The organism is Aerococcus viridans, from assembly GCF_002083135.2.
GTDB lineage: Bacteria > Bacillota > Bacilli > Lactobacillales > Aerococcaceae > Aerococcus > Aerococcus viridans_C.
The window spans coordinates 403,699-461,369 of the sequence record NZ_NBTM02000001.1 but is presented as its reverse complement, the minus strand read 5'-3'; the positions used below and the strand labels follow the sequence as shown (position 1 = coordinate 461,369).

At 41.7% G+C, this 57,671-nt stretch carries 46 protein-coding genes, 14 tRNA genes, 3 rRNA genes, 4 pseudogenes and 4 other annotated features (2 of these 71 only partly in view); of the genes and pseudogenes, 56 read left to right on the top strand and 11 right to left on the bottom strand.

The features are described 5' to 3' along the window. On the top strand, nt 1–400 hold the final stretch of the coding sequence (locus A6J77_RS02335) for an FAD-dependent oxidoreductase (protein ID WP_083067926.1). 983 nt of this gene lie to the left of the window's left edge; the window shows 400 of its 1,383 coding nt (coding positions 984–1,383); the start codon falls outside the window, past its left edge; the stop codon is at nt 398–400. A 115-nt stretch (nt 401–515) separates the two neighbouring features. Here A6J77_RS02335 and A6J77_RS02330 read toward each other — a convergent pair whose 3' ends face one another. Then, nucleotides 516–2,027, bottom strand: coding sequence for an FAD/NAD(P)-binding protein (locus A6J77_RS02330; protein ID WP_083067924.1), 1,512 nt, complete (start codon nt 2,025–2,027; stop codon nt 516–518). A 605-nt stretch (nt 2,028–2,632) separates the two neighbouring features. After that, nucleotides 2,633–2,865 (top strand) — a binding site (T-box leader). A gap of 89 nt (nt 2,866–2,954) precedes the next feature. On the opposite strand from A6J77_RS02330, the gene A6J77_RS02320 reads away from it, so the two are divergent. From A6J77_RS02320 to A6J77_RS02285, 8 genes and pseudogenes are all read left to right on the top strand, one after another. Beyond that, nucleotides 2,955–3,947 carry an MsnO8 family LLM class oxidoreductase gene (locus tag A6J77_RS02320; protein ID WP_083067920.1) on the top strand — a complete coding sequence of 331 codons (993 nt, stop codon included), beginning with the start codon at nt 2,955–2,957 and terminating at the stop codon, nt 3,945–3,947. Between the two features lie 2 nt (nt 3,948–3,949). Continuing rightward, complete coding sequence (locus A6J77_RS02315; RefSeq protein WP_083067919.1) at nt 3,950–4,237, top strand: glutaredoxin family protein; 288 nt, start codon at nt 3,950–3,952, stop codon at nt 4,235–4,237. Between the two features lies 1 nt (nt 4,238). Next, nucleotides 4,239–5,531, top strand: a pseudogene (locus tag A6J77_RS02310) (LLM class flavin-dependent oxidoreductase). A 419-nt stretch (nt 5,532–5,950) separates the two neighbouring features. Continuing rightward, nucleotides 5,951–6,178 (top strand) — a binding site (T-box leader). Nucleotides 6,179–6,312: 134 nt separating this feature from the next. Further along, a complete protein-coding gene (locus A6J77_RS02305) occupies nt 6,313–7,062 on the top strand; it encodes an amino acid ABC transporter ATP-binding protein (protein WP_083070230.1) in 750 nt (249 codons plus the stop codon). Between the two features lies 1 nt (nt 7,063). Further along, complete coding sequence (locus A6J77_RS02300) at nt 7,064–7,735, top strand: amino acid ABC transporter permease (RefSeq protein ID WP_083067918.1); 672 nt, start codon at nt 7,064–7,066, stop codon at nt 7,733–7,735. A 14-nt stretch (nt 7,736–7,749) separates the two neighbouring features. Continuing rightward, nucleotides 7,750–8,559: a transporter substrate-binding domain-containing protein gene (locus A6J77_RS02295; protein WP_083067917.1), complete on the top strand. Its 810-nt coding sequence runs from the start codon at nt 7,750–7,752 to the stop codon at nt 8,557–8,559. 60 nt (nt 8,560–8,619) lie between these two features. After that, nucleotides 8,620–9,933 (top strand): LLM class flavin-dependent oxidoreductase, encoded by a 1,314-nt coding sequence (locus A6J77_RS02290; RefSeq protein ID WP_083067916.1) that lies wholly within the window; start codon nt 8,620–8,622, stop codon nt 9,931–9,933. A 490-nt stretch (nt 9,934–10,423) separates the two neighbouring features. Beyond that, a pseudogene (locus A6J77_RS02285) lies at nt 10,424–10,818 on the top strand (malic enzyme-like NAD(P)-binding protein); the annotation flags it as partial. 303 nt (nt 10,819–11,121) lie between these two features. On the opposite strand, the gene A6J77_RS02280 reads toward A6J77_RS02285, so the two are convergent. Both A6J77_RS02280 and A6J77_RS02275 read right to left on the bottom strand, forming a co-directional pair. After that, a complete protein-coding gene (locus A6J77_RS02280) occupies nt 11,122–12,759 on the bottom strand; it encodes a peptide ABC transporter substrate-binding protein (RefSeq protein ID WP_083067910.1) in 1,638 nt (545 codons plus the stop codon). 355 nt (nt 12,760–13,114) lie between these two features. Further along, entirely contained in the window at nt 13,115–13,981 is an 867-nt protein-coding gene (locus tag A6J77_RS02275; protein ID WP_083067908.1) for a prephenate dehydrogenase, read from the bottom strand. A gap of 489 nt (nt 13,982–14,470) precedes the next feature. Between A6J77_RS02275 and galE the strand changes: the two genes are divergently transcribed. From galE to A6J77_RS02260, 3 genes are all read left to right on the top strand, one after another. Further along, nucleotides 14,471–15,487, top strand: a complete 1,017-nt coding sequence (gene galE / locus A6J77_RS02270; protein ID WP_083067906.1) for a UDP-glucose 4-epimerase GalE — start codon at nt 14,471–14,473, stop codon at nt 15,485–15,487. A gap of 530 nt (nt 15,488–16,017) precedes the next feature. Next, nucleotides 16,018–16,662 (top strand): LysM peptidoglycan-binding domain-containing protein, encoded by a 645-nt coding sequence (locus A6J77_RS02265; protein WP_083067904.1) that lies wholly within the window; start codon nt 16,018–16,020, stop codon nt 16,660–16,662. Between the two features lie 179 nt (nt 16,663–16,841). Continuing rightward, the gene (locus A6J77_RS02260; RefSeq protein WP_003141237.1) at nt 16,842–17,096 is read left to right on the top strand and encodes a helix-turn-helix domain-containing protein; all 255 of its coding nucleotides are present in this window, start codon (nt 16,842–16,844) and stop codon (nt 17,094–17,096) included. Nucleotides 17,097–17,459: 363 nt separating this feature from the next. Here the strand turns inward: A6J77_RS02260 and A6J77_RS02255 are convergent, their stop codons facing one another. After that, nucleotides 17,460–17,708, bottom strand: coding sequence for a DUF2922 domain-containing protein (locus tag A6J77_RS02255; RefSeq protein ID WP_083067903.1), 249 nt, complete (start codon nt 17,706–17,708; stop codon nt 17,460–17,462). A gap of 49 nt (nt 17,709–17,757) precedes the next feature. Continuing rightward, the gene (locus A6J77_RS02250) at nt 17,758–17,955 is read right to left on the bottom strand and encodes a hypothetical protein (RefSeq protein WP_083067901.1); all 198 of its coding nucleotides are present in this window, start codon (nt 17,953–17,955) and stop codon (nt 17,758–17,760) included. Nucleotides 17,956–18,120: 165 nt separating this feature from the next. Here A6J77_RS02250 and recX point away from each other — a divergent pair, with 165 nt between their 5' ends. Both recX and mutY read left to right on the top strand, forming a co-directional pair. After that, nucleotides 18,121–19,278 carry a recombination regulator RecX gene (gene recX / locus A6J77_RS02245; RefSeq protein ID WP_083067899.1) on the top strand — a complete coding sequence of 386 codons (1,158 nt, stop codon included), beginning with the start codon at nt 18,121–18,123 and terminating at the stop codon, nt 19,276–19,278. Nucleotides 19,279–19,337: 59 nt separating this feature from the next. Continuing rightward, entirely contained in the window at nt 19,338–20,576 is a 1,239-nt protein-coding gene (gene mutY, locus A6J77_RS02240) for an A/G-specific adenine glycosylase (protein WP_083067894.1), read from the top strand. Between the two features lie 176 nt (nt 20,577–20,752). On the opposite strand, the gene A6J77_RS02235 is transcribed toward mutY, so the two are convergent. Next, nucleotides 20,753–21,295: a DUF402 domain-containing protein gene (locus A6J77_RS02235; protein WP_070466855.1), complete on the bottom strand. Its 543-nt coding sequence runs from the start codon at nt 21,293–21,295 to the stop codon at nt 20,753–20,755. 190 nt (nt 21,296–21,485) lie between these two features. On the opposite strand from A6J77_RS02235, the gene A6J77_RS02230 reads away from it, so the two are divergent. Together A6J77_RS02230 and pulA are read left to right on the top strand one after the other, a co-directional pair. After that, a complete protein-coding gene (locus tag A6J77_RS02230; RefSeq protein WP_083067893.1) occupies nt 21,486–22,766 on the top strand; it encodes an adhesin in 1,281 nt (426 codons plus the stop codon). 218 nt (nt 22,767–22,984) lie between these two features. Beyond that, the gene (pulA, locus tag A6J77_RS02225; RefSeq protein WP_083067891.1) at nt 22,985–24,973 is read left to right on the top strand and encodes a type I pullulanase; all 1,989 of its coding nucleotides are present in this window, start codon (nt 22,985–22,987) and stop codon (nt 24,971–24,973) included. A 546-nt stretch (nt 24,974–25,519) separates the two neighbouring features. On the opposite strand, the gene A6J77_RS02220 is transcribed toward pulA, so the two are convergent. Continuing rightward, on the bottom strand, nt 25,520–26,617 hold the full coding sequence (locus A6J77_RS02220; RefSeq protein ID WP_083067889.1) for an FUSC family protein: 1,098 nt from the start codon (nt 26,615–26,617) through the stop codon (nt 25,520–25,522). Between the two features lie 114 nt (nt 26,618–26,731). Continuing rightward, the gene (proC, locus tag A6J77_RS02215; RefSeq protein ID WP_083067887.1) at nt 26,732–27,541 is read right to left on the bottom strand and encodes a pyrroline-5-carboxylate reductase; all 810 of its coding nucleotides are present in this window, start codon (nt 27,539–27,541) and stop codon (nt 26,732–26,734) included. 169 nt (nt 27,542–27,710) lie between these two features. Between proC and A6J77_RS02210 the strand changes: the two genes are divergently transcribed. From A6J77_RS02210 to A6J77_RS02090, 25 genes are all read left to right on the top strand, one after another. After that, entirely contained in the window at nt 27,711–28,523 is an 813-nt protein-coding gene (locus A6J77_RS02210) for a DUF1189 family protein (protein WP_227645102.1), read from the top strand. A gap of 117 nt (nt 28,524–28,640) precedes the next feature. Continuing rightward, nucleotides 28,641–29,585, top strand: coding sequence for an aldo/keto reductase (locus A6J77_RS02205; RefSeq protein WP_083067886.1), 945 nt, complete (start codon nt 28,641–28,643; stop codon nt 29,583–29,585). Between the two features lie 570 nt (nt 29,586–30,155). After that, nucleotides 30,156–31,705 (top strand): 16S ribosomal RNA (locus A6J77_RS02200). 94 nt (nt 31,706–31,799) lie between these two features. Further along, nucleotides 31,800–31,873, top strand: a tRNA-Ile gene (locus A6J77_RS02195). A gap of 46 nt (nt 31,874–31,919) precedes the next feature. Then, nucleotides 31,920–31,992 (top strand) — tRNA-Ala (locus A6J77_RS02190). Nucleotides 31,993–32,176: 184 nt separating this feature from the next. After that, nucleotides 32,177–35,080: ribosomal RNA gene (locus A6J77_RS02185) — 23S ribosomal RNA — on the top strand. 80 nt (nt 35,081–35,160) lie between these two features. Next, nucleotides 35,161–35,276: ribosomal RNA gene (rrf, locus tag A6J77_RS02180) — 5S ribosomal RNA — on the top strand. Together the 16S, 23S and 5S rRNA genes with 14 tRNA genes alongside form the textbook arrangement of a ribosomal RNA operon. 11 nt (nt 35,277–35,287) lie before the next feature. Next, nucleotides 35,288–35,361, top strand: a tRNA-Asn gene (locus A6J77_RS02175). A gap of 20 nt (nt 35,362–35,381) precedes the next feature. After that, nucleotides 35,382–35,468, top strand: a tRNA-Ser gene (locus tag A6J77_RS02170). 16 nt (nt 35,469–35,484) lie between these two features. Next, nucleotides 35,485–35,556 (top strand) — tRNA-Glu (locus tag A6J77_RS02165). Nucleotides 35,557–35,564: 8 nt separating this feature from the next. Beyond that, a tRNA-Val gene (locus tag A6J77_RS02160) sits at nt 35,565–35,637 on the top strand. A 25-nt stretch (nt 35,638–35,662) separates the two neighbouring features. Continuing rightward, nucleotides 35,663–35,735 (top strand) — tRNA-Asp (locus A6J77_RS02155). A gap of 23 nt (nt 35,736–35,758) precedes the next feature. Then, nucleotides 35,759–35,831: transfer RNA gene (locus A6J77_RS02150), tRNA-Phe, on the top strand. Between the two features lie 3 nt (nt 35,832–35,834). After that, a tRNA-Tyr gene (locus A6J77_RS02145) sits at nt 35,835–35,915 on the top strand. Between the two features lie 34 nt (nt 35,916–35,949). Then, nucleotides 35,950–36,020 (top strand) — tRNA-Trp (locus tag A6J77_RS02140). Between the two features lie 23 nt (nt 36,021–36,043). Then, nucleotides 36,044–36,116, top strand: a tRNA-His gene (locus A6J77_RS02135). Between the two features lie 9 nt (nt 36,117–36,125). Further along, a tRNA-Gln gene (locus A6J77_RS02130) sits at nt 36,126–36,197 on the top strand. Between the two features lie 12 nt (nt 36,198–36,209). Continuing rightward, a tRNA-Cys gene (locus A6J77_RS02125) sits at nt 36,210–36,280 on the top strand. Between the two features lie 40 nt (nt 36,281–36,320). After that, nucleotides 36,321–36,404, top strand: a tRNA-Leu gene (locus tag A6J77_RS02120). Between the two features lie 151 nt (nt 36,405–36,555). After that, complete coding sequence (locus A6J77_RS02115; protein WP_083067879.1) at nt 36,556–36,993, top strand: LytTR family DNA-binding domain-containing protein; 438 nt, start codon at nt 36,556–36,558, stop codon at nt 36,991–36,993. Between the two features lie 13 nt (nt 36,994–37,006). After that, nucleotides 37,007–37,414, top strand: a complete 408-nt coding sequence (locus tag A6J77_RS02110) for a hypothetical protein (protein WP_083067878.1) — start codon at nt 37,007–37,009, stop codon at nt 37,412–37,414. A gap of 215 nt (nt 37,415–37,629) precedes the next feature. Beyond that, the gene (locus tag A6J77_RS02105; RefSeq protein ID WP_083067876.1) at nt 37,630–38,217 is read left to right on the top strand and encodes a chromate transporter; all 588 of its coding nucleotides are present in this window, start codon (nt 37,630–37,632) and stop codon (nt 38,215–38,217) included. Next, complete coding sequence (locus A6J77_RS02100) at nt 38,214–38,783, top strand: chromate transporter (RefSeq protein ID WP_083067875.1); 570 nt, start codon at nt 38,214–38,216, stop codon at nt 38,781–38,783. Before A6J77_RS02105 ends, A6J77_RS02100 begins: the two co-directional genes overlap by 4 nt. A gap of 84 nt (nt 38,784–38,867) precedes the next feature. Next, on the top strand, nt 38,868–39,881 hold the full coding sequence (locus A6J77_RS02095) for an LLM class flavin-dependent oxidoreductase (protein ID WP_193756628.1): 1,014 nt from the start codon (nt 38,868–38,870) through the stop codon (nt 39,879–39,881). 240 nt (nt 39,882–40,121) lie between these two features. After that, nucleotides 40,122–40,372: a binding site (T-box leader), on the top strand. A gap of 77 nt (nt 40,373–40,449) precedes the next feature. Beyond that, the gene (locus A6J77_RS02090) at nt 40,450–41,286 is read left to right on the top strand and encodes a MetQ/NlpA family ABC transporter substrate-binding protein (protein WP_083067872.1); all 837 of its coding nucleotides are present in this window, start codon (nt 40,450–40,452) and stop codon (nt 41,284–41,286) included. Between the two features lie 114 nt (nt 41,287–41,400). Here A6J77_RS02090 and A6J77_RS02085 read toward each other — a convergent pair whose 3' ends face one another. Continuing rightward, nucleotides 41,401–42,429 (bottom strand): 3-deoxy-7-phosphoheptulonate synthase, encoded by a 1,029-nt coding sequence (locus A6J77_RS02085; RefSeq protein WP_083067870.1) that lies wholly within the window; start codon nt 42,427–42,429, stop codon nt 41,401–41,403. 179 nt (nt 42,430–42,608) lie between these two features. On the opposite strand from A6J77_RS02085, the gene A6J77_RS02080 reads away from it, so the two are divergent. The 13 genes and pseudogenes from A6J77_RS02080 to A6J77_RS02015 all read left to right on the top strand — a co-directional run bounded on the left by A6J77_RS02080 (nt 42,609) and on the right by A6J77_RS02015 (nt 53,089). Further along, on the top strand, nt 42,609–43,202 hold the full coding sequence (locus A6J77_RS02080) for a histidine phosphatase family protein (RefSeq protein WP_083067869.1): 594 nt from the start codon (nt 42,609–42,611) through the stop codon (nt 43,200–43,202). A gap of 4 nt (nt 43,203–43,206) precedes the next feature. Continuing rightward, nucleotides 43,207–43,697 (top strand): annotated as a pseudogene (locus A6J77_RS02075) (family 1 glycosylhydrolase); the annotation flags it as partial. A gap of 247 nt (nt 43,698–43,944) precedes the next feature. Then, a complete protein-coding gene (locus A6J77_RS02070) occupies nt 43,945–44,283 on the top strand; it encodes a hypothetical protein (RefSeq protein WP_048728999.1) in 339 nt (112 codons plus the stop codon). Nucleotides 44,284–44,470: 187 nt separating this feature from the next. Further along, nucleotides 44,471–45,856, top strand: a complete 1,386-nt coding sequence (locus A6J77_RS02065; protein ID WP_083067867.1) for a L,D-transpeptidase family protein — start codon at nt 44,471–44,473, stop codon at nt 45,854–45,856. Nucleotides 45,857–46,086: 230 nt separating this feature from the next. After that, nucleotides 46,087–46,814: pseudogene (locus tag A6J77_RS02060) on the top strand (methionine ABC transporter ATP-binding protein). Further along, nucleotides 46,807–47,094, top strand: a complete 288-nt coding sequence (locus A6J77_RS02055; protein WP_227645101.1) for a hypothetical protein — start codon at nt 46,807–46,809, stop codon at nt 47,092–47,094. Before A6J77_RS02060 ends, A6J77_RS02055 begins: the two are co-directional and overlap by 8 nt. Nucleotides 47,095–47,623: 529 nt before the next feature. Beyond that, nucleotides 47,624–47,861, top strand: a binding site (T-box leader). A gap of 101 nt (nt 47,862–47,962) precedes the next feature. After that, a complete protein-coding gene (locus A6J77_RS02045; RefSeq protein WP_083070226.1) occupies nt 47,963–48,529 on the top strand; it encodes an NAD(P)H-dependent oxidoreductase in 567 nt (188 codons plus the stop codon). Then, nucleotides 48,511–49,062 (top strand): GNAT family N-acetyltransferase, encoded by a 552-nt coding sequence (locus tag A6J77_RS02040; RefSeq protein WP_083067863.1) that lies wholly within the window; start codon nt 48,511–48,513, stop codon nt 49,060–49,062. Before A6J77_RS02045 ends, A6J77_RS02040 begins: the two co-directional genes overlap by 19 nt. Before the next feature lie 90 nt (nt 49,063–49,152). Then, complete coding sequence (locus A6J77_RS02035; protein WP_083067862.1) at nt 49,153–49,932, top strand: amino acid ABC transporter permease; 780 nt, start codon at nt 49,153–49,155, stop codon at nt 49,930–49,932. Continuing rightward, nucleotides 49,932–50,762 carry a transporter substrate-binding domain-containing protein gene (locus tag A6J77_RS02030; protein WP_083067860.1) on the top strand — a complete coding sequence of 277 codons (831 nt, stop codon included), beginning with the start codon at nt 49,932–49,934 and terminating at the stop codon, nt 50,760–50,762. The genes A6J77_RS02035 and A6J77_RS02030 overlap by 1 nt, the downstream gene beginning before the upstream one ends. Before the next feature lie 24 nt (nt 50,763–50,786). After that, a complete protein-coding gene (locus A6J77_RS02025) occupies nt 50,787–51,617 on the top strand; it encodes a transporter substrate-binding domain-containing protein (protein ID WP_083067859.1) in 831 nt (276 codons plus the stop codon). A gap of 18 nt (nt 51,618–51,635) precedes the next feature. After that, nucleotides 51,636–52,349: an ABC transporter permease subunit gene (locus tag A6J77_RS02020; protein ID WP_083067858.1), complete on the top strand. Its 714-nt coding sequence runs from the start codon at nt 51,636–51,638 to the stop codon at nt 52,347–52,349. Then, entirely contained in the window at nt 52,346–53,089 is a 744-nt protein-coding gene (locus tag A6J77_RS02015; protein ID WP_048728981.1) for an amino acid ABC transporter ATP-binding protein, read from the top strand. The genes A6J77_RS02020 and A6J77_RS02015 overlap by 4 nt, the downstream gene beginning before the upstream one ends. Nucleotides 53,090–53,452: 363 nt before the next feature. On the opposite strand, the gene ald is transcribed toward A6J77_RS02015, so the two are convergent. Next, complete coding sequence (gene ald, locus A6J77_RS02010; RefSeq protein WP_048728980.1) at nt 53,453–54,565, bottom strand: alanine dehydrogenase; 1,113 nt, start codon at nt 54,563–54,565, stop codon at nt 53,453–53,455. 77 nt (nt 54,566–54,642) lie between these two features. After that, complete coding sequence (locus tag A6J77_RS02005) at nt 54,643–55,755, bottom strand: hypothetical protein (protein ID WP_083067857.1); 1,113 nt, start codon at nt 55,753–55,755, stop codon at nt 54,643–54,645. A 233-nt stretch (nt 55,756–55,988) separates the two neighbouring features. Between A6J77_RS02005 and trmL the strand changes: the two genes are divergently transcribed. Both trmL and A6J77_RS01990 read left to right on the top strand, forming a co-directional pair. Then, nucleotides 55,989–56,504, top strand: a complete 516-nt coding sequence (gene trmL / locus A6J77_RS01995) for a tRNA (uridine(34)/cytosine(34)/5-carboxymethylaminomethyluridine(34)-2'-O)-methyltransferase TrmL (RefSeq protein ID WP_069286503.1) — start codon at nt 55,989–55,991, stop codon at nt 56,502–56,504. A gap of 624 nt (nt 56,505–57,128) precedes the next feature. Continuing rightward, nucleotides 57,129–57,671: the 5' end (the start) of a DUF4153 domain-containing protein gene (locus tag A6J77_RS01990; protein ID WP_149315328.1), read on the top strand. It continues 1,215 nt past the right edge of the window; 543 of the gene's 1,758 nt are visible here — the first part of the coding sequence; the start codon lies at nt 57,129–57,131; the stop codon falls past the right edge of the window.

Below are 57,671 nucleotides of genomic sequence, written 5' to 3'. Positions count from 1 at the left end.
TTTGAAAGACTTCATCTTTGGGAACGGTAGCTACAACCTTGAAAGTCGTTCAGTGATTCCAACAGCAACCTTTATTGAACCATCATTTGCAACAGCTGGTATAACTGAAACGGCGGCTAAGGAAGCTGGTTATGAGGTGAAAGTGGCCTCGTTACCAGTGGTGAATATTCCAAAAGCGAAAGTAATCAGCCGAACTACTGGCGTATTTAAAGCGGTCATCGATGCGAAAACCAATGAAATTCTAGGGGTTCGTTTATTTGGTGAAGGTACCCATGAAATCATCAATATCATTACCGTTGCCATGAATGCCCGCTTACCATACACAACTTTACGTGACCAAATCTATACCCATCCTACTTTAGCTGAAGGATTGAATGACTTGTTCGCAATGGTTGACTAATAAGCTAGGTTAGGAAAACCGACTAATCTGAATAAAATATGAAACACAATAAAGGGACTTGCGCCGCTCACTTAGCTTGAGGGTGCAAGTCCTTTTTGCATGGAAAAATAGTAAATTACTTGTGCTTGCTGACTTGTTGATGAAAGTCGGTAACGGCGATTTGGGTTTGTTTCTTGGCCAAGGCAACGGACGTATTAGGTCCCTGGGTTGAAGCAATCCAGCTGCCTAGGAAGTAGACCTTGTCTAGGATTTGGTAGTTAGGGTTTAATGGCTTCGCGCTTGGGTAAGCCGCTAAAATATTGTCCCGGTTGTCAGGCAGGATTAAATTACGGCGGATCAAATTACCCAGTAACGAGTCTGTGTCTTTTGCCTGGCTTAAACGACTATTGAAGCCAGTGGCATTGATTAAGACATCTGCCTTGTGGCGGATCCCGTTAGCGTAAAGGTGGAACTGGCCATTTTCCAAGGGTTTGATATCAGACAAGCCAGAAACTAATTTTAATTTGCCTTGGGCTACTAAGTCTAAAATCATGCTGATGGAAGCGGCTGGGGCTTGTGAATACAGCATACGGAAGAAGGGGCCTAGTTCCTTGTAGAAATAGTCTTTACCGGCAGCATCCAGGGCGCCCATCATCTGGTGTAGGTCTGGGTAGAAGGCTCGGAAAAAGCCTTGGAAACGGCGGTAGTCAGGGTCATCTTGGCGGATGGCCTTTGTGACAGTAGCGACTGAACCTGTATTGAAGTTGGCCCAAACCCGACTGTAGTCAATATCGTTGGCCTTTAGGTCGGCCTTGACTTGGTTGATGACGACTTGAATCGGGATAGCACCCTTGTTGGCTGCTCTTTGTGTCCCAATCCATTCACCATTGATGGACTGGATATAGTCTTCGTTAGCGTCAGGTTGGATTACTGACCGGAAAGGTTCGTGGCGAAAGTAGACCGTCACTTCTTGGTCGGCAAATAAATCGTACTTGTTGCAGTAATTGATCAAGTCGATAGTCGTTAAACCGGAGCCCACAATCCCAATTCGACGCTTGCCTTTAGCCGCCGGCAATTTTTCCCGCAATGGGTAAGGGTCTTGAATATAGTTGGCTTGGCCATCTAATTGGTATGGGTCTTGATAGGGCGGGTGGCCAATGGCAAAAAAGACCGCATCGTAAATCTGGGACCAGCCATTTTCCGAGCTAAAGACTTGATAAGCTAAGCCGTCTTCAAGCGGTCGCTGGTAAAGGGGTGTCCCGTCTGCGTCTACGACTTGAAAATCGGTGACTTTGGCTTGGATATGACGAACATAATCTTTGGCTAAATAGGGTTTGAGATATGCTTCCACATATTCACCGTAAATGGTGCGCGGGGCAAAGACATTATCGATATCGATTGCCGGATAATTGGCCTTGGTCCAGTTGATAAAGTCCTCGTTGTTGTCGTCATCAAGGGACAATGACCGCGGGAAAGAGTTGATGACTGTGGCGTCGTCGTCCTCTGCATACGGGGCACCTGCACCTAAGCGTGGGCGTGTTTCATAGACATCTACTTGGTCGGTCGCGGCATTTAAATCAAACTGTTTACTTAATTGGATTAGGGTGCTGGCACCCGCAATCCCAAAACCTACTATGGCAATTCGCATCTGACATCCTCATTTCTAGAAATTGGTTGATTTGTTTATGTATCTATTTAAATAATTGCATAATCATTAAAGAGAATTGTAACTGAGTAGGTGGTTCTAGTGGGGGGAATTTGCTCAAGCATTTATCAATCAATGGATATCGATAAAAGTGATAACAGCAGAAGGCAATTTTTATATGCAGAAAATCAAAATCGGCCAAACGATATCTGTAGGGTTAGGACCCGGTTTCAATTGATTTGATTAGAAAGACTGATTTAATCACATTGTTAGAATTTTCGATTTGATGAGAAATGGCGTTTTGTACAATGATTGTATTTATATTTTATATTTTTTGTCAGTGCCTGTCCCACTTCCATATCAATGATGATAGTGGTTAGCGATTATGGAAAAATTACATTGATGTGAAAAGCTTGATGTTCAAAGGCTTTTCCTAGATTTTTTGATTTGTCACCATTTTGCCCAAAAAGAGATCTGGAAATTTTAGGGCTAGGCGGTAAGGTTGATGCTAGTGAGTGGAATTTGTTAGATTGAGTGCAAGCAAATTTATTGCAAGTCCAGATAGCAATAAAAGCAAATATAAGTAAATATAAGCAATATTCAAATAAACTAGTGCGTGGATGAGTAGAGTAATTATGGGGGTAAGGCACAGAAAGTCTGTAGTTGATGAGAGCAGATGATTACCAGTAATGAAAATGACCTTTGAGCATCTAGCCAGTGAAAGCTGGTTAGACGGGTGGAACCGTTAAATTTTCTAGTATAGATTTACTGGATGAGAAATTGCTCGCGAGGGCAGTTTGAACAAGGGTGGCACCGTGAACGTTGACTCTTCGCCCCTACTTAATAGACAAGACTGTTTATTAGGGAGGGGCTTTTATTTTTCAAAAAAAGGACACACGGTGGTAGTTGGAAAGAATTGGGGGTAAGTGAATGGCTTTAAGTTTAAGTTTATTAGATCAAAACATTATTTATGAAGGTGAAACCGCTCAGTCGACGCTGAAGCAGACGGTTGCGTTTGCTCAGAAGGCAGAAGCGTTGGGCTACGACAGCTTTGTGGTGGCGGAACACCATTTTGCAAAAGAGATTGCTAGTGTGGCACCAGAAATTTTGGTGGGTTACATCTTAGCCAAGACGGACAAGATTCGCGTAGGATCTGGTGGGGTCATGTTGCAACATTATGTCCCTTATAAAGTGGCGGAGTCATTCAGTGTACTCCACCAACTAGCGCCAGGTCGGGTGATTTTAGGGTTGGGTAAGGCTCAAGGTGGTAAGGATGAGGCGATTGAGGTTTTGCAACGAGACTTTATCAAACCAGTCCAATCTTTCGATGACAAATTTATCGAGGTCATCCGTTTCATCCGCAATAATTTCCCGAGTGACCATCCTTATGCAGCTGAAAACTATGACTTACAACCGGCGATTGATTCGGATTTTACCATCGAATTGCTTGGGGGTAGTCAAGAAAGTGCCAACTTAGCGACCACTCAGGATACCGGCCTAGTCTATCCCTACTTTGCCAATGCAGATCTTGAAGCGCTTGGCAAAACAAGAGCCGCTTATCAAGGATCAGGGGACTTTAAAATTGCCGTCATTGTTTATATCACGGACGACCCGGAGGAAGGTAAAGCCTACCTTGCTGAACAAGCTGCCTATACGGTGGTCCTGAATTCTGGCAAAAGGGTCAACTTCAACAAACAAGCGGCCGCTGAAGAATATGCTGACCTGCACCAAGCTGAAGACGCCAAAATCGTTGAAAAACAAGTCGGCGCCTTTGTTGGTACAGCTAGTCAGGTAAAAGCGCAACTAGACGATTTTTCAAAGAGATTTAATACCGACCATTTTGTGATTCACACAATTGGCATCCCTTACGCTAAGAAATTCGAGATTATTGAAGCCTTAGCAGGGGAAATTAAAGGAGGGTAAGAATGTCAGACAAACAACAAGCAGCAAATATCATTTTATGGGCTAAACAAGGCTGTCATTATTGCCAGGAAATCAAAAATTACTTACAAGAGGAAAACCTTTCATATGAATTGATTGACGTGATAGAAAACGACCAATTTAGAGACATTTTGAATGCCAAATACGGGGTCTCTTATGTGCCGGTAGTTGAAATTGGTCAAAAAGATAGCAAGCAATACCAAGGGATTATTGATTTAGGGTTGGAACATGTGGTGAATGGGCTAAAAGCAGCCGGAATAGGAGTGAAGTAATATGACTAAACAAGTACATTTTGGGGCCATTTTACATGGTATCGGTGGCACAACAGATGGTTGGCGTCATCCGCAAGTAGACGAAACAGCCAGCACCAACTTAAACTTTTATAAGACGCGGGCGCAATTAGCAGAGAAAGGACTATTTGATTTCGTCTTTATCGCAGATGGTTTATATATTTCTGAGAAGTCAATTCCTCATTTTTTAAACCGTTTTGAACCGATTACCTTATTGTCTAGTTTAGCGGCTGTGACTGAAAATATTGGTTTAGTGGGGACTTTCTCAACAACCTATACAGATCCTTTCACTATTTCACGTCAATTGCTATCGCTAGACCACTTGTCTAACGGCCGTGCTGGGTGGAACTTGGTGACGACACCACAAGCAGGGGTGGCTGAGAACTTCAACAACCGGACGCTACCGCCTCACGGTGAACGCTATAAAATCGCACAAGAACATTTAGATGTTGTGCGTGGTTTATGGCGGTCTTGGGAACCGGATGCCTTCCCTAGAAACAAGGAAACAGGCCAATACTTTGATCCGTAAAAACTGCACCGTTTAAACTATGAAGGAGAGTATTTCCAAGTAGCTGGTCCCCTAAACATTGGCCGTTCACCTCAAGGGGAACCACTCGTTTTCCAAGCGGGATCATCAGATTCTGGACAGGCCTTTGCGGCAGGGAATGCGGAAGCTATTTTCACCCATGCCAATTCTTTAGAAGAAGTGAAGGCCTTCTATGATGACATTAAAGCGCGGGCTAAAGCAGCTGGCCGTAACCCTGAAGAGGTCAAGGTTTACCCTGGCATCAACCCACTTGTTGGGGATACTTTGGAAGATGCTGAAGCAGCTTACACTGAATTTGCCAGCTTAATTCCAATTGAAAATGCAGTCAAATACCTAGCTCGCTACTTCGATGACTACGACTTCTCAGGTTATGACCTAGATGCGCCGTTCCCAGATTTAGGTGATATTGGGAAAGATGCCTTCCGTTCGACAACAGACTACATCAAGAAACGGGCTAAGGAAGAAAATCAGACCTTACGTCAAGTAGCCTTGGAACAAGCGGTGACTCGTCCAAACTTTATCGGGACAGCTGAAGACATCGCTGATGAAATCCAACGCTGGGTTGAAGCAGATGCCATTGATGGCTTTATCATCGCTGGTGATATTCCAGGTGCCTTTGAACGGTTTGTCAATGAAGTCGTGCCAATCCTTCAAGACCGTGGTATTTATCGGACAGAGTACCCAGGTACGACCTTACGTGAACAAATTGGGGTGCCAATTGTCCCTTAATGGCAAAAGGCCAAGGGTTCAACAAGCTGTAAGGATTTGAAAAATTGCATAATTTAACAGGCGAAACCATGGCTAGCTGATACAAGGCCACGTTTCGTCTTTTTAGTTGGCTTGAAGAATAGGGTTTGTTCGCCTTTTAGAGGGTTACATGCTAGGGTTTAATACAAATATTGTATTAAAATTCAACTGAATTTGTGATCATTTGACTAGCTTTTTAATCATTCCTGATAGCTATTTACGATTATCAGTCTATGTGTACTTGGTTAGAAAACGCTAAATATCAACTTTTAAGACACATTTTTATATAAGGGTAAAAACAAAAAATAAAAAACGAGGCTTATTCTCCCTAGGCAGTAATCTTGTCTAAAGAGGTTCGGGTTTGTTAAATTCACTTCAAGCAAAAGACATTTTTTTAATCACGAAATGCGATGAAGAGAAGAGTAATTACTCATGTATTTGACAGAAAGTCTGTGTTGATGGGAGCAGATGGATACAGGTAATGAAAGTGCGCTTGGAGCATCCTGCCAGTGAAAGCTGGTTGGACGGGTGGGGCCGTTATGCCTGTCAGTATTTACTGACTGAGATATTGTCTGCGAGGACAATATGAAAAAGGGTGGAACCATGATTGTTGACCAGTCATCCCTTCTTGATAGGACTATTGCCTATTGAGAGGGGTTTTTATTTTACTCAAAAAAGGATTTTAAACTGTCAACACAAGCAAAGATAGAGTGAACACAATAATGAGGATGAGCGACATATGACGAACAATAATAGTAACAATATGATTGAAATTGAACACTTACAAAAGGACTTTTCTGGGACCCAGGTCTTAAAGGATATATCCTTTGAAGTTGCAGCCGGCGAAGTTGTGGCCATTATCGGACCATCAGGGTCAGGGAAATCGACCTTGCTTAGATGCTTAAACTACCTAGAAGAACCGAATGGTGGGGTTATTCGCATTGGGGATGTGGCTGTGGATACTAAGAAGGCAACGAAAAAAACTGTGGCTGAATTGAGAAAACAAACTTCGATGGTCTTCCAGCACTACAACTTATTTAAAAATAAAACAGTGCTTGAAAACGTGACTTATGCCCTTGAAGTGGCGCAAGGATTTTCAAAAGATGCTGCTAAAGAAAAAGGGTTGGCTTTACTTGAAAAAGTAGGTTTAGCAGACAAGGCAGACAAATATCCAGTCACTTTATCAGGAGGCCAGCAACAACGTGTGGGGATTGCCCGAGCGGTTGCGGTCAATCCAAAAGTTATTTTGTTCGACGAACCAACTTCATCGCTTGATCCTGAATGGGTAGCTGAAGTACTACAGGTTATTTCTGACATTGCCAGAGACGAGCAAGCAACGATGATTATCGTGACTCATGAAATGAATTTCGCTAAAGAAGTGGCGGATAAAGTCGTCTTCATGTCAGACGGTTACATTGTTGAATCAGGCGAACCTGAAGCCGTCTTAGAAAATCCGCAACATGAGCGGACGATTCAATTTTTACAACGTAATGCTGTTCGGATAGGAGGCTAATATGACCTTTGATTTTGCCTATATGTTGGAAATATTGCCAGATTTACTAGGCTATTTGCCCATTACCTTGTATCTAACCTTGGCTTCGATGGCGATTGCCGTTATCATTGGGGGACTATTTTCGGTGGTTTTAGTCAATAAAGTGCCCGTACTGACCCAGATTATCCAAGTGATCATGTCCTTTTTTCGAGGGACGCCCCCCATTGTCCAGTTATTATTGATTTACTTTGGGTTACCACAGATTCTACCGATTGCAACAGGGATGTCGGCTGAAGCGGCGTCAATCCTGACTTTCTCCTTGAATACAGCAGCCTACTTAGCTGAGGTATTCCGGGCAGCCTTGGGTTCTGTAGACGAGGGTCAGGTGGAAGCGGCGATGACGGTGGGCTTGACTTACGGACAAACATTGCGAGGGATTGTCTTACCACAAGCCATTCGTAACGCCATTCCAGGGACTGGGAATACCTTTGTTGGCTTACTGAAGAATTCGTCACTAGCCTTCACAATTGGGGTCGTCGAGTTGCTTGCCCAAGGGAAATTATTCGCTTCGAATTCCTTGAGGTTCTTTGAAGCCTATTTCGCAGTGGCCTTGATTTACTGGGCCCTCACCATTCTATATTCACTATTACAAAACTGGTATGAGAAACGCCTAGCCGTACCATATACCAGATAAGAGGAGGAAAAGCATTGAAAAAGTTTAAGTTATTGGGTATTGGATTGGCCTCGGCTTTGGTCTTAGCTGCATGCGGGGCATCTGCAGGAGAAGAAGCGACGAGTTTAGACAGCGGGTCTGCAGATAAAACAGTGACAATTGCAGCGTCTCCAGACGGGTATCCGCAACACTATCAAGAAGGGGATGAACTGAAAGGTTTCTCTGTAGAGGTTGCTGAAGCAGCAGCAGAGGAAGCGGGCTACGAGATTGAATGGGCCTTGTCTGACTGGTCTGGTGTTGTTGCAGCACTGCAAGCTGGAAAGGCAGATACCGCTGTTAACTTCGCCAATACGCCGGAACGTCGAGAGTCTTATGTGTATACAGATAACTACTTCTATGCCTCTACTGGGATTGCAGTAGCTTCTGATGACACGGAAACCAACACCCTTGAAGACTTATACGGGGAAACGGTCAACGGTGTAGTCGGGTCTAACTATGCGGAAGTGTTGAAAGAATACGATACTGAAGATCAAATCGGACTTGAATTTGTAGAAAGTATGGCAGTTGCGGTTGCCAATATTCAATCAGGCAAGGTGAAAGGTTATGTCAATGGCTATGAAGAATTGACTGCGCAAATTAAAAACCGCGACCTTGATTTACGGATGATTGATGAAACTTTCGGTGAAAAACCAGTCGGCTTCCCATTCAAAGATACGGAAGAAAACCAACAAATCATTGCGGACTTTAATGCAGCCCTTCAAACTTTAAGTGAAGACGGGACTTTGGCAGAGATTTCAAATGAATACTTCGGGGTAGATATTACCCAATCTAGAGAAGCAGAATAGGATTTTTGATTTAATCAAGCTATTTTATAAGACATTTAATAGAAAGAAAGGAAGATTTTCATGACTAAAAAACAATTAAAACTAGGTGTATTACTATTCGGTGCTGGCGCTCACATGAACTCTTGGAAGGCTGAAGATGTTGCGCCTGATGCATCAATCGACTTCGATCACTATGTAAACTTAACGAAAAAAGCTGAGAAAAATGGGGCGGATTTCGTCTTCATTGCAGATGGTTTATACATCGATGAAAAATCGATTCCTCATTTTGTTAACCGTTTTGAACCTATCGCTTTATTATCAGCTTTAGCACCAATTACTTCTAAAATTGGTTTAGTTGGAACTTTATCAACCACTTATTCTGAGCCTTATAATGTGGCCCGTCAATTTGCGTCATTAGATATTATTTCTAAGGGTCGTGCTGGTTGGAACGTGGTAACCTCGCCACTACAAGGGTCTGCTGGTAACTATAATAAGGGTAACCACCCAGAGCATGACTTACGTTACGACATGGCCAACGAATACTTAGAAGTCACTAAAGGCTTATGGGATTCATTTGATGATGACGCCTTTGTCCGTGACCGTGAAACAGGTGTCTTCTATGATAAAGACAAAGTCCATGTGTTGAATCATAAAGGCGAATTCTTCAATTCAAAAGGACCTTTAAACATTCAACGAACTCCGCAAGGTCAACCGGTTATTTTCCAAGCGGGTGCAAGTCCTAAAGGGATCGAGTTTGCAGCTAAGCATGGTGAAGTGATTTTTAATGCAGCTGGCACCTTGGAAAAAGCACAAGAGTACTACAAAGCTGTTAAAGACGCTGTAAAAGCCAACGGCCGTGACCCAGAAAAAGTGGTTATTTTGCCATCATTATCACCAATTACTGGTGCGACTGAAGAAGAAGTTGCTGCTAACTATGAGAAATTACAACAATTAATCAGCTTGGATGAAGCGCTAGATTACTTAGCACGCTTCTTCGACCACCACGACTTCAAACAATACGATCCAGATGCACCATTCCCAGACTTAGGAGAAGTAGGATCTGACGGATTCCGTTCAACAAGTGACGCGATCAAAGCGCAAGCCAAAGAAGAGAACTTAACCTTACGTGAAGTAGCCCTACAAACGGCTACACCAAAAGGGAACTTCTACGGTACATATGATGAATTAGCGGACAAATTAATCTACTGGTTGGAAAATGACGCAGCAGATGGATTCATGTTAAATGAGCAAGTATTTGGGGATGATTACGACGAATTCTTCGACAATGTATTGTCTAAGATTGCAGAACGTGGCTACTACTCATACGAATATGAAGGGGACACATTACGTGACCACTTGGGCTTAGACTTCAAAGAAAGTCGCTATGCTAAATAGAAGGTAAATAATAAAGGAAGTGATTGTGGTGATTGACCGCAAGAGCTTCCTTTTTCGTTTGACAGTTGGTGTAGAAAAGATGTATTTTTAAATATTGTTATATCAGTGATTTTCACCTTTGGCGAGATTGATATATTTTGGGTGCTATTTTTAGAATGCATGCAAGCAGGCATTTGCGGGTACAGATAAGCTTTGATACTTAATGGCTTAACATTCAATCTATAATGCGATTAAATCAATGGTTATGTTGATTTTTATAATTGAATAAATTTGCATACAATATTTTAATTTAAAAAAATAGAAGTCAGAATCATTGTTGAATGATTCTGACCTCATTTTTTGAGTAAGTTATGAATATTTTGTGCCGTATCTTGTAATCGGCTCTCTCACCTTTAATCAGCCTTCAAATGTCAGACCCGCGTAACTTCAGAAATAAGTGGAGTGATGTGTCATCATTCCACTTATTTCTTCCAGAGAAGAAGTTGTGAAAGATGCGGATGTATTTATCGGTGTCTCTGCGCCTAACGTCTTTAAAAAAGAATGGATCAAAACAATGAATGAAAAAGCGATTATCTTCGCCATGGCTAATCCAACACCAGAAATTATGCCGGATGAAGCTAAAGAAGGTGGTGCATTTATCGTTGCAACTGGACGTAGTGACTCTCTAACCAAATCAATAACGTCTTAGCATTCCCTGGCATCTTCCGTGGTGCTTTGGATGCACGTGCAAGTGATATTACTGAGGAAATGCAAATTGCAGCAGCACAAGGTATCGCAAGCATCATACCAGATGATGAGTTATCAGTTGAAAATATTATTCCAAATGCCTTCAACCCTAACGTATCTAAAATTGTTGCTAAAAGTGTAAATGAAGCAGCAGAGTAAATATAAAAATAGAAGGCTTCGGCATACCGGGTATTACATAACTGCTATTTAATGACTTTGTACACGAATAGGGTACTCAGTAAAATTAATTACTTCTAAACTTGAGTCATTTAAATTTTAAAGGGTACGTATGCCAACCAGGGCTATGGTATCAACTCATATTATTCAATCGCTTTACTCAATAATTCACCACTCATTATTTAATTGATTTACCTCGATTAAATAGACAAATTCAAAAATCCCTAGATCTATGTGTGATTAGATCTAGGGATTTTGCGTGTTGTTATGAATTGTTCAAATGCGTTATTCAGTGACGTTGTATGTGGCTACGCGGTAGTATTGCGCAACCCCGTTTGGTTGGTTGATGACGTTTTCCAAGGATGGGTCAATTAGGTTTGCGTATGCTCCTTGGTAGATTGGGCTGACTGCTGCAGCGTCTTCTACTAGGTATTTTTCAGCGGCTAGGAAGTTGTCCCAACGTGCTGCTGGGTCAAGGGCGTTAGTTGTTTTGCCTTCGGTCATTAATTCATCGTAAGTAGCGTCTGAGAAGTCACCTGATGATAATGATGATCCAGTCACGAAGTAGTCAAGGAAGGCTGTTGGATCGGCGTAAGACGGGTTATAGGTACCGTATACGATGTCAAATTCGCCTGTTCCTGTAATGGCTTGACGGGATTTTAATGGCACGTTACGAACGGTTACTGTTAAACCTGGTAAGTTGGTTTGAAGTTGGGCTTGTAGGTATTCTGATGTGGCTTTTGATGTATCTGTATCAGAAGTTAACAATTCAATTTCAACTGTATCTGTTCCTAAGTCTTCTAAGGCTAAGGCCCATTCTTCTTGGGCAGCTTCTAGGTCAAAGGTCATTAGATCACCATTCTCTTCACGGAAGTCGATGCCTGATTCTGGGTCAGAACCGAATTCTGATGGAATCCAACCACCTGCTGCCTGTGAACCGTCGTCAAGGATGGCGTCAACAAACGCTTCTTTGTCATAAGCTTGGCTGATGGCGCGACGGAAGTGGACGTTATTTGTTGGACTTGATTGGGAGTTGAATTCCATGTAACCAATCATACCTTTAGGTTCGATGTGTAAGACTTCAGAGTCTTGGTATTCTTGAACGTAAGGGGTAGTGATTTCAGTGTATTGGAGTTCGCCACCTTCAAATAAGTTCACGTTTGTTGAGTTTTCTTTAGACATTACCCAGTCGATTTGATCTAAATCAACATTTTCAGCGTCCCAGTACTCGTCATTTTTCGTTAATGTCCATTCAATTTCAGTTGAATTCCAGTCGCTCACTTCAAACGGTCCGTTATATACGGCGTTTTCTGCAGAAGTTCCGTAGTCAGAACCCAGTTCAGTGGCCACATTATGGTTGACTGGTAAGTAGTAAGGTGTAGCTAATAAGTCAGTGAAGTAAGTTGTTGGAGAGGCAAGGGTAATCTCCAATGTTTTATCATCGATAGCTTTAACACCCAGCGTATCCGGTTCAGCTTCACCGTTTGCGATAGCTTCCGCATTTTCAATGACATAGAATTTATTGGCGTTGCCACCAATAGTTTCAGGTGTAACTGTTTTTTGGTAGGTATAAACGAAGTCTTGGGCAGTTACCGGGTCACCATTTGACCAGTCTGCATCGTCACGGATGGTGAAGGTATAAGTTAAACCGTCTTCTGAAACGGTTGGTTCCTCAGCCGCAACCCCTAATTCGTTACTGCTGTTATCAGCAGGCCGGTATAAACCTTCCATTACGTTGGCAATGGTATTTTGACTTGGTGAATCTGTCGAAGAGATACTATCAAGCGACGCCAGTTCGCCGTTCACCGTCACTTTGATGTTTTTAGCCGCTTCTTCATTATCCGCCGTTGTGCCACCATTGCCACAAGCCGCAAGCACCAATGACAATGCCGTTAATGAGAGAATACCCAATTTTTTCTTCATAAATCTCAACCTCTTTTCAATTTACTATAATTATCCCAATCATTATAACTTATCATTTTTGAAAAAAGGAATATATTGCCTAGAATCTGACTTACCAAAATACGGTCATGGTTGATATGAAAAAATCAAGGTGCCAGATTTGACGTATTTGCTAGCCGTTGTTAGATAGAAAAAGAGACGCGAACACATCACGTCTCTGGATAATAAATAGCAATCTTTAAAGAGGATAAGTTGACTTTTAAACCCTCTAGTCGGGTTCCTCAACCAGCTCAAGTCTGCTTCAAACTAAGTTGCATTACACTTTTTGTGATACGGCCTTAGATTTCCAACATTATTGAGCTTAGCGATTTCGCTCTTACCCTCGTCTTTTCCTTTCATCCATTTCGGCTTCTAGTTTCAAGCGATTAGCTGTTGAATGTCTGAACAATTCTTTTAATTGCTCACGATCGTCGGTTCGAATGGCGTCTTTGATCAGGTTTAACTGGGCTTCAAAGTCTTGAATCGATTGTAAGAGGTAATGCTTATTATCGATAAAAAGTTCGCTCCAAAGGTCTTCGTTGATTTTGGCGATACGGGTTAATTCTGGGTATGAGTCACCTGTGAATTTACCGGTTTCGCGTTCTTCATGGTCTGAATTCATCAATGAAATCGCAATGGCATGTGGCAGTTGCGAGGTGAATGAAATCATTTGATCATGGAAGCTAGCTGAAACGCGGTTGATTTTACCGAAACCAATCTCAGTGGCTAGGGATTCTATTTTGCCCAAAGTATCTTCATTATTGGCTTCAGTTGGCGTGATCAGGAAGTTAGCGCCTTGAAATACCGACCCTTGTGCGTAGGCAATCCCTCGGTTCTCACGACCTGCCATAGGGTGGGTGTAGACAACTTCAATATTGTCCGGTAATACGGTCGCCAGCTCGGCCATAAAGTTCTCTTTCGTTCCCGTTGTATCCATTAAGACGCTACCATCTTTAAAGAAGTCGCGGTTAGCTGCAATAAATTGCACAGCTGTTTTCGGGTACAAGGCCATAATGGTCAGGTCCACTTGACCTAAGATGTTTTCACCAGTTAGAAAACCTTCCTTAATAATGCCCATCTCAACTGCGGTATCAAGCGTTTCTTGGTTACTATCAATCCCGTAGATGTCATGATAACCTGCAGTTTGTAACGCCTCCGCAAACGAACCACCAATTACACCTAATCCTACTATCCCAATCTTCATCTCGATACTCCTAACTGTTTTCTCATATTTTATTAGTCCATGATAACATGTAGCCCCTTAAAAATGTTAGGTTTTCTCTGAAATTTCTGGGCATACTAATGCATTATTTGATCATATTTATTGATCTGGCATAATGGTTAACCATTTTTTAATCGGGATTATCGTGGTTTTTTGACAAATAAAGCTAATGCAGTTGAATGCATTGGCAGTCGTAAATTAATTGAGATGACTATGTGCGTTACATATCTACCCAGTGTATATTATTGCATTTTATTGTTACTATAAGTAAAACTTTTTGTTAACTTTGAAAATCTTTTTCAGCTAGGAAACAATCGCCACCCCACAATAAGATGAGCAATAAAGAAAATCAAATTTTAAAATTTATCAGATTGTTAATATTTTTCTTTTTTCCCGCTGTGATACAATAGACTTAAATATATAAATGACAAAAAAATCTGCTGAAAATTGCATGGTTAAAGGAGAATTAAGATGGCTATTCTAGTTACAGGTGGTACTGGTTATATCGGTTCCCACACAACAATTGAATTAATCCAAGCCGGCTATGATGTCGTGATCGTGGATGATTATTCAAACAGTAAACCAGTCGTTTTAGAACGAATTGAAGAAATTTCTGGTGTGCGTCCACGCTTCTATGAAGCAAACGTATTAGACAAAGAGGCATTAACCCATATCTTTGAAGTAGAAAATATTGAAGCAGTGATTCATTTCGCAGCCTTCAAAGCAGTTGGTGAATCAGTTGCCAAACCAATTAAATACTACGACAACAACCTAGGTGGTTTAGTATCAGTTCTTGAAGTGATGCAAGAGTTTAATGTCAATAAAATTGTCTTCTCTTCATCTGCCACTGTATACGGTATGGACAACGAGTCACCGTTAACAGAAGACCTACCAACAAGCGCAACAAACCCATACGGTTACACCAAAGTCATGAACGAACAAATCCTTCGTGACCTGGCAGTAGCTGACGACACGTGGTCAGTCATGATCTTACGTTACTTCAACCCAATCGGTGCCCACGAATCAGGCCTAATCGGTGAAGACCCAACAGATATTCCAAACAACCTAATGCCTTATATCACTCAAGTGGCCATCGGTAAACGCGACCACTTATCTGTATTTGGTAGTGACTATCCAACCCATGACGGTACAGGTGTCCGCGACTACATCCACGTCGTTGACCTAGCCAAAGGTCACGTAGCCGCAATCAAACACGCACTTGACCACCAAGGCGTTGAGACAGTTAACTTAGGAACAGGAATTGGCTACTCAGTCCTAGACCTGGTCAACACATTTGTAGCCCAAAATGGCGTAGAAGTCCCATACGAGCTAGTAGACCGACGTCCTGGTGACGTCGCTGCCAATTACGCAGACGCTTCATATGCCAAAACATTATTATCTTGGACAGCAGAACATGATCTAGCTGACATGTGCCGTGACTCATGGAAATGGCAATCAAACAATCCAAACGGTTACGACCAAGACTAAAAAAATATGATCTTAAACGAGGCCCACCGTGAAAATCGTGGGTCTTTTAAATTGGCCAGGGGAACGACTCAACGCCTTGCAGTCGAGTTCGCTTCTGACGCATAGACACCCCTATGTCACTACGTTCCAAGGGCTGCTCCATCGACCAGTTCAAGTCCACTTCAGCTTTTGACCGAGTCAGTGCTTCATCACCTATTCGGTTAAATGCGTTAGAACTAGTTTGCACCTCACTTCGTGTGCTATGGCATTAGTCTTCTAGCATTGTTGAGTTGAGCGGTCTCGCTCACACCCTGTTTTTTGTAACACAAATGCAATCTAGGGGTAATCTATAAGTTAAATTATATGTGTATTCTGTGTTATAATATGAAGGAAATGCTTTTGGATTATGGCGTTTATATTTTGAATATGCGCATTATAGTTGGGATAAACTTGATTTTAAGCGTATACGATATGTGGTAAAAGGTATGTAGAATGTTGAATTCTTGTACATTTGGCCACATAATTTCTTTTTACAGGGTGGGGGAAATACTATGCCAGCATGGCTAGGTGAATTTATTGAAAAATGGCAGGCACAATCTCGATCGACGCAATTTACGGTTGTTGGTATTGTGATCGCTGCTATCGTGTTGATGATTATTCCGTGGAGAGCGTCTGCTGAAGAGGGCAATCCTTTAGGTGTACAAGTGGATTCACAGCCATTGAGCGGTTCAGATTATTATTCGGCTGAACCATTAACAGTGAGTGGTAATGGAACTGGTGTATCTTTAGGTGACTCGAGTAAGGCATCAAGCGAATCGTCATCAGTTGCATCATCTGTTGAATTAACTAAAGATGCAGACTACAGTGCAGATTTAGCAAGTTTAACAGCAGAATATGAAGCAAACTCAGCGTCATTAGCGCAGTCAAGGTCGAATGATCCATCTTATACAGCACCGAACGTTTCATCTAGTTCATCGGCTTCTTCAAGTGCTAGCTCATCCTCATCTTCTTCAACAGCAGATGCCAGCTCTAGCTCAAGTAGTGAAATGCCTTCAGCTGGAACATATACAGTTCAACCAGGTGACAATGCTTATCGAATTGCAACTAACAATGGTTTAACTTTAGATGAATTCCTAGCAATGAACGGAAAAACTGAGGCTTCTGTAACCCCTGGTGAAGTAGTTCGTATACAATAAGTAAATTTTATGTAAATTTGTCCGTTAAAATCTTAACAATTGAGCGGATTCACTAGCAATTATAGTGAAAAAGTTGTATTATTATGTAGGTAATTTTTTCAAATAAGTCAGATTCATAAGCAATTTATAACTGATATGGAATAATTTGTAGTATAATATATAAGCAAGGAGGGCTGAACATGGAAGAATTAAAAATTGCGAATGCACAGCCACGCGAAGCGGCTCGTCAAAAAGCAACACAAAACGCAGCAGAGATCCTCTTAGAAATTCGTAGCAAACGCGGAATTTCTCAAGCGCGCCTAGCTGAAATCTCTGGACGTAAACAAAGTTACATTTCACGTGTAGAATCAAGACAACAAAACATTTCATTAGCAACGTTACAAGAAATCGTTGACGCTGTTGGCGGAAACCTAGTTGTTAAAGTTGAGTTATAATCCTGACTGATTAATAGAATAACTTAGAAAAGTCGTATTCGTTTGTGGCCCTGAAGTTCCACGAACGAATGCGACTCTTTTTATACCCAAAAGGGTGCGTCATAAAACGTCTTACCCCTTTGAAATATTCAAAATTTATATTTTTGATTGTGTGGGTAAGATAATTACAAAAACATAATTTTTCCAGCGTCTCCTGTTTGAGCGCCTTGGATCACGTCTTATTCTTAAGGCAATGATAGAGAAAGCGTATGCTGAAGGCCTATGAATAAATAAATTATCAAAGAAAATATTCAATAAAAAATGGCGTATAAAAAAAGAGACTTGGACAAATTGCCCAAGCCTCTTCGTGTTATTGCAATTTGATTATGCTTCTACAGGTTCTGTTGTGTAGATGTCTTCTACTTGACGGTTAACATAGCGACCTGAAACAACAGTGTGGAAGATCTTGTGTCCTTCTTCATTCACAAAAGCGTCTGATGCGATAAAAGCATTTAAAGCAGCTTCGACAGTTGCAGCATCTAAATTTGCTTTAGGATTTTTAATAGTAACAGTACGTGTCTTGTTGTCAGCAGTTTTAAATTTTAATTCGAATACATTTGTTTCTTCAATCATGAGAATCCTCCTTTAGGACAATAGGGACATGTAAATGGTTTGCTAGTGATTAGGCTATAGTGTAACGTTCGACTGCTTCGGCACCTGTAAAGGCGTCTTCGATTAAGTTAGAAAGTGCAAGTGCTAAAGCATTTACTTTATCTGTATCTGGGTTTTCAACTAAACCGTTTAAAGTAATGCGTGTTTCTTTATCCGTTTCCACGTTCAAGTAAGTTAATTCTAATTTGGCAGATTCAAAGTTTTTCATAGGTATTCCCTCCAAGTTTTGTTTTGTAAGCCCTCCGGATGACTTACACAAATAAGAACGGCGTCCGAGGGGAAAGTGACAAGGGAATAGCAGAAATTGTTGTCAAAACTTTTCCTGTGCTAAAATATATAACGTATACAAGGATTTTTGAGGAGGGAAGCGTGCATGACTGAAAAAAAACGAGGGCCCATAAAGCTGTCTGACATTGGTAATTCAAAGCAATCGTCAAAAGCAGCAGTCGATAGAAAAATTAGCCAAAACTCTCATATAAAGAAAAAACATTCAGATAATGACCCTAGTAAAGGGGGACAAACCCCTAGCTACCAGAAAAAGGCAAGGGTTAGACAAGCGCCCCGTCATCAAACATCAGCGAATATTGAAGATTCTGCTTTAAGTGCCGATAGCTTAGCTTCTGATTTATTAGCCAAAGCTGAAGGGTTGCGAGTTCAGAAAGCGGATTCCCTTTTTCAAGAGAAGGAATTACCGGCGGAATCTTCGAAAGATGAGGTGGTTGCTGGGGAAATTACGTTGATTGAGGTTCAGAAAAAGAATAAGAAGCGGTTCAATGTCTACATCAAGGGCCAATTCGCTTTTGGGATCAGCGAGAATACTTTGGTCAAGTTCGCCTTGCATAAGGGCCAAGTGTTGGATAAGGATTTTATTGCGGATATCCAGCAAATTGACAAGGAAGATTATGCCTACCAGCTTGCGGTCCGGTTTTTGAGCCACCAGTTACGGTCTGAAAAGGAAGTTCGGGCTAAGTTAACTGAAGAAGAAATTGAGCCTGAGGTGATGGAGAAGGCGGTTGCTAAATTGAAAGAGGTTAAGCTGATCGATGACACCATGTTCGGTCAGGCCTATACGCGAACGGCTATGAATATCAATAAAAAAGGACCGAATGTGATTGCTCGGGAGTTGAAAAATAAGGGGCTTGGGGAAGATGAAATTGACCAGTCCTTGAATGAATATGACCGGGACACTGAGGTTGAAAATGCTTATGCGATTGCGGAAAAATATTTCCAAAAGCAGTTGCGGAAGGCGTCACATCGAAATGCTAGTCAAAAGACCAAACAATACTTGGTGCAAAAGGGATTTGACAGTGATTTGATTCAAGAGTTGATGCAGCAACTGGCTGACCAATACCAGGATGAGGACCAGGAATTGGCAGTTTTACAGAAAGACTTGGAAAAATACATGCGCCGGTATAAGAAACTTTCGGGCCGAGATTTGACCTTTAAAGTGAAGGGGATGCTCTACAATAAGGGGTATCCGTCAGAATTAATAAATCAGGCGCTTGAGATTTACGAGGAAGAAAATGGGTAAATGCTATAATAGGTAAATACGGGAAAATATATAACAGAAATAGAGGAGCAAGCAAAGTAGTGACTGAAGTAAATCAAGATATCGACATGTCTTTATATATGAATGAGTCGGCTATCCAAGACTTGGGGCCGGTAATTGAAGGTGTCCAAGTTTGGGGACCGGCTACCAACCAGGACTTTAGAAAGACTTTTCTAGACTGGTATGACAAGGAAAGTCGCCGTCTACCTTGGCGGGAATCTAAGGACCCATATCGGATTTGGGTGTCAGAAATTATGTTGCAGCAAACTAGGGTAGATACCGTTATCGGCTATTACGCTCGCTTTCTGGCTGCTTTTCCGACCATCAAAGACTTGGCGGAAGCAGAAGAGGACCAATTGTTGAAAGTTTGGGAAGGTTTGGGTTATTACTCAAGGGTACGCAACATGCAGGCAGCGGCCCAACAAATTATGGCGGACCACGAGGGGATTTTTCCAGATAATTTAGCCGACATCAAAAGGTTGAAGGGGATTGGTCCTTATACAGCAGGTGCCATCGGGTCTATCGCCTTTGGTATCCCTGTGCCAGCCATCGACGGCAACGCCATGCGGGTCATTTCTCGCTTGTTTATGATCAATGCAGATATTCAAAAGCCGGCCAATCGGAAGATTTTTGAAGCGGTCGGCCAATACCTAGTAGATCCCGACCGTCCAGGAGACTTCAACCAGGCCATCATGGATCTCGGTTCATCATTTGAAACGCCGAAGAAAGCCATGCCCGAATTGTCGCCATTGCGTGATTTTACAATGGCAACCCTGACCGGGACCACCGACAACTACCCAATTAAAAGTAAGAAAGCCAAGGCCAAACCCGTCTATTATCAGGCCCTTATCTTGCAGAATGCTAAAGGACAAGTATTGATTGAGAAAAGGACGCAACACAAATTGCTGAATAACTTGTGGACAGTACCCTTAATCGATTTGGGGACAAGTGCCAACCAAGATCTGCCAGCAAATGAGAAATCGGCTTTTTTACTAGCTGAAAGTCAGGAAACTTACGGGGTCTCGCCAATATTCATGCGTAAGGAAATCGGCCAAGTCAAACATGTCTTCACCCATTTGATTTGGCATATCCAATTAACCTACGGCCAATTAAAACCTGCGGACGAAAAGAGAATCAATGATATGATTACTTCTGGTGAGGCGGATTATGCCTGGGTAGCGCCCCATCAATTTGATGACTATGCCTTTCCAACTGTGCAAATGAAAGTTTGGCAAGCTTATGAAGATTATCAAAAAGATAGTCACCACAATATTAAATAATCAAAAAAACAAATGGCTACGACTTTTGCTGTCGTAGCCATTTGTTTAAATTGTCGTGAATATTCAGGATGGACGAAGTCTTATAGGATGTTGGTCCAGGGCCCACACCGCTTGCTTAAAATCACATCTCTTTTATTTCACCACAGTCTTTATCTACATTGGAATATTACTATGATTTATTTTTTGCGTTTATGACTTAACTGACAATAGCGTTCGTACCAAATATCTACATACTCTTTAGAAAAAGGGCCTTTTTCTTCATTAATCCAACGTACAAGTTCCTGAACGTTATCTTTTAAAATAGCATCGATATCAGACGAGTACCCCATCAACTGACGGTGGTCTTTATATTCATCTACGTCTAACAACTTCCGCTTACCATCAGGAAAAATCTTGATATCTAAATCATAATCGATATATTTCAAGGCTTCATCATCCAATACGTAAGGGGATGCTAAATTACAATAATAAGATACGCCGTTCGGACGAATCATTGTAATAATATTGAACCAATAGTGTTTATGGAAATATAGTAGGGCGGGCTCTCTAGTCACCCATCGTCTACCGTCAAAATCAACAACCAAGGTATGATCATTGCAGGCAATGATACTTTGGTCACTTGTTTTTAAAACCATAGAATCTCGCCAAGTGCGATGTAAGGAACCATCGTGCTTGTAGCTTTTGACTGTGATGAATTCACCTTCTTTAGGGTTTCTCATCACCAAACCTACTTTCTACACCTAGCTAGGTTGTAACATAAAATATTATATCATAATGAAAAATGAAAGAGTAGGCTAATTGCCTACTCTCATATTCTTAAAAAAACCTAAAAGATTTAATACAGTTTGGCTTCATTTTGTTATATGATAGAATAAACAATGGGAAAAGTTTGTATAAAGGAGCTCAAGCATGAATAGAAAATCAAATAGAAACCAAATGATCTTGACAGCAGTCTTTATTGTCATTTCATTGGTGTTAGTGGGAGGTAGCTATTTTGTTTATCGCTCACGCCAACAAAATATGTTAGCAGACCAAGCCAGCACATTTTCTTCAATGTCAGTAGATATGAACCAAACAGCACCATCAACACCAGAAGAATATAATGCAGAAGAAATGGTTCAAGCATTTACGGACAACCGCGGGGAAACAACAGCACTTCATTATTTATACTACCTACAAAGTGTAGAGCAAGTGCCAACCATCTCAATCGCCCGTACCCAAGCAGACCAAGAAGCTTGGACACCAACTATCACAGATCGTTTAAATGAACTCGGCTTTGACGAAGCAAATGTTAACTCAGTGGACTGGACAGAAATTACCTCTGCCGATGCAGTGGACCAACATTCAAGTAACCTAACTGAAGCCAACCCACAATTAGTGATTATCCCAACTTTCGTAGAAGAAGATTATGAAGCTGAAATCTCTGAAGAGGATCATTTAGCGAATATTGAAGAATTGTTCAATACTATTCGTATGGACCTACCTTCAGCCTTAATCGTCTTTGCGCAATACCCAGCTTCAAATAAAGAAATGGCTGAAGATGAAGACTATGTAACTTATAACGACAATACTTTATCAGCTATGCAAGAAGCTGGCTATAATGTTTATGACGTGAATACTGCTTACGGTAAAGCACGTGATAGCTCAGAAAGCTTAAACCTTGAAAATAGCTTTACAGATGAAGGTTTCTCCGAAGAAGCAAGTCAATTAATGGCTACCACTTTAATGGCGCAAATTGAAGATACGCAAATCAATGCCACTGATGGGTATGACGGCGCAAATGAAGATGTTGCTGAAATGCAAGCGAAAATAGATGCTCAAGCAGAATCAGAATCAATCGCAGCAGAAGAACAAGCATCATTAGATGCAGAAGCTGAATCAATTGCAGCAGAAGAACAGGCATCAATCGACGCTGAAAATGCATCTATTGCAGAATCAGAATCAATCGCAGCGGAAGAATCGGCGGCAGCTGAAGCAGCTTATATCTCAGAATCAATTGCAGCAGAAGAAGCGGCGGCTGAAGAAGATTACTACTACTACTACTCTGAACCAGCACCTGATTACGGTTCGTCTGAGTCGAATGCATCATCAAGTGCATCATCAAGTGCATCAAGTGAACCAACTGATACATCTCGAGAAAGTGTAATTGAAGAAGATTCTACTACAGATGAAACACCTGTTTCAGAATAATCAATTCAGTATGATTTAAATGAATACAACAAGTTAAAACACCTTAAAAGGGCACCCTATTCACTGATATAACCAAAAAATGGTGATAGTCTACTGAATGGACGGGAATTCACCTTTTAGGGTGTTTTTTGTAGTCTTTTAAGGGAAAAGTCGATAAAATAAAGATGATAAACTTAATGTAAATCAGTCATTTTTCGAGCTGAAGAAAAGAGGCATTTATGGCAAAAGATATTGCAACTATCCAAGAAATTTTTGATTTAATTGAAACGGCAGATCCTGAATTAATTAGTCTGCGCATGCGCGAAACCATGGAGTCGGATGCTTTTGATAAGGCTTATTACTATGACGGATTTCTCGGCTACTCTTACTCAAAAACCAGTACGCTCTTACGTATTTGGACCCCAATAGCGATTGATGTTGAATTACTCTTATACAAATCTGACACGTCTGACGAATATGAAGCTATCCAAATGGAAGAAGAAGTAGAAACTGGTACCTACGTCGTTCGTTTAGAAGGTGATTACAAAAATGTTCCTTATATGTACCGGATTTTCTTCCCTAATTCCACTGTTGAAATCACCCAAGACCCGTACTCACAAGCCGTTACCGTTAATGGCGCCCGGTCTGTCATTGTTGATTTAGAAGAAGGTTATCCGGATGACTGGGAAAATGATAAACGTCCACCGTTTGCTGACGCCCGCGATGCCATTATCTATGAAGCAAGCGTCCGTGATTTAACGTCCAATATCAATTCCGGTGTACCTAAGGAAAAACGCGGTAAATTTGCGGGCCTTGCGCTAAGTGGCACTAAAACAGCCAACGAATTTGCCACCGGTTTAGATTATATTGCTGATCTAGGGATTACCCACCTGCAGTTAATGCCAATGGCCGATTTTGTAACGGTCGATGAATTGTCTGATCGACCAGATAATTACAACTGGGGCTATGACCCCATGCATTACAATGTGCCAGAAGGTTCCTACTCCATGGCTCCAAGAGATCCAGTAGCCCGATTGAAAGAAATGCGGGAAATGGTCCAAGCCTTGCATGCCAAAGGACTTCGCGTTGTGATGGATGTTGTCTATAACCACGTTTATGAACACGAACGCCACCCGCTTGGCTTAACCGTTCCTTACTACTATTTCCGCTACAACAAAAATGGCGACTTATCTAATGGGTCAGGTGTAGGGAATGAGACGGATTCAACTCGTTTGATGTTCCGCCGGTACATGATTGAATCCATTACTTACTGGGCCAAGGAATTCCATATCGACGGTTTCCGCTTCGATTTAATGGGACTTCATGACATTGAAACCTTAAATTTGATCCGCGAGGCCTTGGATAAGATTGATCCATCCATTTTAATGTACGGTGAAGGTTGGGACTTAGAAACTCTTTTGTCTTCTGACAAAAAGGCTATCCTTCGTAATGCTTATAAAACCCCTCGTATTTCTTATTTTAATGACCAACTCCGCGATCAAGTACGTGGATCGGACTACGGGGACGCAACGGATCCAGGTTTTATCACGGGTAAATTTATGACAGAACAAGCCGTCCTTGCATCATTTTTAGGTGGGGGTAACTTGTCAAAACGGGACGCGAACGTGACTCAAGCTCAACAATTAATCCAATATATTGAAGTGCATGATAACTATACTTTACGGGATAAAATCGCCTTATCCCACGGCGAAGAACCGGTCAGACTGCGTAAAAGACGGCAACTATTAGGGAATTCGATTATTGCCTTGTCAGCCGGTATTCCGTTCTTCCATTCTGGTCAAGAATTCTTCCGAACCAAGCATGGGGTAAGAGATTCCTATAACGCAGGTGACGAAATCAACTGTATGGACTGGGATTTGATGGCTGCAAACTATGATGCAGTCAACTACTTTAAAGGTTTATTGGCATTACGGAAGAAATATCCATTCTTTACAGAGAAAAACCAACAAACATTTTTTGAAAATGTAACCGTGATTAAGTCAGACTACCAAATCATAGGCGTGCATTACCATGGTATAGGACATGAATTAGTAGTGATTTTTAACGGCCAATTGAATGATGTAAAAGTATGGATACCAGAAGGTGGCTGGCGACCAATTGCCCGCGATAACAAGATGGTTGGCGATGACTTTGTGGATTTAATCAAAGGTAATGCAGATGTTAATGTACCAATTCTTTCTACATTGATTTTAGAAAGAGTCGAGTAGTAGTACCTAGTATTTATTCATATACAGGTAAACCGTAGATTTATGCTTTGATATGGTTTAGTGATTAGTGAAGTTTTTATGATATGTAATAATTTAGAAGCCTTCGACTTCCGCTTTTTCCAATGTCTCCTGTCTGTCCTGGGAAACTCGACTAGCAGTGGAGACTAAATCAGCCAAGGTCTGATTCTAGTCTGACGATTCAGTCTGTTGGGAGTGAGCGCCCACAGACTAATATGCGTTAGCACATCACTAGTTGGGTTCGAGCCTCTAGAAAGAACTAGGTTTCAGATTAGGTTGAGCTGACTTTGTCAGTCACTTTCCTAACCTTCCAACGATTTCTTTTTGGACGTCGGCTCTTTCACCGCTATTTTGGATATGTTCAATTTAATCGCACAAGCATCATTAAGTTGTTCTACCGAATAACTATTGCTCAAAAAGATATTATGACAACGAAATTAACTGCATATTCAAAAAAGGAGGGGTTGAGACTATTGTCTCGACCTCTCCTTTTGAAATGGCGTATACTATGTTTTTTTGACATACGAGTTATTCGATGCCTTCTAGTGAGTCTGCTTGGTATTCATCTTCGTCGTGGTGGATTCTATATGAACGAATCAAGGTGTTTAGTTTAATTAATGATTCTTCGTAAGACACCAATTGGCCGGTGATTAACATTAAAGCGTTTGAACGCTCAAATTCTTCTTGGGTAGCAGTTTGTTTAATGGCTGCGTATTCGAAGATAGAGTCCATTAAGTCTTGCCGGTACCCTTGGGTTGGTTGAAAGAAATTCACTTCTAATGGTGAGATTCGACCGTCAAATTTCAAGAAGATTTGTTCATGGGCTGAACATAGGGTTTCAATCCGTTCGCGGATTTGGATCCGTAGTTCTTCTGGTAATTGGAACATGACATTGGTATGGGTATGTAAGACGGATAATAAGGCCAATGCTTGTTCTAGTGACACGATTAAAGCCCGGAAAACAACGAGTTTTCGTTTTAACATGGGTAGTTTTTGTTTAGACCAGACATTCTCATCTTTTAAGAGTGCGTATAGGCTGTGACTTTGTGCGATACGATTTTCTGCCCAGGCGATATCAGAGGTTAGGGTAGAGTATTCGCCGTTTTTGCGAAGGATGGCTCTTAAACGCACTAAGATTTCACTAGAGGTTTTATTGACTTCTTCGTAAAGAATGGCGTCGTATTTAGGTGGTAAAACAAAGACGTTCACTAATAGGGAAACGGTAACTCCAAGTAATGACTCAACCACACGCGCGATGGCAGAGGTGATAATCATATCTTGGTCGTGCAGCATAATCACCACAAGGGTAATGGTTGCTAAGGTGATAACGTTGGCCATATTTAAAGCCCGCAAAATCCCGATAAAAATCGTCACGGTCACCCCAATAATAATAGGGGAATTACCGAAAAAGTGCACCATAACTACAGCAACGATACCCCCAAGTATCGCCGCCATAACACGGTTAAAGAAGGTATCAATCGATCCTCTTACAGTTTGTTGTAAACCGATGACCGCAGTAAAGGCAGGGATGACAGGCTCAACAAAGGGTAACCAGTCAGCAATTAAAATACTGAGCATTACCCCAAGACCCGTCTTAAACATCCTGGCACCAAGTTTCATTTTCATTCAATCCTTTTTAATGTTCTTCATCATTTTGTAGTATCTCTTCAACTATCCATATTACTAGGCAATGGTCGTGAAAGCTAGCAATAACAGCAAGTTTTCAGCAATTTACAGAAATCATAAACTTTCCGACTTTTCAATACCCGCAATTATCGTTTCAATAATTGTGCCGCGCAGGTTTATTGACTCAGCTGTGCGGACCTCTTCAATGGTTGTGCCACCTGGGGTACAAACCGCGTCCTTCAAAGCGCCAGGGTGCAGGTCCGATTCAATTGCCAACTGAGCTGACCCCTTAACCGCTTGTTTTGCAAAGGCTAGCGCTTGTGGTCGGGTAAGTCCTTTTGCTACACCGGCATCCGCCATCGCTTCAATAATCATGAAGATAATCGCTGGACTCGAACCCGCAATCCCTGTGAAGGCGTCCAACTGGTTCTCAGTCAACTGTTCCGCTGACCCGAAAGTATGAAGGATTTGCATAATTAATTCCTTATCCGATGCCGATAAGTTTTCATTATAGACAACACCAGAAATCCCTTCCCCAACTTGCGCTGGAATATTAGGCATCACCCGGGCAAATTTGGCAGAATCACCTAACTGTTCAGCCGCATCCGTCAAACTGTAGCCCGTCGCAACCGAAATCACAATCGTCTCCGCAGTAAGTGTCGGCTTGATTTCATCCACCACGTCCTTGATTAAATAAGGTTTTACCGCAAGGATAACCACGTCCGCGCCCTTAGTCGTCTCCTTATTATCTGTCAAAATGGCGAAACCATACTTAGCTGAGTCCGCTTCAGCTTTTTCAGGGTTAGCGCGTGAACCAGTAATCAGTTGGTTGTCAATCTCGCCCGATTTTACCAAGCCGTTTAAAATTGCTGTTCCCATATTGCCTAAGCCGATGATAGCAATTTTTTTATCTATTTGTTTCATATACTGTGCCTTCCTTCTTTAAATGAATTCCTGAAATGAAATTCCTGTACATTAGAATACTTTCATTTTAGCACAAAACCCGCCACTACACGACAAGGTAAAAGCTTGCCTGATTCAAGTCAAGTTCAGTTATAATAGAGTCACCACTAAAAAGGAGCGATTCGTTTAAATGTTTCCAATACACTATATGAAAGACATGTTCAGCCCAGCTAATATCTTCTACCACCGGCACCTAATGACCTGGTGGAAATCAATTCTTGTAATGGTTGGCTGGTCGATTATCATGACCTGGCCCTTTGCCAGCAGTTTCGAGCCCGTTGAAGATGGGACAGTTAATAATGCTTTTGAAGAATTACAGACCGTTATACCAGAAGAAACAGTCAGCGAATTATCGAATTTTAACTATGACAATGGCGCCTTTCAATCAGACCAGGCGGATATCATTATTGACGGTGACGAGTTACAAGTAGTCATTTTCCCCAGTGCTGATAATTTAGATGGCTACTTAAAGGGGTCTGACAAGTTACTCTTGATCCTGCCAGACCAATTTGTTTATCAAACAGACCAAAATACGCGTTATACAGCTAATCTACCATTAGACTTGAATGACCATATGGCTGATAATGCGACTTTTATCGAAAGTTTACGGGTCAGCTACCAAACGGAAGTGAATACCCAAAGTAAGCAAATCCTCGTCATGACCCGTCAGTTGACCATCTTTATTCTTGGTTTAGGGGGCTTAATGATTATTGTTTCGCGGCTGAACATTTTACAAAAACACAAATTCCATGACCTATTCTCCTTCCAATACTGTTTAGGCATGGTCGCAACCGCCATGGGATTACCTGCAATTATCGCCATTATTGTCGGCTTTTATACCACAAGTGTCAATGTGATGATCCCCATCTTATGGGGTGGAACGATTATCATGCTCTACATATCTTACCGACAAACAAAATTCATCCGAACAGACACCATTTAAGTATGTGACCAGATATTTCAATGGACCAGACGCTTTTATTTCCACTTGACCAAAAAACAAGTATAATTTCACCAGTGACAAGAAAACGTTTTCTTATATTGAAACGGAGGCATATACATGAAACATATCTCATTAGGGCAAAATGGTTTAACAGCACCCAATCTAGCAGTAGGTTGTATGCGGATTGAAGGTAAATCAGTAGAAGAAGTACAAGACCTAATCCAACAATCCTATGACGCAGGATTAACTTTCTTCGACCATGCAGATATTTACGCAAGAGAAAGAGGTGGGGCGGAAAAATTATTCGGCCAAGCCTTTGCCGGCTTAAACATCCCAAGAGAAAATATCATCCTGCAGTCTAAAGTAGGTATTTACCTACCAGGAACCTATAACAATAACGAACAAAACTTCTTCGACTTATCAAAAGAGCATATCTTACAATCGGTAGATGAATCTTTAGAAAGACTACAAACAGATTATCTAGACATTCTACTATTACATCGTAACGATGCCTTGTGGGAACCAGAAGAAATCGCAGAAGCCTTCGATATATTGGAAACGAGCGGTAAAGTTCGACATTTCGGTGTAAGTAACCATACGCCAATTCAAGTTGACCTATTGAAGAAGTATGTCAAACAAGATTTAGTCGCTAACCAGATTCAATTATCACCGGCGCATACTCTAGCATTAGATTATGGATTCAGCGTGAATACCAAAGCTGATGAAGGCGTAAATCGTGGCGGTGAATTAATCGATTATGCACGACTACATGATATGGCTATCCAAGCGTGGTCACCGATTCAAGGAGAAAACGGGGTACTATTCAGCGATCCTTCTTATGAAGACCTGAATGACAAGTTAAGCGAAATCGGAGGTCGTTATGGTCTAGATAATGAAGCTGCAGCTATCGCATGGTTGCTGCGCATTCCGGGAAACACCCAAGTTGTCTTAGGAACTACCAATATCGATCGGATTTTAAATTATGCCAAGGCGAGCGAGATTCAATTTACCCGTCAAGAATGGTATGAAATCTATCAGAGTGCAGGCAATAGACTGCCGTAAGTAGCATAGTGATGTTGAAAGAACGCAAATATATCAAGGGTTTGCGTTCTTTTAATATTTGAATAAACAATTTTTTGATTTTTTATTCAAATTACGCTTGTGTAGAAATGGAATACTTGCTATAATTCTTGTTACGGAAATAGTTCTAAGCGGAACATTTCAGTCAAATATTTTTGAAAAATACTTATTGACATTCTGATTTATATCATGGTATTGTTAAGTAGTTGTCGAGAGCGCTATTTTAGTTCTCAAAACAAGCAAAAATATTTCTTAAATTACTTGTTGACAAGAAGTTAGTTTGTAAGTTAAGATATTTAAGTCGCTTCATTGAAAAACAGCGGGCAGCAAATGTTAATGAAAACTTTTTAAAAGTTTTGCTTGACAGTCCTTGAATGAAGGTGATATGATATATGAGTTGCTGCAAGGCAACCAAATAGACCTTTGAAAACTGAACAAAGAAGACAAACCAAAAATTGTGTATGGAATCATTTGATTCCAACAATCAAAAGTAGTGAGAACTACTATAAATAAGTCAGCAAACTTTAATGAGCAATCAAGCTCATGAAAATCTTTCATGAGAGTTTGATCCTGGCTCAGGACGAACGCTGGCGGCATGCCTAATACATGCAAGTCGAGCGAACAGATGAAGTGCTTGCACTTCTGACGTTAGCGGCGAACGGGTGAGTAACACGTAAGGAATCTACCTATAAGCGGGGGATAACATTCGGAAACGGGTGCTAATACCGCATAATATCTTCTTCCGCATGGAAGAAGATTGAAAGACGGCTCTGCTGTCACTTATAGATGACCTTGCGGTGCATTAGTTAGTTGGTGGGGTAACGGCCTACCAAGACGATGATGCATAGCCGACCTGAGAGGGTGATCGGCCACATTGGGACTGAGACACGGCCCAAACTCCTACGGGAGGCAGCAGTAGGGAATCTTCCGCAATGGGCGAAAGCCTGACGGAGCAATGCCGCGTGAGTGAAGAAGGCCTTCGGGTCGTAAAACTCTGTTATAAGAGAAGAACAAATTGTAGAGTAACTGCTACAGTCTTGACGGTATCTTATCAGAAAGCCACGGCTAACTACGTGCCAGCAGCCGCGGTAATACGTAGGTGGCAAGCGTTGTCCGGATTTATTGGGCGTAAAGGGAGCGCAGGTGGTTTCTTAAGTCTGATGTGAAAGCCCACGGCTTAACCGTGGAGGGTCATTGGAAACTGGGAAACTTGAGTACAGAAGAGGAATGTGGAACTCCATGTGTAGCGGTGGAATGCGTAGATATATGGAAGAACACCAGTGGCGAAGGCGACATTCTGGTCTGTTACTGACACTGAGGCTCGAAAGCGTGGGGAGCAAACAGGATTAGATACCCTGGTAGTCCACGCCGTAAACGATGAGTGCTAGGTGTTGGAGGGTTTCCGCCCTTCAGTGCCGCAGTTAACGCATTAAGCACTCCGCCTGGGGAGTACGACCGCAAGGTTGAAACTCAAAGGAATTGACGGGGACCCGCACAAGCGGTGGAGCATGTGGTTTAATTCGAAGCAACGCGAAGAACCTTACCAAGTCTTGACATCCTTTGACCACCCTAGAGATAGGGCTTTCCCTTCGGGGACAAAGTGACAGGTGGTGCATGGTTGTCGTCAGCTCGTGTCGTGAGATGTTGGGTTAAGTCCCGCAACGAGCGCAACCCCTATTATTAGTTGCCAGCATTCAGTTGGGCACTCTAATGAGACTGCCGGTGACAAACCGGAGGAAGGTGGGGATGACGTCAAATCAGCATGCCCCTTATGACTTGGGCTACACACGTGCTACAATGGATGGTACAACGAGTCGCAAACCCGCGAGGGCAAGCAAATCTCTTAAAGCCATTCTCAGTTCGGATTGCAGGCTGCAACTCGCCTGCATGAAGCCGGAATCGCTAGTAATCGTGGATCAGCACGCCACGGTGAATACGTTCCCGGGTCTTGTACACACCGCCCGTCACACCACGAGAGTTTGTAACACCCGAAGTCGGTGAGGTAACCTTTATGGAGCCAGCCGCCGAAGGTGGGACAGATGATTGGGGTGAAGTCGTAACAAGGTAGCCGTATCGGAAGGTGCGGCTGGATCACCTCCTTTCTAAGGAATATAACGGAATACACAATAGGTGCAACTCTTCTTTGTTTAGTTTTGAGAGGTCTATACTATATTTTTATAGTGATGGAAGCCAATCGGGCCTGTAGCTCAGCTGGTTAGAGCGTCCGCCTGATAAGCGGGAGGTCGATGGTTCGAGTCCATTCAGGCCCATTCCAGAAATGGAATAAGTAATACATATATAAATATATCCAGCCATGGGGGATTAGCTCAGCTGGGAGAGCGCCTGCTTTGCACGCAGGAGGTCAGCGGTTCGATCCCGCTATTCTCCATAGCAACCATTAAAATGAGGTTGCCATTTTGTTCTTTGAAAACTGAATACTGTAAGTAATAAACCTCTTATTTAATTATTTTCTACCAGGAGATAATTAATATAAGAAATTCCAATTTTACCAAGAGTAAAAAACCAATAAAAGTAAGCAAATTACTTTTCGCGAATCATACAACTTAACCAATGGTTAAGTGAATAAGGGCGCACGGTGGATGCCTTGGCACTAGGAGCCGATGAAGGACGGGACTAACACCGATATGCTTCGGGGAGCTGTAAGTAAGCTTTGATCCGGAGATTTCCGAATGGGGAAACCCAATTGCTTTGATTGGCAATTACTCAACTACGAATACATAGTAGTTTGAGGGGAAGACGCAGGGAACTGAAACATCTCATTACCTGTAGGAAGAGAAAGAAAATTCGATTTCCTGAGTAGCGGCGAGCGAAACGGAAAGAGCCCAAACCAAAGAGCTTGCTCTTTGGGGTTGTAGGACAGACGATATGTAGTTAAAGATTTAGTCGAATGGCATGGGAAGGCCAATCACAGAGGGTGACAATCCCGTAGACGAAAGATCAATAACGCTAGTCTGTATCCTGAGTACGGCGGAACACGTGTAATTCCGTCGGAATCCGGGAGGACCATCTCCCAAGGCTAAATACTCCCTAGTGACCGATAGTGAACCAGTACCGTGAGGGAAAGGTGAAAAGCACCCCGAGAGGGGAGTGAAATAGTACCTGAAACCGTGCGCTTACAAGCAGTCAGAGCCCGTTAATGGGTGATGGCGTACTTTTTGTAGAACGGACCGGCGAGTTACGATTGCATGCAAGGTTAAGTTGAAGAAACGGAGCCATAGCGAAAGCGAGTCTGAATAGGGCGTCGAGTATGTAGTCGTATACCCGAAACCAAGTGACCTACCCATGTGCAGGGTGAAGGTGCGGTAAAACGCACTGGAGGCCCGAACCCACGTCTGTTGAAAAAGGCGGGGATGACGTGTGGGTAGCGGAGAAATTCCAATCGAACTTGGAGATAGCTGGTTCTCTCCGAAATAGCTTTAGGGCTAGCCTCGGATGATGAATATTGGAGGTAGAGCACTGTTTGATCTAGGGGTCCATCTAGGATTACCGAAATCTGATAAACTCCGAATGCCAAATATTTTAATCCGGGAGTCAAACTGCGAGTGATAAGATCCGTAGTTGAAAGGGAAACAGCCCAGACCACCAGCTAAGGTCCCAAAGTTTCAGTTAAGTGGAAAAGGATGTGGGGTTGCTTAGACAACTAGGATGTTGGCTTAGAAGCAGCCATCATTTAAAGAGTGCGTAATAGCTCACTAGTCGAGTGACCCTGCGCCGAAAATGTACCGGGGCTAAACTGAACACCGAAGCTGTGGATATCCGCATGGATATGGTAGGAGAGCGTTCTAAGGGCAGAGAAGCAAGATCGAGAGGACTTGTGGAGCGCTTAGAAGTGAGAATGCCGGTATGAGTAGCGAAAGACGGGTGAGAATCCCGTCCACCGTATGACTAAGGTTTCCTGGGGAAGGCTCGTCCTCCCAGGGTTAGTCGGGACCTAAGCCGAGACCGAAAGGTGTAGGCGATGGACAACAGGTTGAGATTCCTGTACTTGTTTGTATTGTTTGACCAAAGGAAGGACGCAGGAGGCTAAGCAGAGCACGTTATTGGATTCGTGTTCAAGCAGTGAGTCTGACACAGAGTGAAATGCTTCGTGTTAAAGACAAGCTGTGATGAGGAGGGAAATATAGTACCGAAGCTGCTGACGTCACACTGCCAAGAAAAGTTTCTAGTTAGATACAAACAACCCGTACCGCAAACCGACACAGGTAGTCGAGGAGAGCATCCTAAGGTGAGCGAGCGAACTCTCGTTAAGGAACTCGGCAAAATAACCCCGTAACTTCGGGAGAAGGGGTGCTGACCATTTGGTCAGCCGCAGTGAATAGGCCCAAGCGACTGTTTATCAAAAACACAGGTCTCTGCAAAATCGAAAGATGACGTATAGGGGCTGACGCCTGCCCGGTGCTGGAAGGTTAAGAGGAGTGCTTAGCATTAGCGAAGGTACGAATTGAAGCCCCAGTAAACGGCGGCCGTAACTATAACGGTCCTAAGGTAGCGAAATTCCTTGTCAGGTAAGTTCTGACCCGCACGAAAGGCGTAACGATTTGGGCACTGTCTCAACGAGAGACTCGGTGAAATTGTAGTACCAGTGAAGATGCTGGTTACCCGCGACAGGACGGAAAGACCCCATGGAGCTTTACTGCAGGTTGATATTGAGTGTCTGTGTGACATGTACAGGATAGGTAGGAGCCATTGAAGCCGGAACGCTAGTTTCGGTGGAGGCGCTGGTGGGATACTACCCTTGTGACATGGCCACTCTAACCCGCGACCGTAATCCGGTCGGGAGACAGTGTCAGTCGGGCAGTTTGACTGGGGCGGTCGCCTCCTAAAATGTAACGGAGGCGCCCAAAGGTTCCCTCAGAATGGTTGGAAATCATTCGTAGAGTGTAAAGGCAGAAGGGAGCTTGACTGCGAGACCTACAAGTCGAGCAGGGACGAAAGTCGGGCTTAGTGATCCGGTGGTTCCGCATGGAAGGGCCATCGCTCAACGGATAAAAGCTACCCTGGGGATAACAGGCTTATCTCCCCCAAGAGTTCACATCGACGGGGAGGTTTGGCACCTCGATGTCGGCTCATCGCATCCTGGGGCTGAAGTCGGTCCCAAGGGTTGGGCTGTTCGCCCATTAAAGCGGTACGCGAGCTGGGTTCAGAACGTCGTGAGACAGTTCGGTCCCTATCCGTCGCGGGCGTTGGAAATTTGAGAGGAGCTGTCCTTAGTACGAGAGGACCGGGATGGACACACCGCTGGTGTACCAGTTGTTCTGCCAAGAGCATCGCTGGGTAGCTATGTGTGGATGGGATAAACGCTGAAAGCATCTAAGCGTGAAGCCCTCCTCAAGATGAGATTTCCCATATCTTTAAGATAGTAAGACCCCTGAGAGACGATCAGGTAGATAGGCTAGAAGTGGAAGTGCAGCGATGTATGGAGCGGACTAGTACTAATCGGTCGAGGACTTATCCAATGGATAATAAGATTGTATGATGGAATGGTAGACGACTTACAGATTCAGTTTTGAGCGAACAAAAGCTCATATAAATATTGTGTGGTAATGATGGCAAGAAGGACACACCTGTTCCCATCTCGAACACAGAAGTTAAGCTTCTTAGCGCCGAATGTAGTTGGGGGTTGCCCCCTGTGAGACTAGGACGTTGCCATGCAGTATTATTATTCCGCAATAGCTCAGTTGGTAGTAGCGCTTGACTGTTAATCAAGATGTCGTAGGTTCGAGTCCTACTTGCGGAGTTGGTAGAGTTCCTTGCCTTGGAGAGTTGTCCGAGAGGCCGAAGGAGCACGATTGGAAATCGTGTAAACAGGAAACTGTTTCGAGGGTTCGAATCCCTTACTCTCCGTAAAAAAATATTTTATGGCCCGTTGGTCAAGCGGTTAAGACACCGCCCTTTCACGGCGGTAACACGGGTTCGAGTCCCGTACGGGTCATTATTCTAGGAGAATTAGCTCAGCTGGGAGAGCGTCTGCCTTACAAGCAGGATGTCGGGGGTTCGAGCCCCTCATTCTCCATTAGAATTTTGTTTTACAAATATTTGGTCCCGTAGTGTAGCGGTTATCACGCCTCCCTGTCACGGAGGAGATCGCGGGTTCGATTCCCGTCGGGACCGTTAGTTTAAAATATTATTAATATGGTCTGATAGCTCAGTTGGTAGAGCACTTGATTGAAGCTCAAGGTGTCGGCAGTTCAAATCTGTCTCGGACCATACGGAGGGATAGCGAAGTGGCCAAACGCAGCGGACTGTAAATCCGTTCCTTCGGGTTCGAAGGTTCAAATCCTTCTCCCTCCATTTATCTTTTTAAACTATGGGATATTACTTGGATAGGGACATAGTTAAACGGTATAACTACGGTCTCCAAAACCGTCATTGTGGGTTCGATTCCTACTGTCCCTGTTTTTACTAATATTATTATTTTGGCGGGTGTGGCGAAGTGGTTAACGCATCGGTTTGTGGCACCGACACTCGTGGGTTCGATTCCCATCACTCGCCCTTTTTTATTGGGATATAGCCAAGCGGTAAGGCAACAGACTTTGACTCTGTCATGCGTTGGTTCGAATCCAGCTATCCCAGTTTTTTATTTATGGCGGTATAGCCAAGTGGTAAGGCATGGCTCTGCAAAAGCTTGATCGCCGGTTCAAATCCGACTACCGCCTTTCACGCTTTTAGAAAGACATGCAAATATTATATTGATTTGCCGGTGTGGCGGAATTGGCAGACGCGCTGGACTCAAAATCCTGTGTCCTTACGGACGTGCCGGTTCGACCCCGGCCACCGGTATCAAATGAAGCATCAACGATTTATGCGTTGGTGTTTTTTTATACCTTTTTTTGCATTTGAGATTTGATTCAATGCACTTCGCTAGGATTGTGTTGATTTTAAGATTTAGCAAACATAAAATGGGTTATAACAAATTGAAAGAAGGGTATGAATGAAATTATTACTGAAAGAAGATGCCAATATTGAAGAAACGATGATAGAAGTGACTTATAAAACATATGATCGTAAACTTCAGCAATTGATTAATCTAGTAGAAGAGAAGAATATTGATTTACCGGGTAAGTATCATGGTGAGACGCATTTTATCAATATGAAAGATGTTTGCTATATAGAAAGTGTGGATAACCTCACATTCTTATACACAGACCAACTAGTATTTGAAAGTAAAGAGAAACTCTATTTTTTTGAACAACGGTTATTAAATACTAGTTTCTTGCGGATAAGTAAAAACACACTTTTAAATATGGATTATCTAAAAAGTGTTTCGGTACTGCCGAATTACAAATTGGAAGCTAAATTACTGAATTTAGAAAAATTAGTGATCAATCGTCATTATACAAAGAACATTAAAGCATATCTAAACATATAAAGGAGAGCATCAAATGAAAAACTTTTTGAATTATAATCTTGCTAATATGACTTATATTTACTCAGTACTAGTTTTACTAAGTGCTATTTCCTCAGCTATTGGAACCGAGAATAAAAATATTTCAAGTTTGGATTTGATTCTAATGGCGGTATTGGTTTTATTAATGACTATAATTGCCAATATAGTGGCTACTATCGATTTTAAAACAGCTATTCAGTATCACCTTGCTAACATTTCTGCTCAACTAGGGGGATTAATCCTCCTCCAAGTTATCTTCACACCCAAACCGATAAATGTTATACCATTACTTGGGAATATAATGGTTTTCTTATTGATATATCTTTCAGTTTATAAGATCCATAAAAATAGAATGGAATACTTGGCTACAGAAATAAATCGTAAACTTGGATACAAGCAATAACAAATGCATTTATCTATAATGAAGCATGAGTAAGGTGTTATTCATATCTAAATAAATGTTTTTAATAATTATCTATAACCTCTTTTCCTTATTTTGATTTCATTGTATTGGATGAAACGCATGCCACATCAAGGAGTTATTTTTCAAATTCTCAGGGCCAATTCTGTATAATGTAGGGTGAAGATAAGATACGGATTTTATTGGAAAGGAGTCTTATGGAGAATAAACAATCAGATAATAAGTTAGCGATTTTACGGCAATTATTTATATCGACCCTTATTTTGTCTGCTTTCACTTTTGGTGGGGGTTATGTGATTATCACCTTGATGCGAAAGACTTTTGTGGATGATTTGGGTTGGATTGATAAAGACGAGATGCTTGATTTGGTGGCGATTGCCCAGTCGGCACCGGGTGCCATTGCGGTTAATGGAGCGATTGTAATTGGTTATAAGTTGGCAGGGTTGGCGGGCGTTTTAACGGCTGTGGTTGCAACGATTATCCCGCCGTCCACCATTATCACCCTGATTTCTTTCTTCTATGACGTTTTTCGGTCTAATGTCTGGATTTCCTTGTTACTAGAAGGGATGCAGGCTGGTGTGGCTGCAGTCATTGTGGCAGTAATCCTTCAGATGGGGAAAGAGGTTACTGATACCAAGAATCCATGGTTGATTACGGCCATGTTCCTGGCTTTTGTGGCCAATTATATCTTTAACATCAATGTGGTTTTGATTATTTCAACGGCAACAGCTTTAGGCTTGGGTAAATTCTTGATTGACCATTTTAAAGGAGGGAAAAAGGCATGATCTATCTACAACTGTTTCTTTCTTTTTTAAAGGTGGGTGCTTTTAGCTTTGGGGGTGGGTATGCGGCCTTACCTTTAATCCAGGATGAAATTGTGACCAACCACCAATGGCTCACCCAGCAAGAGTTTACGGACTTGATTACCATTTCTCAAATGACGCCAGGTCCGATTGCTATAAATTCGGCGACTTTTGTGGGCAATCAGATTGCGGGTGTCCCAGGTGGGATTGTGGCGACGCTTGGATCGGTCTTTCCATCGATTATTTTGGTAACCATTTTGGCCTATGTTTACATGAAATACCGGAATTTGGATTCACTGCAGTATGTGCTAAAAGCCCTTCGTCCAGCGGTGGTAGCTATGATTGCGACGGCAGGGATGTCTATTCTAGTGACGAGCTTTTGGGGAGACCAAGTGGTGGGGATACAAACCATCAACATCGTTGCGATTGTCATTTTTGCTATATGTTTAACTTTATTATTTAAAACCAAGTGGGACCCGGTGGTGATCATGCTATTGGCTGGGGTCTTGAATGTAGTAGCTTATTTAGCACAAGGATTAGTTGTTTAATTAAAGTCAGGATTAGTCAAGTCGTATTTCTTTCTAGTTTAAGATGCACCGGCTATAATAGTAGGGAGCATAAAAATAGAGAGGATGTTTTTTGTGGAATTAGGCGTACACGATTTAGTGACGATAAATAAAGGAGAATCGGCTGAGGGTGCGGTTGAACGTACCATGCGGTTTGTCCAAGAGATTGAGAAAATGAATTATAACCGGTATTGGTTTGCGGAACATCATAATATGGCAAGTTTGGCGTCGGTGTCACCGGAGATGTTGGTCGCTTATGCGGCAGCTAAAACAGACCGCATTCATTTGGGTACGGGCGGTACTATGATTATGCATTATTCACCGTTGAAGATTGCAGAAAACTTCAAGTTGCTGACGGCTTTAGCACCAGGGCGGATTGATATTGGGCTAGGACGGGCACCGGGTTCAGGACCTGATGAGATTAAGGCACTAGCTGAAGGGCGGCCACAAACCTTTACAGACATGTATGATAAAATCCAAGTCATTCTAGATTATTTGGCGGATAAACAAGCACCAGATTTTTATGGTAAGGTCCGGGCTATGCCACAAAACTTGAAGCACCTGACTGAACCTTGGATGCTAGGGTCTTCAGGTCAGTCAGCCTTGGTGACGGCACAAATGGGCTTGGGTTATGCCTTTGCTAAATTCTTTGGGATTGAAACGGACCCGGATGTTTTTAAATTATATCGGGACCGGTTTGAGCCGAGTGCATTTTTCCAAAAACCGAAAGTCATGGTGTCTTATATGATCATTGTGGGCGAAACAGATGAGGAAGCAGATTATTTAGCTAAACCCATTGAATTGATGCAAATGGGGATTCGGACTGGACAACTCTTGCCGAATATGAGTCCTGAAGAGGCTAAAGACTACAGTTTAGGTGCTGGGGCCCAAGGCTTGTTAGAGGACTACTTAGCTAAACGATTTATTATCAAGGGGTCTAAAGAAACGGTGAAAGCCATTCTGGATGATGAAATTGAAACGCTTGGTATAGACGAAATTTTAGTTTATGCGCCGATTTTTGATGAAGAGAAACGGCTACAATCTTACCGTTATTTAGCGGAGATGTTTGATAAAATTTAATTTGGTTAAGCGATAACGATATATTATGGGGGAACCGTCTGCGGATGGTTCTCTTTTTTATGGATGAAAATATAAGCCGTTTGTTCAGAAAGATTACAATTGAGCTAAACTTTCTATTTACGTAGTGAGCCTATTCAGAAAATAAGATTATCGTGATAGTTTTCACCGATTATTATTGATAAAAAAACCAAATCTCTCTGCCGTTGACAGGTTATAGCAATTTAGCTATTATTTAGTTAGACATTACCGAAGACGGGATAAGTAAATAGGCATCAATTTTAGAGAGGTTTCGTTTGGTGAAAGAAACTATTGGTAAGTATTGAAAATGGTCCTTGAGGTTGAAGTGATTCGAGTGACCATTTTGGTCATAAGATGAGCTCGTGTGGCGCCGTTATCCGCTAATCCTACCCTGTATTTTGAATATGGCGTAGGAGTGAGGGAAAGAATATCTTTCTAAAGTAAGGTGGTACCACGTGAAATGCGTCCTTAGTCGAGATAGCTAGTTTAGCTGTTTGGACTAAGGGCTTTTTTATTGAAAAGACTGGGAAAATGAAAAGGGGAAATAAATATGAAAAAATTTGTTAAATTAGTTGGGTTTACTTTAGGATCGTCATTATTGTTGGCTGCATGTGGTAGTACAGAAGATAACACGGTACAAATCGGGGTTGTTGGAGATGACACAACCGTTTGGGATAACGTGGCTGAACGTGCGAAAGAAGAACATGACATCGATATTGAGTTGGTAAAATTTAATGATTACAACACACCAAATGATGCCTTAGCGGACGGGTCAGTTGACTTAAACTCTTTCCAAACAATCATCTTCATGAATAACTATGAGGAAGCGTCGGGTAATGATTTCACTCCAATCGGTAATACAATCATTACACCTCTAGGGATTTATTCTGAAAAACATGAATCAATTGAAGAAATTGGTGAAGGACAATCAGTGGCCATCCCAAATGATGTAACGAATGGTGGTCGTGCTTTAAACTTATTACAAGAGGCTGGCTTTATCACACTTGATGAAGAAGCGTCTGCATCATTTACACCAACTGTTGATGATATTACCGAAAATCCTTATAATTTGGATATTCAAGAAGTGGATGCAGCGCAAACTGCCCGTTCAATAAACGATGTCGACTTCTCAGTGATTAATGGTGGTTATGCAGTGGACGCAGGTTACTATCCTCAAGAGGATGCCTTATTCTTAGAGCCAAATTCTGAATCAGCTCAACAATATATTAATGTAATTGCAGCTAGAACAGATGAAGCTGATAATGAAACATTTAAACAAATTGTAGAAATATACCAAACAGAAGAAACGGCAACTTTAATTGACGAGGTATATCACGGTGGTCAAGTACCCGCTTGGGATGACTATGGTTTTGCACCAGTTGAATAATATCTGATCTTATCTCAGGTTAATAGAAGTATTCATCAGTTTACGAATTTAATAAAAAAACGAGCTACTTGAATTAAAAAATTCATGAGCTCGTTTTTTTGTTATTTTATGATTTTAAACATTTTCTGCAATGTAACGTACTAATTCTTCTGATTTTTCCCAGCCTAAGCATGGGTCAGTGATTGATTGACCAAATACGTCGCCACCTGGCTCTTGACGGCCATCTTGTAAGTATGATTCGATCATGAAACCGCGAACGTAAGCTTTGATGTCTTCGTTCCATTGACGGTTTTGTAAGACTTCTTGAACTATTCGGATTTGATCCAAGTAGTTTTTACCAGAGTTGTCATGGTTTGTGTCGATCACAACAAATGGGTTACGGTAGTCTTCTTTTTTGTAGTTATTGATGGTTTTTATTAGGTCTTCGTAGTGGTAGTTTGGCACTACTTCTTTATTTTCAAGGGTACCACCACGTAGGATAACGTGGGCATAAGGGTTACCACTTGTTAATACTTCTTGACCTGAATACATTAACTCTTGTGGTTTTTGCGCCGCATGTAGGGCGTTAAAGGTCACAGTTAGGTTACCTGATGTCGGGTTTTTTAAACCAACAGGGCAGTCTAAACCAGAAGCAACGAAACGGTGTTGTTGGTTTTCAACAGAACGAGCACCTACAGCGTGATAAGATACTAAGTCTTCTACAAATTGTAAGTTATCTGGGTATAACATTTCGTCTGCAGTTGTCATGCCTGTTTCAGTGATGACACGACGGTGCATGTTACGAACAGCTTTCATACCGCGGATTAAGCTTGTTTCACCAGTTGGATCTTGTTGGTGTAACATGCCTTTATAACCGTCACCATTTGTACGTGGTTTGTTGGTATAAACACGTTGTACAATAAAGACTTTATCTTTCACTTCTTCTTGTAATTTGGCTAAACGGTGTGCATATTCAACTACTGCTTCCTCGTTATCAGCGGAACATGGTCCGATAATTAATAAGAAACGGTCGTCCTCACCAGACATAATTGCACGTAATTCTTTATCGCGCGCTTCTTTAATTGCATTCTCTTCATCAGTTAGCTTTGCATGTGACTTGATCACATCAAAATCAACAGTTTCACTTATTGGTTCAAAGCTCATCATTTACCCTCCTGTAATCATAGCTCTAAGTATATTCTAACAAATTTGTAACCAAATAGCATTGTTTATCAACATTTCATGTGAATTCTGCAGTTATCCCTTTAGTAAAATAATTGAAAACGCATTCCTAATCTACTATTATCATGACATACGACATTTTGAACGGGGGACAAGAGACTATGACAACAAAAATATACTTAATGCGGCACGGTCAAACCCTATTTAATGAGTTACATAAGATCCAAGGGGCATCGGATTCACCACTAACTGCTAAAGGGATTCGCCAAGCTGAGATTGCTCGGGACCATTTTAAAAATGAAGGGATCACTTTCGATGTGGCTTATTCTTCGACATCAGAGCGTGCTAGTGATACATTAGAAATTGTTTACGGGCAAGATAAAGATTACCGCCGGCTGAAAGGATTGAAGGAAGGTGATTTTGGGTCCTTTGAAGCAGACTCTGAACACTTGAACCCACCTTTACCATATGGGGACTTTTTTGCCGGATATGGTGGTGAAAGGGAAGTGGACTTTAGAGTGCGGATTAGTCAAGCAGTCAAAGGGATTGCGGACAAGCATCCCGACCAAACGGTCTTAATTGTTAGTCACGGAGCTGCCATTGCGCAATTCTTTAGAGATGCTGCCAATTATGGAGGGTCAATTTCAAAGAATTTAGGCTTTACCAATTGTTCAGCTTTGATTTTTGATTACCAGGATGGCGCTTTTGAATACAAAGACGTTTTGAATCATGACTATAGTGGGTTGTCGGATTAAATAATCAGACTCTTACTACATGTCGATTGCTGAAGCGGCTGACCACAGCCAATATGAAGCTGGTGAAGGGAACATTATGGGTGGTATTCCAAACCCATACCTAGAGGCATCCGAATGGAGTTGGCAAGTAGACCCTGTTGGTTTGCTTTTAATCTTAAACCAATTCTATGACCGCTACCAATTACCATTATTCATTGTAGAAAATGGATTAGGCGCCAAAGATGTATTAGTTGATGCACCAAACGGTGAGAAAACAGTGGAAGATGACTACCGGATCAAATATATGAACGACCACTTAGCCCAAGTTGGTGAAGCCTTACTAGATGGGGTTGTATCGACTTAGTTTCAGTATCAACTGCCCAAATGTTTAAACGGTATGGTTTTATCTATGTTGACCGTAACGACGATGGTAGTGGTACGCTAGACCGGTACAAGAAGAAATCATTTAGCTGGTACAGAGATGTGATAGCGACAAACGGTGGCAACTTAAATTAATGACTCGATTAAGGCTGGGTAGTCGTGGAAAACGGCTATCCTTTTTTTATTTGGCCGTCCTTTTTCAGAAGAAGACTTGATCAAGTGACGGTAGTGAAAGAAATGCGGGTGTTTTCTAGGCAACCATTTAGAAGACAGGTTCGAAGTAAATTGGACTTTCTTTCTATTAAAGTTATATAATGCAGACAATCGCACAAGACCCAGTGTAAAAAGGCTGTAAAGTAGGGCAAGGTTAGGGAGGAAAACGATGAACAAACATGATGTAAACCGTAAAGGGACTAAGGACGACCATTCGTTTCGAAATGTCTATAAAATTGAAATCAGTGGCTTACAAGGGAACAACTACGATGAATTAGACGACAATAATTTAAAGGTCAGTGTCAAAAGTATCCTATTGAAGGTTGTGATATTCCTACTTGTGGGTGTCATTACTTTCTTTATTTTTAAAGAAGATATGTGGTCTACAGATACCAAGGCGGCTTCCTTGGCTAGTATCTACTTTATTGTGACAGCGCTGGTTGTGGGCTATTTGGGCACAGTCTTAGTAGACCTATTATTCGGTCGTAAAAAGAAAAGCAAGAAATAAGCTGACTGAGTGATTGACTAGTTTTTTTATAGTCAAAGGGGTGGCTATTTGACCAATGTGGGGCTTGTCAATCGGGGTTTATTTTTAAAAATACGATAAATTGAATAAATATTACAGAAATATTACAAGAAATAAGGTACAATAGGTTAAAGCTTTAATAGAGTCAATTGGGAAGGGAGATAATTGAATGAAGAAAGTTTCGATGTGGTTATTGGGGGCAGTCTTAGCATTATTAATAGTAGGCTACGGTGTAGGTGTGTATTATTATCAATCACATTTCTTACCGGCGACGACTGTTTCTAATGTAAATGTCAGTGGGATGACAAAGTCTGACGCGGAAGCTACAGTGGCCAAGGCCAACAATGAACGTACCATGAAAATTACTGACCAAGGTCAAGAAGTGGTTACCATGAATTTACAAGAAGCTGGCTTTCAACCAGCAGAAAATAAAGCTTTTGATGACATGCTAAATCAACAATCAACCTTCACATGGCCAGTTGAATTTGTCAGCAATGCTTTAAAATCTGTGGATGCCAACGAAAGTAATGAGTGGACGGTTGACCGTGAGGCATTCAAGTCTTACTTTGACCAGTTAGACATTGATCAAGAAGGCGCAACACCATCAACAAGTGCACAAGTAGTCATTAATGATGAAACAAAGACGGTAGAAGTGGTGCCTGAAACACAGGGTAACCAAGTTACGTCAGATTCATTGGCGGATGCCGTTCTGGCAGAGATGAAAGCAGGAACAAGTGAGCTAGATTTAGCGGATGCTTACGTGAAACCAGAAGTGACCAGCGATTCAGAGGCTATTCAAACGGCTAAATCTGAATTGGAGGGTATCTTATCAGCAAGTATCGGCCTACAAATTGAAGATGAAGTTGTGAATATTCCAAGCGAAACGCTAGCGGCATGGGTAAGTACGGATGATCAAGGAAAAGTCCAAGTGGATAAAGAGGCGATCGACCAATACTTATACGAGTGGAATGTGGAAAATGCTGGGTTGAATCAAGACCACCAATTCCAATCTACTGAATCAGGTGAAGTGACGATTACACCAGGTATTTACGGTTGGTACATCGAGCGCGAAATGACGACGCAATTGGTTGCGGAAGCAGTCCTTGCGGGTGAAGATACAGTGATTCAGCCAAATATTTGGGGTGGCGGTTATAACCAAGATGACTTCTTCGGTACCTCTTATATTGAAGTGGACTTAAGCAAGCAAAAGATGTTCGTTTATATTGATGGCGAACAAAAGATTGCCACTGATATCGTGAGCGGAAATACCGGTACTGACACAGTTCCAGGTGCCTATGAGATTTGGAATATGGAGAATCCATCAGTATTGAAGGGGTATAACCCAAGAACAGAAAAAGATTATGCGGTACCCGTAGACTACTGGATGGCCTTTGACTTTACGGGCCAAGGAATCCATGACGCCAACTGGCAATCAACCTTTGGTGGTAACGCCTACCAACAAAATGGGTCTTTAGGTTGTATTAATACACCACCACAAACCATGGCAAAAGTATATGAATTAGCTTATGTAGGATTACCAGTAATTGTGTTCTAAAACCTTTTTTGGAAAAAGGTAACCTTTCTTAGACTAGGATAAATGAATTGAAAATTAGCATATGCATTTTTAATGGTCGAGGACTTAGTTTCTCGGCCTTTTTTGCTGTCTATAGGAATAGTTATATAACAGAGCGTTCGTTAAATTGTAACAGTTAAATGTGCCAGACACCAATATAAAATGTTATTAATATAGTACACATGATATAGAAGAAGGTGACGAGATACACGATAGAATTTAAGCAAGTGGCCAAAGAATTCATCAATGGTAGTAACCGCATACAAGCGTTAGACCAAGTAAGCTTAAATATTCAATATCGAGAAATATTTGGCTTAGTTGGTGAAAGTGGGGCTGGTAAATCGACTTTGTTGCGGTTTATCAAGGCTCTAGAAAAGTTCTAGTAGACGATGTCCTAGTCAATGACTTATCTGGGAAAGACTTGCGAGCATTTCGAAAAGACATCAGTATGGTCTTTCAACAATTTAACCTATTAAACAATAAAACAGTTGCCGAAAATGTTGCCTTACCCTTAAGTTTGCACAAGTATGATAATCCTTTAACCGTTGATGAGGTCTTGGCCTTTGTGGGTTTAACAGATAAAAAAGACCACTACCCTAGTCAATTATCAGGTGGTCAAAAACAACCAGTGGGGATTGCCCGTGCCTTAATTACCCGCCCTAAAATCTTGTTGGCCGATGAACCAACATCAGCCTTGGATACCCGAACTACTGGCGAGATTGTGAAAGTATTAAAAGCTACCCATAAAGCCTATCCTATGACCATGATTGTGGTGACCCATGAACTTGAAGTCATTAAGGCATTATGCCAACGGGCTGCCATTTTAGAAAATGGACAAGTCAGTCAAGTAGTAACAGTCAAGCCAGGTATCCAGGCTGTTTCAGACGGAAACCAGTCTTACGCTGACCATGTATTGGAGGTGCTTGAAGGCAATGAATAACCTACAAGAATATGGTCAACGGTTGATCGAATTTCTACCCGATATCATTGAAAGACTTGGTGAAACAGGGATTATGATGAGCTTTGCCATGCTGACAGCAATTATTTTAGGCCTACATATAGGGACGATTTTATTCTTAACCAATGAGGATAACCCAAGAGAAAATAAGCTGGTCTATCAATTCTTATACTTTATCTATCATTGCCTTAAAAAAGCAGTGTGCATGCTAGGTAAGTTCCATCCGAAAATCTTTCTAGTAGAGATGAATAATCTAACTTAATTAAATAAAAACTATTAAAGAACATGACTGGTTTTTTTATAGTGGAAAACTAGATTTTAAAAGACAAATATTTTATAACTTAGACATAATTACTAATGATCATGTCTATTTTTTTTTGCGGTCATTTTTGATAGGTGCTTATTATTGATCGCTTATTCAGGTCAAATGATAACCGGAAAAGTTTATCAAATTTTTTGTCAAAAGTCTGACAAATATTGATATTAGGGTGTTTTTTAATGAATAAGATTTGCTTAAAAGACACATATAATACAATTGTTGTATTTTATGTACCATTTTTTGATCGCTATTTTTGCCACTTCTATATCAGTGATGATAGCGGTTAACGATTAAAAGAAGATGATAATCAGATGAAAACCTAAGAGGGATAAAGGGTTTTGTCCTTTTTTCAAAAAAAGGCGATCAGACGAAAGTGAATTCAGTGATTGTTTTTCATAGGCAGTAATATTGATGCAGATGCATGAGATTTGTTAAATTTACTGCAAGCAAAAGTTGCAAATCTTTTTTATAACCAATTGCTTTGATGAGTAGAGTAGTTATGCAGGTAATCGCCAGCGAGTCTGAATTTGGTGAAATCAGATGTTTACCGGTAATGAAAATGAGCTCTGAGCATCTAGTCAGTGAAAGCTGGTTAGACGGGTGGGACCGTTATTTCTTTCAGTATGTAAGGTATTTACTGGATAAGAGATTGCTCGCGAGGGCAATTTGAAAAAGGGTGGCACCGCGATCGTTAACCAATCGCCCCTTCTTAATAGACAGGGTTGTTTATTAGGGAGGGGTTTTTAATTTAAAAAAAATATCTAGATGTATGGAATCAATGAAAGCAATCACCAAAGAAAGAGGGAAGGATATGACAAAAGTAACTTTAATTGTAGGCGCAAATTCATTATCTTCACGACTGAATGGTTTGGTGGCCTATGCCCAGCAGGTGTTATTCGAATATAAGATTCAAACGCAGGTGATTCAAGTCCATATGTTACCGGCCGAAGCTTTAATGACGGCGGACTATACGGATAAGACGATTCAAGCAGTCAACCAACAGGTATTGAATTCAGATGGGGTTTTGGTATTTACGCCAGTCTTCCAAGGAAGCTACTCAGGGATTTTAAAGGCTTATCTTGATGTATTACCGCAAAAGGCGCTGCAGGACAAGGTGGTTTATGGCTTGGGTTTAGGTGGGTCGAAACACCACTTGTTGGCCTTACAATATGCTCTGGAGCCTGTCTTGAAGGAACTGGGTACAGAAGAATTGTTACAGTCAACCTTTGCAACGCAAGACCAGGTAGTGAAAGATGGTAGAGACTTTATTATCGAAGACAGTGTAACCAATCGAATAGATGAACAACTTTATAGATTTACCAGCCGTATCGGCCATGAGGTTATTAAGGAGGAAGTAAGATGGGAGAAGATCGTATAAGAATTGCTACTAAAGAGGACGCACCAGCATATTTAGCCCTTATCCAAGAGTCATTCCAAGAGGTGAAGGATTTAGGTATTGATTGGCCGTCAACAAACGCTACGTTAGAATCGGTTACTGAAAATATTGAAACGGGGATTGCTTTGGTGTTAGAGCGGGATGACCAGTTAATTTCAACTATCACGATTCGACAACCCTGGGAAAATGACAGCCCCATTTCTCACTATCCTTTCTTGTGGTGGTTTGCGACTGCGAACGAATTTAAGGGACAAGGGATTGGAAAGAAATTCCTTAAACAAGTGGAAGAGGAATTTTTGGTGAAAACTTTAAAAGCACCAGCCTATGTCTTAGGAACTTCTGGTAAGAGACATCCATGGTTATTGGATATGTATTTGAGAAATGGCTACAAAGTCTTAGGCACAAGAGAAGATCCAAATGATATCGGGGTTTCCTTGTATAAGGTCTTGATTCCTGAACGGTTTGATGAAAGCGTCCTTCGGGTTGAAGCGCCTTATTATGAGTACAAGATTTGACCATTTAATGATTTGAAATTTTAGTGAATGAAATGATAGTGATGGCTGAATAGCCGACTTAACAGTTCCAACAAATAGGAGGAAAAACTTATGTCAGAATTTTTTAAATGGGAATATGTTGTATCATTTTTCCCGAAAATATTATCCGCACTCCCTACGACACTAGCCATTGTGGCAGTTGCTACTGCAGTCGGAATGGTACTCGGCTTGGCCATTGCTTTTGTGAGAATTGAAAAAGTGCCGGTCTTGTCACAAATTAGTCAGGTGTTCGTGTCTTTCATTAGAGGGACGCCCATTCTAGTGCAATTATTCTTAATTTATTATGGGCTACCGATTATCTTTACGGCTTTAGCCAATATTGAAAAGATTGACTATGTTTACATTACATACGGTTTGAGTACGGCGGCCTTTTTCTCAGAAATCTTTCGGTCAGCAATTTCAAGTGTCGCAACCGACCAGAAGGAAGCGGCAGCCTCTGTTGGCTTGACCAAACTGCAAACCTACCGCCGAATCATTTTGCCACAAGCAGTACGAATCGCCATCCCTGCTACAGGAACCATGATTGTAAGCCTATTGCAAGATACATCACTGGCCTTCTCACTAGGGGTTATTGATGTGATTGGGAAGGTACGGGCTTTAGCGGCTTTAACGTATCGGTCGCTTGAAGGGTATTTCGTGGCAGCCATCATCTTCATCGTCTTGTCTATTGTCTTGGAGCGAGTATTTGCTTGGTTAACCAAACGATTCCAATTCCAATCGAAAGCGAAAGCTGAGGTGGCGCCAGCTGGACTTGATCCAGAGATTTTAATTAAAAATGATGAACTATTTAATACATATACACTTAGAAGTGGAAAAGGGGAGACCTACTAATGAAGAAGAAACCAGCTTTTATACGATGGGGATTATTAACTTTTGCAGCAACAGCAGTCCTTGCAGCTTGCGGGTCAGCTGAAGCGACGGATGAAGAAGTAGCATCATCGAATCCAGATGCAGAGACAGTTGTCGTTGGGACAGGGAATGGCTACCAACCATTTGTTTACTTAGATGAAAATGGCGAATTAACAGGATATGATGTGGCTGTCCTTGAAGCAATTGATGAAAAATTAGACGACTACAATTTTGAATATGAGTCTTCTGATTTCAAGAATATCTTAACCTCATTGTCAGCTGGGAAGATTGATTTAGCGGCCCACCAATATGAATACAATGATGAACGAGCGGAGAAATACCTGTACGGAGAAGTGGGTTATACCGACTACACCCTATATATTGTAAACATTACAGGCGATGAGCAGTATGCAACTTTAGATGACCTACAAGGGAAGAAAGTATTCGCTTCACCGGGATCTAACGTGGCTTACTTATTGGAACAATATAACAGTGAACATGAAAATGCAGATGAACAAATCTCCATTATTTATAACGAAGGTGCCAGTGAAATCTTTATTTCAGGTTTACAAAACGGGACCGCTGATGCAGGAATTATAACTAAGTACGACACCAACAAATACAATGAACAATTTGACGCCAACTTAGAAATTGCCTCTGAACCGATTTCGGTATCAAAAACCTACTTCTTGTATGACAAAGCTGATGAAGAGCTGAAAGAGGCTGTTGACGGTGCCTTACAAGAGTTGATTGATGAAGGAACTTTAGCAGAATTATCCATTGAATATTTAGGCGATGATTACACGCAATAAAAGTGAGAAAGTGGGATTTAGAATATGAAGAAAATGATGCAAGAAAGATTCAAAAAACAGTTTATATTTACGGGTATTGCCTCAGCCTTTTTACTAGCAGCTTGCGGATCAGCTGAAGCAACGGATGAAGAAGCCACAGCTAATCCAGATGCAGAAACCATTATTGTGGGAACAGGAAATGCTTACCAACCCTTTGTTTACCTAGATGAAAATGAAGACTTACAAGGTTATGATATTGAAGTCTTGCGGGCAGTAGACGAAAAGTTAGACCAATACAACTTTGAATATGAATCTATGGACTTCAAAAATATCCTAACGTCACTTTCAGCCGACAAGGTCCAACTTGCAGCCCACAACTACGCTTATAACGACGAGCGTGGAGCCAAATACCTATACGGGGAAGAAGCCTACAATAATTATGCCCACCATATCGTAGCTGATGAATCTACCGGTCAAGTTTACCAATCTTTAGAGGACCTTAAAGGCAAAAAGGTATTCGCGTCCCCAGCTAGCGAGGTAGCCAATATTTTGGAGACCTATAATGCTGAAAATGATGATGCCATAGAAATTGTCTACAGTGAAGTGAATGGTGAATTATTGGTTTCTGGACTACAAAACGGAACAGCGGACGCAGCCATTTTAACAAAATTTGATGTTGATAAATACAACGAACAATTCGATATCAACCTACAAGCCTCAGATGAAGCCCTAAAAAGTGCGGGTATCTACTACGTCTTCCAACAAGGCGATGAAGCATTACAAACAGCCGTTGACGGGGCCATCAAAGAATTACGACAAGAAGGCACTTTATCAGAACTTTCCATCGAAATCCTTGGTGCTGACTACACCGAATAAAGAAAGGAGGGCGCTACAATGCCCATCGATTTTACAGCAATAGCAGAGGCTTTTAAAGCAGCCGTTCCATTTATCCCAGTCACCTTGCGCTTGGCCTTTATTCCCTTATTCATCGGGATTATCTTTGGCCTACTCATCGCACTGGCACGTTTCTTCCAAGTGCCTGTCTTAAGCAAATTTCTCGCGGGTTTAATTACCATTGGAAAAGGGGTACCAGTTGTTCTAAGTTTAATGGTTGCTTACCTACTTTTCTCAGACTTGTTCGATCAAGTAGCCACTAGCTTAAGCTTGCCGATACGTTTTTCAGATATCAACCGTGAATACATTGGCATTCTTGTCCTTAGTTTCACGGCCACCATTTCCATTTCGGAGATTTTCCGTGGTGCCTTATCTGCGATTCCAAAAGACCAATGGGACGCAGCGGCATCTATTGGTTTGACTCAATTTCAAACCATTGCCCGGGTCATTTTCCCACAAATGATCCCCATCGCATTACCCATGATTTGTAGTCAATTAATCGTCTTAATCAAGGCATCTTCATTGGTATCCTTGGTCTCAGTGGTCGATGTCTTGAACGGGGCTTTAATTACAGCGACAACAAGCTATACCTTCCTAGAATCTTATATCGCAGCAGCCGTCATTTATTGGGCGCTGTCGATTACAGTGGAACAAGTATCGCAATTATTTGAACGCAACTACACCAGAAAATTTGTGAAAGGAAGTGCCCTATGATACAAGTTGAAAACATCCACAAAAAATTTGATCAAAATGAAATCCTTAAAGGGATCGATTTAACCATTAACCAAGGCGAGGTGGTCGTAATTATTGGCCCATCTGGTTCAGGGAAGACCACCTTCCTTCGCTGCCTAAACTTTTTAGAGCGTGCGGATGAAGGGTATCTGAAAATTGGTGACCAGCAAGTAGACTTTGAAAAAGTTTCTAAGAAAGAAATTCTAGATATTCGTAAGAAAACGGCTATGGTTTTCCAACAATATGCGCTATTTTCAAACCGGACGGCTTTAGAAAATGTCATTGAAGGTTTAGTGGTTGCCCGTAAAGTGCCTAAGAAAGAAGCGACAGAAAAAGGGCGTGACCTCTTAGCTAAGGTTGGCTTGGAAGGGAAAGAGGACCACTATCCACATGAACTTTCAGGTGGGCAACAACAACGGGTGGGGATAGCGCGTGCTTTAGCCCTGAACCCAGAAGTTATTCTATTTGATGAACCAACATCGGCCTTAGACCCAGAATTAGTAGGGGAAACCCTGGAAGTCATTAAAGATGTAGCCCAAAGCGGGTCTACTTTAGTCATTGTGACCCATGAAATGCAATTTGCTTATGAAGTTGCGGATAGAGTCATCTTTATGGAAAATGGCGTCATTGTTGAACAAGGGACACCTGAAGAAGTATTTGATAACACTCAAGAAGAAAGAACGCAAAACTTCCTGAAAAGAACTGCTGTATTTGCACGTTAGACTTTTGATAAACAGTTTGTAATGTCTAATGTGCATGCTAAAAATATCTTCCTTTTATATAGAAGTATTTTCAATTGATTGTGCTAGTTCTTTGTGTTCAACGACCATGGTACGTCTTGAATAGGCACGGGCAATCTTAAAAATGAACATCTGAAACGTAAGATTACTTTCAACGCTATGTCACAGGTGTGATGCTGATATCTTGGCTAACTGTCTAATAATGGTCAAAAGCGTTTTGTGATACATATCTATCTTACAAGAAGTGTTAATAGAATTTGCAAGCTTAATCAAATTTATCGATAACAAAAAAACCGCTATTCTTTTAAGAAATGGCGGTTTTTTGTTGCTGATAACAGCTTTAATTTATTTGTTTAGTAGGTCTTGGATTGGTGTGTAGTCACGGTTTTGCGATTCGGCTACGCCTTCGTGGGTCAGGTGACCTTGGTAGGTGTTGATGCCTGTTAGAATAGTTTCGCTGTTCTTGGCAGCTGCTTCTACACCTTGGTTAATGATTTGGTTGGCGAATTTCATTGTGGCGTTTGTTAAGGCCAATGTTGAGGTACGTGGTACTGCACCCGGGATATTGGCTACTGTGTAGTGGGTTACCCCATGTTTTACATAGACTGGGTCTTGGTGGGTTGTTGGGTGGGAGGTTTCAAAGTTACCACCTTGGTCAACGGCGATATCTACCAATACTGATCCAGCTTTCATGGTCTGAACCATTTCTTCGGATACGAGTACCGGCGCGCGACGACCAGTGACTAATACAGACCCAACGACAACATCCGCGTCTTTGAGGACTTGACGGATATTTTCTTCGTTGGACATTAAGGTAGTAACTTTGCCGTTTAAGATGTCTTCTAGTTGAGCGAGGCGACCAGTATTGACATCTAAAATCGTTACGCGAGCGCCCATGCCAACAGCTATTTTGGCTGCGTTGTAACCAACGGTACCACCACCAATGACAACGACATGACCGGATGCAACACCTGGTACACCTGAAAGTAAGATTCCAGAACCGCCGTTTTGTTTTTCCAGATAATGGGCACCAATTTGGATAGCCATTCGTCCAGCAACTTCAGACATAGGTGTTAGTAGGGGCAGGCTGCCATTTTCCACCATGGTTTCGTAGGCGATAGCCGTCACTTTATGGGCTAACAGGGCGTCAGTTAGTTCAAGTTCTGGTGCTAAATGGAAGTAAGCAAACAGAATCAAGCCTTCGTGGAAGTAGTCGTATTCAGACGCTAGCGGTTCTTTGACTTTGATAACCATCTCGCTGGCCCAAATTGTAGCTGGTTGATCTTCAATGCGCGCACCAGCTGCAGCATATTCGTCGTCTGTAAAGCCCGCACCGTCACCAGCACCCGCTTCAACCAATACATCGTGACCATTATTGACTAAAGTTCTTACATTACCAGGCGTTAAACCAACGCGGTCCTCTTGCGCCTTAATCTCTCTTGGTATACCAATCTGCATGTAAACATCCTTCTTTCTATTTAATGTTTGTATCAAGAACATTATACCACGAAAAGAACAATTCCCAAATTTACCTATTATTTGGCCAATAGTCTAGTTAAAGCCCGCCAAATCATCAGCAATAAGAAGATAATCCCGAAATAGCCCGCCACCACATAGACGATATTAACAAGTTGGTCAAAAGGTAGAAACAAGCCGAGGGCAGTTGCGATGAAACCTAAAACGGCCGTCGCTAACTTATTACTTATTGTGCCATCAGACGTTACGGATGCTGCCACATTCCACAACATGGACACAACCGTCGAGTAAATCGCCAATAGGATGATCACGATGAAGGCATAGCCAAGCCAAGGATGAAGTTGGTTAGCGATGGTTAAAGTCGGTACTTGTACACTCGCAATCAGTGAGAATGCCCCCATAAAAGCCATGTATAGGATGAGAATTCCCAGGGCATAGATCCCAGATGAGAAAAAAGCTGCTGCCTTCGTTTCTGTCTGGTTATTGGCTTGAATACCAATTTGGGCAATAAAACCAGCGTTTAACATAATGATCAAGCCCACATAGTTTAAAGCGGACACCAACCAATTTTCAGAGGCGGCTTGAATAGTGCCTGAAGCTACGGCATTTTGGACCATGCCAGAAGCTTGACCAAGGTCACCGTTATTAGTGGATAAACTGAGTAAACCTAATACAATGGCAAAACCGGCAATCGTGGGGCCAATATTTCCTAAAATGCTGGTGATTTTGTCCATACCCAACATCACGGTTAGGGCGGAAGCGATATACATGAAACCAGATCCTATATATACGGGGACACCAAATTGTTGTTGGATGGTGGCACCTGCGCCAGCAACCATTACGGCATAGGTTAAAAATAGGGTGATTAAGGCGATGTATTTATACAAGCCACCGATCTTATCGCCGGCAAATACCTTGAAAACGTCATTTGGACTATCTAGGTTTTCTTTGCTGGCTAAACCTGCTTTAAAGAAGGCATCGCTTGAAAAGCCTACTGTTAGGAAGGTGGCGATGACCCCTAAAATGCCTGTCCATTCGTGGGCTACAAAGTATTGCATAATTTCCTGACCGGTCGCAAATCCTGAACCGATTAAGGTCGCAGTCATCGCGCCAGCCATCACAAAGACTAGCCCCCAACTGGTCGTACTAGTGTGTTTTTTATTGTCTTTCATAGTCAATCCTTTCAAACCGATTTAGATGAAATTGCATATACCGGCGATGATTTTTCTTTTTTCCTAAAGAGTATCATAACAAAATTTAGGACCGGTGTAGATAAAAAGGCAATGAAGGCAATCATTAGAAGGGACCGAATAACTTTCAAATATGATATAATTAATGGGCGAAAGAAGCTATTTGGTTTTATATACGTGATGAAAACAGTATTTATATAGAAAGAAGCGACATAATGACTAACCATATTGTATTATTTGAACCAGAAATTCCAGCAAATACAGGAAACATTGCCCGTACTTGTGCAGCGACTGATACCCACCTACATTTGATTGAGCCTTTAGGGTTTAAAACAGATGACAAGCATTTAAAACGTGCTGGTTTGGACTATTGGAATGCTGTAGATATTACTTACCATGCGAATCTAGACGCCTTCATGGAATATCTAGGCGACAACCAATTATATTTAGTAACAAAATTTGCTAACCATGTGTATTCAGATATTGATTACGGTAATAATGATCAAGACCAAGATATCTTCTTGATGTTTGGAAAAGAAACAACAGGATTGCCTGAAGCGTTTATGCGTGCGCATGAAGACAAATGCATTCGTATTCCAATGGATGATACCCATGTTCGTTCATTGAACTTATCGAATTGTGCGGCCTTGGTGATTTATGAAGTACAACGTCAACAATCTTTTAATAAGTTAGAGTTGACCCACCATTATGAAAATGACAAATTAGATTAATCCAACTAAGCGTGGTTAGGACAAACAAATCCTAATAACGCTTTTTTTGTATCATAAGTTATCAAGAAAATTGACGGTCTTTGGTTTCATGTCTTCTCTATCATTACCTTAAAATCAGGATGTGATTCAGGGCGTTCAGGCTGGTAACACTGGAAGGAATATGCCGTGGCAAGTTTACTTGCTACAAATATTCCTGAAGTGGAGACCTGCTTGCTCTTTAGAGCTCAACTTGCAGTGGCACCGCTAAGGCAAGATAGGAAAGCTCCGCCTCTGACAAAATAAATGTGAAAATGAAATAACATTTAAACAGTGATAAATCCAAGCAAATGCATAATCTTCAATATCGATTTCACTGCAAATTTTACTAATTACGGATGTCTTGCTTTTCGATACATTGTCACCGGTGAAATTAGGAACCAATCCAAGTAAATCTAACCTTGGTAAATCGTACTAACTTCGATGGGGGAATATTTCCAAGGAACACAGATAATAGAATCACTAAGACTCGACTATAAACCAATTTTCTGCCGTATTGTGCCTACTTTCTATAATCTTAATGGTATAATAGATGAATAATAAAGCGATTTCAAAATTTATTTACCTATTTGGGAGGAGGTGCTGATGATGCGGAGGTTTCAATCTCTAGATGAATGGAAGGGTAGTTTACTACGATTTCCAATGGTAGTCGTGTTCGGTTTTATTGCAGCTGCACTATCCATGTATGTGGAACGTATGCCTTACGACCAGCCGACGATAATGGCTGAGGTGGGGATTTATGCGAGTACGGTCGGCATGTTGCTGGCGACTGTGGTCCAGGTGGCTTATGAGCGTTTTTTGAAAGATGGCAGTCGGGTTCAGGCCCTTGGCCTTCAAGGTGTGGCCGGCTTTGGGGCAGTCGTTTATTACCTCTTTGCCAGTCGGACGGGGGATTTCTACTCTAGCCACCTGTTTACCCGAACCAATATTGCCATGTTCTTGCTAACTTTATTGATTATTTGGCTACCATCGATTAAGAATGAAGGGCTGGATTTTGCCCAGAGTTGCCGGATTTGGTTTAAGTCTTTCTTCGTGTCGGCGGTTTATACCGGTATCTTAATGATCGGCATTAGCTTGGTCTTGGCTGGTTGGTCCATCCTAATCTCTAATGTTGAGGGTGAATTGTATTGG

Excerpts from the sequence above, each read along its gene's own strand:
- A6J77_RS02330 (WP_083067924.1), bottom strand. The coding sequence starts at position 2,027 with ATGCGAATTGCCATAGTAGGTTTTGGGATTGCGGGTGCCAGCACCCTA.
- A6J77_RS02320 (WP_083067920.1), top strand. The coding sequence starts at position 2,955 with ATGGCTTTAAGTTTAAGTTTATTAGATCAAAACATTATTTATGAAGGT.
- A6J77_RS02315 (WP_083067919.1), top strand. The coding sequence starts at position 3,950 with ATGTCAGACAAACAACAAGCAGCAAATATCATTTTATGGGCTAAACAA.
- A6J77_RS02305 (WP_083070230.1), top strand. The coding sequence starts at position 6,313 with ATGATTGAAATTGAACACTTACAAAAGGACTTTTCTGGGACCCAGGTC.
- A6J77_RS02300 (WP_083067918.1), top strand. The coding sequence starts at position 7,064 with ATGACCTTTGATTTTGCCTATATGTTGGAAATATTGCCAGATTTACTA.
- A6J77_RS02290 (WP_083067916.1), top strand. The coding sequence starts at position 8,620 with ATGACTAAAAAACAATTAAAACTAGGTGTATTACTATTCGGTGCTGGC.
- A6J77_RS02280 (WP_083067910.1), bottom strand. The coding sequence starts at position 12,759 with ATGAAGAAAAAATTGGGTATTCTCTCATTAACGGCATTGTCATTGGTG.
- A6J77_RS02275 (WP_083067908.1), bottom strand. The coding sequence starts at position 13,981 with ATGAAGATTGGGATAGTAGGATTAGGTGTAATTGGTGGTTCGTTTGCG.
- galE (WP_083067906.1), top strand. The coding sequence starts at position 14,471 with ATGGCTATTCTAGTTACAGGTGGTACTGGTTATATCGGTTCCCACACA.
- A6J77_RS02265 (WP_083067904.1), top strand. The coding sequence starts at position 16,018 with ATGCCAGCATGGCTAGGTGAATTTATTGAAAAATGGCAGGCACAATCT.
- A6J77_RS02260 (WP_003141237.1), top strand. The coding sequence starts at position 16,842 with ATGGAAGAATTAAAAATTGCGAATGCACAGCCACGCGAAGCGGCTCGT.
- A6J77_RS02255 (WP_083067903.1), bottom strand. The coding sequence starts at position 17,708 with ATGATTGAAGAAACAAATGTATTCGAATTAAAATTTAAAACTGCTGAC.
- A6J77_RS02250 (WP_083067901.1), bottom strand. The coding sequence starts at position 17,955 with ATGAAAAACTTTGAATCTGCCAAATTAGAATTAACTTACTTGAACGTG.
- recX (WP_083067899.1), top strand. The coding sequence starts at position 18,121 with ATGACTGAAAAAAAACGAGGGCCCATAAAGCTGTCTGACATTGGTAAT.
- A6J77_RS02235 (WP_070466855.1), bottom strand. The coding sequence starts at position 21,295 with ATGAGAAACCCTAAAGAAGGTGAATTCATCACAGTCAAAAGCTACAAG.
- A6J77_RS02230 (WP_083067893.1), top strand. The coding sequence starts at position 21,486 with ATGAATAGAAAATCAAATAGAAACCAAATGATCTTGACAGCAGTCTTT.
- pulA (WP_083067891.1), top strand. The coding sequence starts at position 22,985 with ATGGCAAAAGATATTGCAACTATCCAAGAAATTTTTGATTTAATTGAA.
- A6J77_RS02220 (WP_083067889.1), bottom strand. The coding sequence starts at position 26,617 with ATGAAAATGAAACTTGGTGCCAGGATGTTTAAGACGGGTCTTGGGGTA.
- proC (WP_083067887.1), bottom strand. The coding sequence starts at position 27,541 with ATGAAACAAATAGATAAAAAAATTGCTATCATCGGCTTAGGCAATATG.
- A6J77_RS02210 (WP_227645102.1), top strand. The coding sequence starts at position 27,711 with ATGTTTCCAATACACTATATGAAAGACATGTTCAGCCCAGCTAATATC.
- A6J77_RS02205 (WP_083067886.1), top strand. The coding sequence starts at position 28,641 with ATGAAACATATCTCATTAGGGCAAAATGGTTTAACAGCACCCAATCTA.
- A6J77_RS02115 (WP_083067879.1), top strand. The coding sequence starts at position 36,556 with ATGAAATTATTACTGAAAGAAGATGCCAATATTGAAGAAACGATGATA.
- A6J77_RS02110 (WP_083067878.1), top strand. The coding sequence starts at position 37,007 with ATGAAAAACTTTTTGAATTATAATCTTGCTAATATGACTTATATTTAC.
- A6J77_RS02105 (WP_083067876.1), top strand. The coding sequence starts at position 37,630 with ATGGAGAATAAACAATCAGATAATAAGTTAGCGATTTTACGGCAATTA.
- A6J77_RS02100 (WP_083067875.1), top strand. The coding sequence starts at position 38,214 with ATGATCTATCTACAACTGTTTCTTTCTTTTTTAAAGGTGGGTGCTTTT.
- A6J77_RS02095 (WP_193756628.1), top strand. The coding sequence starts at position 38,868 with ATGTTTTTTGTGGAATTAGGCGTACACGATTTAGTGACGATAAATAAA.
- A6J77_RS02090 (WP_083067872.1), top strand. The coding sequence starts at position 40,450 with ATGAAAAAATTTGTTAAATTAGTTGGGTTTACTTTAGGATCGTCATTA.
- A6J77_RS02085 (WP_083067870.1), bottom strand. The coding sequence starts at position 42,429 with ATGAGCTTTGAACCAATAAGTGAAACTGTTGATTTTGATGTGATCAAG.
- A6J77_RS02080 (WP_083067869.1), top strand. The coding sequence starts at position 42,609 with ATGACAACAAAAATATACTTAATGCGGCACGGTCAAACCCTATTTAAT.
- A6J77_RS02070 (WP_048728999.1), top strand. The coding sequence starts at position 43,945 with ATGAACAAACATGATGTAAACCGTAAAGGGACTAAGGACGACCATTCG.
- A6J77_RS02065 (WP_083067867.1), top strand. The coding sequence starts at position 44,471 with ATGAAGAAAGTTTCGATGTGGTTATTGGGGGCAGTCTTAGCATTATTA.
- A6J77_RS02055 (WP_227645101.1), top strand. The coding sequence starts at position 46,807 with ATGAATAACCTACAAGAATATGGTCAACGGTTGATCGAATTTCTACCC.
- A6J77_RS02045 (WP_083070226.1), top strand. The coding sequence starts at position 47,963 with ATGACAAAAGTAACTTTAATTGTAGGCGCAAATTCATTATCTTCACGA.
- A6J77_RS02040 (WP_083067863.1), top strand. The coding sequence starts at position 48,511 with ATGGGAGAAGATCGTATAAGAATTGCTACTAAAGAGGACGCACCAGCA.
- A6J77_RS02035 (WP_083067862.1), top strand. The coding sequence starts at position 49,153 with ATGTCAGAATTTTTTAAATGGGAATATGTTGTATCATTTTTCCCGAAA.
- A6J77_RS02030 (WP_083067860.1), top strand. The coding sequence starts at position 49,932 with ATGAAGAAGAAACCAGCTTTTATACGATGGGGATTATTAACTTTTGCA.
- A6J77_RS02025 (WP_083067859.1), top strand. The coding sequence starts at position 50,787 with ATGAAGAAAATGATGCAAGAAAGATTCAAAAAACAGTTTATATTTACG.
- A6J77_RS02020 (WP_083067858.1), top strand. The coding sequence starts at position 51,636 with ATGCCCATCGATTTTACAGCAATAGCAGAGGCTTTTAAAGCAGCCGTT.
- A6J77_RS02015 (WP_048728981.1), top strand. The coding sequence starts at position 52,346 with ATGATACAAGTTGAAAACATCCACAAAAAATTTGATCAAAATGAAATC.
- ald (WP_048728980.1), bottom strand. The coding sequence starts at position 54,565 with ATGCAGATTGGTATACCAAGAGAGATTAAGGCGCAAGAGGACCGCGTT.
- A6J77_RS02005 (WP_083067857.1), bottom strand. The coding sequence starts at position 55,755 with ATGAAAGACAATAAAAAACACACTAGTACGACCAGTTGGGGGCTAGTC.
- trmL (WP_069286503.1), top strand. The coding sequence starts at position 55,989 with ATGACTAACCATATTGTATTATTTGAACCAGAAATTCCAGCAAATACA.